At 59.1% G+C, this 56,409-nt stretch carries 51 protein-coding genes, 1 pseudogene and 1 riboswitch (1 of these 53 only partly in view); of the genes and pseudogenes, 36 read left to right on the top strand and 16 right to left on the bottom strand.

Features of this window, described 5'->3' with window-relative positions:
* Both V7714_RS04525 and V7714_RS04530 read left to right on the top strand, forming a co-directional pair.
* On the top strand, nucleotides 1-2,002 hold a 2,002-nt coding region (locus V7714_RS04525), incomplete at its 5' end, for a hypothetical protein (RefSeq protein ID WP_335708645.1).
* Nucleotides 2,003-2,004: 2 nt separating this feature from the next.
* Nucleotides 2,005-2,337 carry a hypothetical protein gene (locus V7714_RS04530; RefSeq protein ID WP_335708646.1) on the top strand — a complete coding sequence of 111 codons (333 nt, stop codon included), beginning with the start codon at nucleotides 2,005-2,007 and terminating at the stop codon, nucleotides 2,335-2,337.
* A gap of 111 nt (nucleotides 2,338-2,448) precedes the next feature.
* On the opposite strand, the gene V7714_RS04535 is transcribed toward V7714_RS04530, so the two are convergent.
* Complete coding sequence (locus V7714_RS04535) at nucleotides 2,449-3,030, bottom strand: recombinase family protein (protein ID WP_335708647.1); 582 nt, start codon at nucleotides 3,028-3,030, stop codon at nucleotides 2,449-2,451.
* Between the two features lie 376 nt (nucleotides 3,031-3,406).
* Here V7714_RS04535 and V7714_RS04540 point away from each other — a divergent pair.
* A pseudogene (locus V7714_RS04540) lies at nucleotides 3,407-3,568 on the top strand (DDE-type integrase/transposase/recombinase); the annotation flags it as partial.
* Nucleotides 3,569-3,581: 13 nt separating this feature from the next.
* Here the strand turns inward: V7714_RS04540 and V7714_RS04545 are convergent.
* From V7714_RS04545 to V7714_RS04565, 5 genes are all read right to left on the bottom strand, one after another.
* Nucleotides 3,582-4,505 (bottom strand): hypothetical protein, encoded by a 924-nt coding sequence (locus V7714_RS04545; protein WP_335708648.1) that lies wholly within the window; start codon nucleotides 4,503-4,505, stop codon nucleotides 3,582-3,584.
* The gene (locus V7714_RS04550; RefSeq protein ID WP_335708649.1) at nucleotides 4,492-6,693 is read right to left on the bottom strand and encodes a hypothetical protein; all 2,202 of its coding nucleotides are present in this window, start codon (nucleotides 6,691-6,693) and stop codon (nucleotides 4,492-4,494) included. Before V7714_RS04550 ends, V7714_RS04545 begins: the two co-directional genes overlap by 14 nt.
* A 9-nt stretch (nucleotides 6,694-6,702) precedes the next feature.
* On the bottom strand, nucleotides 6,703-8,739 hold the full coding sequence (locus V7714_RS04555; protein ID WP_335708650.1) for a phage integrase SAM-like domain-containing protein: 2,037 nt from the start codon (nucleotides 8,737-8,739) through the stop codon (nucleotides 6,703-6,705).
* Entirely contained in the window at nucleotides 8,739-10,007 is a 1,269-nt protein-coding gene (locus V7714_RS04560) for a tyrosine-type recombinase/integrase (protein WP_335708651.1), read from the bottom strand. Before V7714_RS04560 ends, V7714_RS04555 begins: the two co-directional genes overlap by 1 nt.
* A gap of 155 nt (nucleotides 10,008-10,162) precedes the next feature.
* Entirely contained in the window at nucleotides 10,163-10,420 is a 258-nt protein-coding gene (locus V7714_RS04565) for a hypothetical protein (protein WP_335708652.1), read from the bottom strand.
* A gap of 106 nt (nucleotides 10,421-10,526) precedes the next feature.
* Between V7714_RS04565 and V7714_RS04570 the strand changes: the two genes are divergently transcribed.
* From V7714_RS04570 to V7714_RS04595, 6 genes are all read left to right on the top strand, one after another.
* Nucleotides 10,527-11,675, top strand: a complete 1,149-nt coding sequence (locus V7714_RS04570) for a glycerate kinase (RefSeq protein WP_335708653.1) — start codon at nucleotides 10,527-10,529, stop codon at nucleotides 11,673-11,675.
* A 201-nt stretch (nucleotides 11,676-11,876) separates the two neighbouring features.
* Nucleotides 11,877-12,359, top strand: coding sequence for a (2Fe-2S)-binding protein (locus V7714_RS04575; protein WP_335708654.1), 483 nt, complete (start codon nucleotides 11,877-11,879; stop codon nucleotides 12,357-12,359).
* 1 nt (nucleotide 12,360) lies between these two features.
* The gene (locus tag V7714_RS04580; RefSeq protein WP_335708655.1) at nucleotides 12,361-14,526 is read left to right on the top strand and encodes a xanthine dehydrogenase family protein molybdopterin-binding subunit; all 2,166 of its coding nucleotides are present in this window, start codon (nucleotides 12,361-12,363) and stop codon (nucleotides 14,524-14,526) included.
* Nucleotides 14,527-14,704: 178 nt separating this feature from the next.
* Nucleotides 14,705-15,442, top strand: a complete 738-nt coding sequence (locus V7714_RS04585; RefSeq protein WP_335708656.1) for a substrate-binding periplasmic protein — start codon at nucleotides 14,705-14,707, stop codon at nucleotides 15,440-15,442.
* A 53-nt stretch (nucleotides 15,443-15,495) separates the two neighbouring features.
* Nucleotides 15,496-16,497 carry an XdhC family protein gene (locus tag V7714_RS04590; protein ID WP_335708657.1) on the top strand — a complete coding sequence of 334 codons (1,002 nt, stop codon included), beginning with the start codon at nucleotides 15,496-15,498 and terminating at the stop codon, nucleotides 16,495-16,497.
* Nucleotides 16,487-17,086 (top strand): nucleotidyltransferase family protein, encoded by a 600-nt coding sequence (locus V7714_RS04595; RefSeq protein WP_335708658.1) that lies wholly within the window; start codon nucleotides 16,487-16,489, stop codon nucleotides 17,084-17,086. Before V7714_RS04590 ends, V7714_RS04595 begins: the two co-directional genes overlap by 11 nt.
* 12 nt (nucleotides 17,087-17,098) lie before the next feature.
* On the opposite strand, the gene V7714_RS04600 is transcribed toward V7714_RS04595, so the two are convergent.
* Nucleotides 17,099-18,913, bottom strand: a complete 1,815-nt coding sequence (locus V7714_RS04600; RefSeq protein WP_335708659.1) for a DUF885 domain-containing protein — start codon at nucleotides 18,911-18,913, stop codon at nucleotides 17,099-17,101.
* A gap of 298 nt (nucleotides 18,914-19,211) precedes the next feature.
* On the opposite strand from V7714_RS04600, the gene V7714_RS04605 reads away from it, so the two are divergent.
* Together V7714_RS04605 and V7714_RS04610 are read left to right on the top strand one after the other, a co-directional pair.
* The gene (locus V7714_RS04605; RefSeq protein ID WP_335708660.1) at nucleotides 19,212-19,871 is read left to right on the top strand and encodes a hypothetical protein; all 660 of its coding nucleotides are present in this window, start codon (nucleotides 19,212-19,214) and stop codon (nucleotides 19,869-19,871) included.
* 58 nt (nucleotides 19,872-19,929) lie between these two features.
* Nucleotides 19,930-21,033 carry a PLP-dependent cysteine synthase family protein gene (locus tag V7714_RS04610; RefSeq protein WP_335708661.1) on the top strand — a complete coding sequence of 368 codons (1,104 nt, stop codon included), beginning with the start codon at nucleotides 19,930-19,932 and terminating at the stop codon, nucleotides 21,031-21,033.
* An 84-nt stretch (nucleotides 21,034-21,117) separates the two neighbouring features.
* On the opposite strand, the gene V7714_RS04615 is transcribed toward V7714_RS04610, so the two are convergent.
* The 3 genes from V7714_RS04615 to V7714_RS04625 are packed head-to-tail and all read right to left on the bottom strand — an operon-like array spanning nucleotide 21,118 to nucleotide 25,492.
* Nucleotides 21,118-24,270 (bottom strand): glycosyltransferase, encoded by a 3,153-nt coding sequence (locus V7714_RS04615; protein WP_335708662.1) that lies wholly within the window; start codon nucleotides 24,268-24,270, stop codon nucleotides 21,118-21,120.
* A complete protein-coding gene (locus tag V7714_RS04620) occupies nucleotides 24,263-24,886 on the bottom strand; it encodes a GNAT family N-acetyltransferase (RefSeq protein ID WP_335708663.1) in 624 nt (207 codons plus the stop codon). Before V7714_RS04620 ends, V7714_RS04615 begins: the two co-directional genes overlap by 8 nt.
* Entirely contained in the window at nucleotides 24,887-25,492 is a 606-nt protein-coding gene (locus tag V7714_RS04625; RefSeq protein ID WP_335708664.1) for a hypothetical protein, read from the bottom strand.
* A gap of 178 nt (nucleotides 25,493-25,670) precedes the next feature.
* Between V7714_RS04625 and V7714_RS04630 the strand changes: the two genes are divergently transcribed.
* Both V7714_RS04630 and cysM read left to right on the top strand, forming a co-directional pair.
* Complete coding sequence (locus tag V7714_RS04630) at nucleotides 25,671-27,140, top strand: esterase-like activity of phytase family protein (protein ID WP_335708665.1); 1,470 nt, start codon at nucleotides 25,671-25,673, stop codon at nucleotides 27,138-27,140.
* A 143-nt stretch (nucleotides 27,141-27,283) separates the two neighbouring features.
* A complete protein-coding gene (gene cysM, locus V7714_RS04635) occupies nucleotides 27,284-28,171 on the top strand; it encodes a cysteine synthase CysM (RefSeq protein ID WP_335708666.1) in 888 nt (295 codons plus the stop codon).
* A 42-nt stretch (nucleotides 28,172-28,213) separates the two neighbouring features.
* On the opposite strand, the gene V7714_RS04640 is transcribed toward cysM, so the two are convergent.
* The 3 genes from V7714_RS04640 to upp form a co-directional block, all read right to left on the bottom strand.
* Nucleotides 28,214-28,780: a TMEM165/GDT1 family protein gene (locus V7714_RS04640; RefSeq protein WP_335708667.1), complete on the bottom strand. Its 567-nt coding sequence runs from the start codon at nucleotides 28,778-28,780 to the stop codon at nucleotides 28,214-28,216.
* Between the two features lie 14 nt (nucleotides 28,781-28,794).
* A riboswitch (yybP-ykoY riboswitch) is annotated at nucleotides 28,795-28,975 on the bottom strand.
* A gap of 36 nt (nucleotides 28,976-29,011) precedes the next feature.
* Complete coding sequence (locus tag V7714_RS04645; protein WP_335708668.1) at nucleotides 29,012-30,244, bottom strand: uracil-xanthine permease family protein; 1,233 nt, start codon at nucleotides 30,242-30,244, stop codon at nucleotides 29,012-29,014.
* Nucleotides 30,245-30,260: 16 nt separating this feature from the next.
* Nucleotides 30,261-30,893 (bottom strand): uracil phosphoribosyltransferase, encoded by a 633-nt coding sequence (gene upp / locus V7714_RS04650; protein WP_284196325.1) that lies wholly within the window; start codon nucleotides 30,891-30,893, stop codon nucleotides 30,261-30,263.
* A 168-nt stretch (nucleotides 30,894-31,061) separates the two neighbouring features.
* Here upp and V7714_RS04655 point away from each other — a divergent pair, with 168 nt between their 5' ends.
* A complete protein-coding gene (locus V7714_RS04655; protein ID WP_335708669.1) occupies nucleotides 31,062-31,616 on the top strand; it encodes a hypoxanthine-guanine phosphoribosyltransferase in 555 nt (184 codons plus the stop codon).
* Nucleotides 31,617-31,706: 90 nt separating this feature from the next.
* On the opposite strand, the gene V7714_RS04660 is transcribed toward V7714_RS04655, so the two are convergent.
* Complete coding sequence (locus V7714_RS04660; RefSeq protein WP_335708670.1) at nucleotides 31,707-32,495, bottom strand: TFIIB-type zinc ribbon-containing protein; 789 nt, start codon at nucleotides 32,493-32,495, stop codon at nucleotides 31,707-31,709.
* 123 nt (nucleotides 32,496-32,618) lie between these two features.
* On the opposite strand from V7714_RS04660, the gene glyA reads away from it, so the two are divergent.
* The 7 genes from glyA (at nucleotide 32,619) to V7714_RS04695 (ending at nucleotide 45,573) form a co-directional block, all read left to right on the top strand.
* Complete coding sequence (glyA, locus tag V7714_RS04665; protein ID WP_284196322.1) at nucleotides 32,619-33,863, top strand: serine hydroxymethyltransferase; 1,245 nt, start codon at nucleotides 32,619-32,621, stop codon at nucleotides 33,861-33,863.
* Between the two features lie 106 nt (nucleotides 33,864-33,969).
* Nucleotides 33,970-36,081 (top strand): acetyl-CoA hydrolase/transferase C-terminal domain-containing protein, encoded by a 2,112-nt coding sequence (locus V7714_RS04670; protein ID WP_335708671.1) that lies wholly within the window; start codon nucleotides 33,970-33,972, stop codon nucleotides 36,079-36,081.
* 335 nt (nucleotides 36,082-36,416) lie between these two features.
* A complete protein-coding gene (locus V7714_RS04675; RefSeq protein WP_335708672.1) occupies nucleotides 36,417-40,217 on the top strand; it encodes a M48 family metallopeptidase in 3,801 nt (1,266 codons plus the stop codon).
* A gap of 176 nt (nucleotides 40,218-40,393) precedes the next feature.
* Nucleotides 40,394-41,716, top strand: coding sequence for a M16 family metallopeptidase (locus V7714_RS04680; RefSeq protein ID WP_335708673.1), 1,323 nt, complete (start codon nucleotides 40,394-40,396; stop codon nucleotides 41,714-41,716).
* Nucleotides 41,716-43,113, top strand: coding sequence for a M16 family metallopeptidase (locus V7714_RS04685; RefSeq protein WP_335708674.1), 1,398 nt, complete (start codon nucleotides 41,716-41,718; stop codon nucleotides 43,111-43,113). The genes V7714_RS04680 and V7714_RS04685 overlap by 1 nt, the downstream gene beginning before the upstream one ends.
* Nucleotides 43,114-43,291: 178 nt before the next feature.
* A complete protein-coding gene (locus V7714_RS04690) occupies nucleotides 43,292-44,467 on the top strand; it encodes a benzoate/H(+) symporter BenE family transporter (protein WP_335708675.1) in 1,176 nt (391 codons plus the stop codon).
* Nucleotides 44,467-45,573 carry an aminopeptidase gene (locus tag V7714_RS04695; protein ID WP_335708676.1) on the top strand — a complete coding sequence of 369 codons (1,107 nt, stop codon included), beginning with the start codon at nucleotides 44,467-44,469 and terminating at the stop codon, nucleotides 45,571-45,573. Before V7714_RS04690 ends, V7714_RS04695 begins: the two co-directional genes overlap by 1 nt.
* Nucleotides 45,574-45,818: 245 nt before the next feature.
* Here the strand turns inward: V7714_RS04695 and V7714_RS04700 are convergent, their stop codons facing one another.
* Both V7714_RS04700 and V7714_RS04705 read right to left on the bottom strand, forming a co-directional pair.
* On the bottom strand, nucleotides 45,819-45,950 hold the full coding sequence (locus V7714_RS04700) for a hypothetical protein (RefSeq protein WP_335708677.1): 132 nt from the start codon (nucleotides 45,948-45,950) through the stop codon (nucleotides 45,819-45,821).
* Complete coding sequence (locus V7714_RS04705; protein ID WP_335708678.1) at nucleotides 45,940-46,149, bottom strand: hypothetical protein; 210 nt, start codon at nucleotides 46,147-46,149, stop codon at nucleotides 45,940-45,942. Before V7714_RS04705 ends, V7714_RS04700 begins: the two co-directional genes overlap by 11 nt.
* 146 nt (nucleotides 46,150-46,295) lie before the next feature.
* Between V7714_RS04705 and nrdR the strand changes: the two genes are divergently transcribed.
* From nrdR to V7714_RS04780, 15 genes are all read left to right on the top strand, one after another.
* Entirely contained in the window at nucleotides 46,296-46,748 is a 453-nt protein-coding gene (nrdR, locus tag V7714_RS04710; RefSeq protein ID WP_335708679.1) for a transcriptional regulator NrdR, read from the top strand.
* Nucleotides 46,745-47,818: a DUF2157 domain-containing protein gene (locus V7714_RS04715; RefSeq protein WP_335708680.1), complete on the top strand. Its 1,074-nt coding sequence runs from the start codon at nucleotides 46,745-46,747 to the stop codon at nucleotides 47,816-47,818. The genes nrdR and V7714_RS04715 overlap by 4 nt, the downstream gene beginning before the upstream one ends.
* Nucleotides 47,815-48,924: a bifunctional diaminohydroxyphosphoribosylaminopyrimidine deaminase/5-amino-6-(5-phosphoribosylamino)uracil reductase RibD gene (gene ribD / locus V7714_RS04720; RefSeq protein WP_335708681.1), complete on the top strand. Its 1,110-nt coding sequence runs from the start codon at nucleotides 47,815-47,817 to the stop codon at nucleotides 48,922-48,924. The genes V7714_RS04715 and ribD overlap by 4 nt, the downstream gene beginning before the upstream one ends.
* Nucleotides 48,925-48,936: 12 nt before the next feature.
* Nucleotides 48,937-49,557 (top strand): DJ-1/PfpI family protein, encoded by a 621-nt coding sequence (locus V7714_RS04725; protein ID WP_335708682.1) that lies wholly within the window; start codon nucleotides 48,937-48,939, stop codon nucleotides 49,555-49,557.
* A complete protein-coding gene (locus V7714_RS04730) occupies nucleotides 49,554-50,609 on the top strand; it encodes a S66 family peptidase (RefSeq protein WP_335708683.1) in 1,056 nt (351 codons plus the stop codon). The genes V7714_RS04725 and V7714_RS04730 overlap by 4 nt, the downstream gene beginning before the upstream one ends.
* Nucleotides 50,606-51,349: a class I SAM-dependent methyltransferase gene (locus tag V7714_RS04735; protein WP_335708684.1), complete on the top strand. Its 744-nt coding sequence runs from the start codon at nucleotides 50,606-50,608 to the stop codon at nucleotides 51,347-51,349. Before V7714_RS04730 ends, V7714_RS04735 begins: the two co-directional genes overlap by 4 nt.
* A 37-nt stretch (nucleotides 51,350-51,386) precedes the next feature.
* Entirely contained in the window at nucleotides 51,387-52,025 is a 639-nt protein-coding gene (locus V7714_RS04740) for a riboflavin synthase (RefSeq protein WP_335708685.1), read from the top strand.
* A gap of 47 nt (nucleotides 52,026-52,072) precedes the next feature.
* Entirely contained in the window at nucleotides 52,073-53,167 is a 1,095-nt protein-coding gene (gene ribBA, locus V7714_RS04745; protein ID WP_308447555.1) for a bifunctional 3,4-dihydroxy-2-butanone-4-phosphate synthase/GTP cyclohydrolase II, read from the top strand.
* Nucleotides 53,168-53,243: 76 nt separating this feature from the next.
* Entirely contained in the window at nucleotides 53,244-53,471 is a 228-nt protein-coding gene (locus tag V7714_RS04750) for an AbrB/MazE/SpoVT family DNA-binding domain-containing protein (protein WP_284196307.1), read from the top strand.
* Nucleotides 53,471-53,854, top strand: coding sequence for a type II toxin-antitoxin system death-on-curing family toxin (locus tag V7714_RS04755; protein WP_335708686.1), 384 nt, complete (start codon nucleotides 53,471-53,473; stop codon nucleotides 53,852-53,854). The genes V7714_RS04750 and V7714_RS04755 overlap by 1 nt, the downstream gene beginning before the upstream one ends.
* Nucleotides 53,851-54,342 carry a 6,7-dimethyl-8-ribityllumazine synthase gene (ribH, locus tag V7714_RS04760; protein ID WP_442890483.1) on the top strand — a complete coding sequence of 164 codons (492 nt, stop codon included), beginning with the start codon at nucleotides 53,851-53,853 and terminating at the stop codon, nucleotides 54,340-54,342. The genes V7714_RS04755 and ribH overlap by 4 nt, the downstream gene beginning before the upstream one ends.
* A gap of 129 nt (nucleotides 54,343-54,471) precedes the next feature.
* The gene (gene nusB, locus V7714_RS04765) at nucleotides 54,472-54,957 is read left to right on the top strand and encodes a transcription antitermination factor NusB (RefSeq protein WP_284196304.1); all 486 of its coding nucleotides are present in this window, start codon (nucleotides 54,472-54,474) and stop codon (nucleotides 54,955-54,957) included.
* 18 nt (nucleotides 54,958-54,975) lie between these two features.
* Entirely contained in the window at nucleotides 54,976-55,185 is a 210-nt protein-coding gene (locus tag V7714_RS04770; protein WP_335708687.1) for a DUF7661 family protein, read from the top strand.
* Between the two features lie 9 nt (nucleotides 55,186-55,194).
* A complete protein-coding gene (gene thiL, locus V7714_RS04775) occupies nucleotides 55,195-56,154 on the top strand; it encodes a thiamine-phosphate kinase (RefSeq protein WP_335708688.1) in 960 nt (319 codons plus the stop codon).
* A gap of 3 nt (nucleotides 56,155-56,157) precedes the next feature.
* Nucleotides 56,158-56,409: the 5' portion of a phosphatidylglycerophosphatase A family protein gene (locus V7714_RS04780; RefSeq protein ID WP_335708689.1), read on the top strand. It continues 240 nt past the right edge of the window; only the first 252 of its 492 coding nucleotides appear in the window; it begins with the start codon at nucleotides 56,158-56,160; its stop codon lies off the right edge, out of view.

Raw genomic sequence — 56,409 nt, forward strand, 5'->3', positions numbered from 1 at the left:
ACCCCCACCCGCCAAAGCGGCCTGCGGTGGTGCAGGCATGATCATCATGCTGGTGGTAGCTGTCGTCGTCACCGTGCTGACCAAGGGCGCTACTGCGAAGTTTTTTTCTACCCTGTTTTCGTCCAGCCCTGCCTGGGCCGCCGCAGCAACTGCGGCCACAGCGGCAGTTGCGGGTAGCGTGGCAAGCCAGGCGGTCGGCTTGGCAATCGGGGTCATTGACGAGTTTGATTTCAAGGCGGTGGCCAAGAGCGGCCTGATGGCGGGCGTGACGGCAGGTGTCGGTGAGCTCGGTTTCGGTGGCGATATGGCAAGCTTTATGGGTGCCGATGCCAGTAGTTGGGCCTATCAGGCAATCGCGGCGGCGACGAACAGCGCCCTCAGCCAAGGGCTGCTGTCTGCGGTCGGTGCGGGTAGTTTCAGCTGGCGTAACGTTGCCGCAGCGGGTATTGCTGCGCCTGTGGTCGGTGCCATTGGCAAGAGCGATTGGGCAGCTAGCATGGTGGCAGCAGGTCGCGGGTTTGACGTGAACTTCGCCGGCTCCTTGTCGGCCAACTTGGTTCACGTAGCGGTACAGGGCAAGGGTAAGGTGGACTTTGCGGCGGTGGCGGCGAATGCGTTTGGCGATGCGCTGGGCAATAGCATTGCCGCGAATATGCAGTCTGGGCCGACCGCAGCACAGCAGTACGCACTGGAGAACGGCGCAGGACCGTTGAATGCGGCGACTGCGGAGCAGTATGCGGCGCTTGAGCAATTCCAGGCCTATCAGGCAGGGATGGGCTTCTATGCCAGCTACCTGTCCGGCAGAGAAGCGCAATGGAATGCCTGGTTCGCAGACAGTGGCACGGCTATAGCACCGAGCGCACCGATGGCTGGCAGCCTAGCGGTTGTTGGCAGCGGTCGTGGCGTGAACTACAAGACCAGTGCGAGGACGCATGAGCCCATTGGCAACGGCGTCCGCGTTGACAGCACCTCTGACGAACGCGAGATGGACAGACACCGGCCCATCAGCATGTTCGTGGAGGGCTTCAAGCCTCGGGATACGAAGAAGGCTTTCTTGATCAGCTTGCAAATGAGCGCGAACGAGGCACGTGTTTCGAAAAACGCCCATGTGGAATCAAAAGTACTGCCTGAGGTAGAGGCGCTTTACCCCCCATTTAGGAGCCTAGCGGGGGATGCCGCACGTAGCGCATTTGCCGAGGCACTGGATAGTAGCAATGGCGGCTTCACCAGACTTGGACATACGGCGCTTGGTATCATGGCAAGCCCACTCGCAGTAGCAAATGACCTTGCTACCAGCATTTTTAATGCACCCAACGTCCTTTACACAGGCGGCCAGCGCTTTGCGCAGTACGCCGCAGGTGGAGATACCGATGTACTATCGGATGGTTTGTTGCGGACAGGGCTTGGTATCTTGGACCTTGCTGGGGCTGCTGCGGTAACACCTAAACCGCGCTTTTCTTTTGCGCCAAGAACACCTGTCAGCACCGTGGTTGATGATGCTATGCTGCCAGATAATTTCATGTTGGAGAATTACCATCCGGTAGCTGTTTCAGACGGCGCTGTTGGGAACCTCGCAAACGCGACTAATCTTGAACGGCAAGCAGCGTTACAACGCATGGCAGAGGCTTTGCGATATAGAGCACTGGGGTGGAATCACGAGCAAGGTAAGTTCAGCATGATTGAGACTATGGCTATCTCACGTGCGGAGAGCGCCTATGGAAAGAGGTTCTTACCGTCAAATATTGAGGGCGTAGATGTTATCGATCCTAACGGCTGGGGAAATGTTTCACTAAAAGGACCTTTCCTAAATAAAAATCAAAAGCCACTAACCATTGATCAGCAAATGAGAGCAGTTAATAGCATTCAGAAACACGTTCAGCAGAACACTGCGGTCAATACGCATGTTATTGATACAATGGGATTGTCTGGCGATGTACTGAAGGCTATGCAGAATGCTCTTGGCAATGCAAAAGTACGTATTGTGTATGTCGGAGGTAACTAAAAGTGACGACGAGTGCTATTAGATACGGCGACGGGGTGATTTTCATTAAGGACTCCGAGCTACGGGAGTTTCTTAAGGCGATCGCTGTCGATTTATCAGCACGTCCTGATATTGCATGGTTGATTGAAGTTTGCAATAGTTGGATGGATGATCATGAGAATTTGCCACCCGGGCTGCGTGACATAGAGCTGGATGATTCCCTGACGGATGATGCTAAAAAATCAAGCTTTAGGAATTATCTAAGCGTGCTCTTAACTGCTGAGTCAGGAGCGGAGATTTATGATCTAAAAGTGGCTCGTGGGGTGATCGAAAAGATTCTTTCAAAGCTCCTTTGATTATGATTTAAGCAGACCGAAAATCGGCCAGCTTTTGTTCCAAACTGGGGAGCGGCAGGGCTTGATGCTGCCCTGCTCGGCGTTCGCAACACCCCCACCCACCGGCTACCGTCATGAGGTCAGTGCATTGCGCACCCGCATGATGGTCTGCCGGCTGGTCGCCAACTCCCTCGCCACCTGGGAGACCGTCGCCCCGCTGGCCAGCCGCCCCAGTGCCTGCGCCCGCTGGTCCTGGCTCAAGCTCAGCGGCCGGCCGAAGCGCTTGCCTTGCGACCGCGCCCGGCTGATGCCCGCCTTCGTCCGCTCGATCAGCAGATCACGCTCAAACTCCGCCACCGCCGCAATCACCTGCATCGTCATCTTCCCCGCCGGGCTGGTCAGATCGACCCCACCCAAGGCCAGGCAATGCACCCGCACCTGGCTGTCTGCCAGCCGCTCCACCGTCCCCCGCACATCCATGGCATTGCGCCCCAGTCTATCCAGCTTCGTTACCACCAGTACGTCACCCGGCTCCAGGCGGTCCACCATACGCATGAAGCCCGGCCGCTTACCAGCCAGCACCGAACCGCTCACGCACTCCTCGATCACGCGATGGCGCTCAATCCGGAACCCCGCCGCCTCAATCTCCTGGCGCTGATTCGTCATCACTTGGTCGGACGTGGAAACCCGACAATAGGCAAAAACGCGAGACATGGCTCACCCTCCTTGTTCGTAATGGCTGGTCAAATAGAAAACCCGTCCGCAATAAGCCATTGCCTATATCTGAACGGGTTGAATAGGGGTGTCTAAAACCGTTCGGTTTGGGACAGATAAAACAAGCGAAGCGATGGGGGAGCCGCCTGGATAAAAACAGGCCAAGTCCCCAAGTCTCGATGAAGCTGGATAAATACCTGGTTGCGCAATAACGCCGGCCATCTCACTTGGGATTTAAACCAGAGAGCACAAGCAACACCTCGCCCTGATCGCCCATCGGGGCTTGCCAGGTATGAGCAACGACGACGCCAGGCTGATCGCCAGCGGCATACGACACCCCATCGTGCTACTGACCTACTGAGCCTACACGCGGTAATGCCTGGCAATTGATGTGGCCGGTTCGATCCGCTCGCATAGAGTGATCGAAGTGCTGGCACAAGCCATAAGCATGCGAGGCGCACCGAAAGTCCTTCGGTCTGATAACGGGCCCGAGTTCGTATCACGGGCGCTACTGAAGTGGGCCATGGCAAGTGGTTTGGTCCCTTTTATCGTTAAGTAGACTTTACGTGTGGTGTTCTGATCGGTGTAACGGTTGCCTTCTTACGTGACGTGCCCTCTAATATTTCAACAAGTCTATCTGTAGGTATCCATGATTTCTCCATTGCGTGAATAGCGGAGAGAGGAATGTTATGTACCGATTTACCTGGGTAAGTTGATTCAACAATCTGAAATTCCATGCTGAGTTGAGTGTAGGGTTTAATGTCTTCTACGGTGCCGAAAACATTAGAAACACATACAAACTCACCTGCCTCCAGGGCAACTCGGGTTTGCTCTAGACACCACGCGTGAGCGGCTGGCAGTTTTCTCGCTTCAAATCTATATTCATTGTCGGCCAAAAAGTACTGATCGGCTTCGAAGTGTACATAACCGTCAACCTTGAACCCCATTGCCAAGGTCGTCTTACCGCTGCCCGGCATGCCCCGAATCAAAACCAGACGCGGTAGTGAAGTATCGCGACGCGGGAGCTGCGCAATCTTTTCAAGTTCGACAACCCTTTTGCGGAGGCGTGCTGCTTCTGCGGCGTCTCGCCTTGACTCTATTTCGGCTCTGCGACGGGAGAGGACATGATCGCCAATCTTCATTTCGAGTATTCTCTTTTCGGCTTTAAGCTGTGCGAGGCTCGCCCGCAGGCTCTCTATGAGTTGGGTATATGTGGTTGGGGGGGATTTTTTGGCCCCCTGAATAATTTTTATGGCTTCGCGCACCTTGGGATAACGACAATTCTCCAGTGCAATCAACGTACGGCTTCGCCCTGCTTCTAGCGCGACGTTTGATGTATTTATCTTTAACTTTCCTGCTTTTGCGGCAGCTTTCAAATTCTTGTGCTTCGGCTTCCCTTCCTCGAGTCGCTTAAGTGCATCAAAGAAGTCTCTCTCGATTGGATCGGATTCATGCGCTATGTCAGGTGATAGCATTGTCTTTCTCCAGTGTGTCCTGAATCAAGTTGTCTAGCAGTATTACATTGAAATCGAGCTTCTTCAGTAGCTTACCTGCTTGCTGTGCGCGCTCCTTAATAACTTTGAACCCCATTGTGTCTCCATCTCTCTCGGCTCGTTTATAAGCAATCCAGTTGTCCATGTATCGAGAAGCCCAGAAGTCAGCATGGCGGCCATCTAATACGAAGCATGCGCAGCCGGCGCACAGCGATGGCTGGCGAGTTCTGGCATTCGGCTGAACTCTCAGCAGCAGCGAGGTTCCAGTTTCTTCATGACAGCGCATCTCATGTGTCTGGACTGGCATGCAGGCTCCATGAGGTGAGAAAAATATTGGCAATCGATTATGTTCACAGAACGCGACAACTTTTGCGTACGCTTCTGAAACTGGTATGTTTTTGACCTGATCCGCTAGCTCAAGAGTCGCATGCTCTAGGTGCTCTCCCATTTTTCCCGCTAGAGGATTGAGACCCAGCACAGTTTCCAAGATCAATAGATTGCGTGATTGCGTAGCGATAGAACTCATATCAGCGACGATTAGCGGGTTACTGCCGATATAGCCCGTATCAGTCATTGAGAGTGAAAGATGGTGGAATTGCAGCTGGATTGCTGGAAGAAGCTTTGGATCGACTGCAAACATGAACTGTGCCCAGGACTTGCGCAGCATATGAGATTTAAAAACGAGTCCTTTAGATTCGCGCCACGGTACTAGGTCATTGTCGGAAACTTTGTGTTTAGATTCGTTTGGTAACAAAGTTAGATCAACCCAACGAGTGATGAATCGCTTCATTGCGTCTCGTAAGCTGTTGGATGACATCGGGCCAAGACTGGTGTGTTTGAGAGGAAGCACACAACCAACTCCGCTTGCTAATAATAGCTGCCGTGTACTCGCTCGATCTCGCCACGGCTCATGCAAGTGATTGAGTATTCGCAATGCGCGAACAGGAAGCGGTTCGTCATTTGACCCCTTGGGTCGCATACCTAAAACCCAGTCCATTTTTCGAGGAAGACCTGATTCCGTTTTACTTAAGACCGTATTGATTAGGAATACTTCATATAATCCGGTGGCCGAGGTTTCAATGCGAACCCCGAGGGGTAGGGCAGTTTCACTGTCATATCCGGATTCTATTCCCAATAGTTCACTAATACGCATGCCCGATAATCCCTGAATGCAAAAAACACAAGACTCACGTATGGCTTCAAATAATATTCGCACTCGCTCAGTTGGTTTTATGCCATATTCTGTTTCGTAGTTTAAATCTAGTGGTGGATGCCATGGATTAACATTGTCTTGAACTGCGTTGAAACTAAAATGCGCTAAAAAATTATTACTCCGCTTAAGTCGTGCTTCCTTTTTTACCCCGGCCTTTCTTTTGCTGAATCCTAGATTGGAATAGGATCTGTCAATTACTACTTCCGTGCCAGCAAGGGGGTCCTCTATGTACTGCAGTAGGCATATTACATCTTCTGCTGGTTTGTCGAGAAACCAGGCTGCCTTATTAAATAGTGGAATTGAAATTTCGTCGGGTAATGGTGGAATCCAGCCTTTTGCCTTTGTGGAAATGGCTCTGGCGAAATAATCAATTCCGTGCTCATAAAATGGATTGTAAGGTAAGGTCCTAACACCCCACTTATTCATCAGACGACGTTCAGACCAAAGCCAGCGCAAGATATAAAGACATGAAGTACCATGAGTGATGGTGATTTCATCATCGTCATTTTGTTCTGAAATGTATTGCGGTAGATTTTCAATATAAGTTTGCGTGTCAATTTCTTCAGGATGCTGCAACCCCCGTGCCGCCATCCATGAAATTAGCCATTTAAATCCTTGTTGGAACAATGGAATCGTTGATGGCGATGGGACGATGCCCGACGCTGGTGACGTAAGAATGAGGGCCATCAACTTTTTGGCCCATGACAGCCGTGTTGTATGCCTCTGATCGGTTAAGCGGCTTTCATCAAACAGAAAAAATGCCCAGTTGATTTTGGTATCTGTTGTTCTGCGCCCTGGTGTTGTTGATTGGCAGAACCACTCTGTATCGGAATAACGACTATCCGGTGTTATGCGAAAGACCGCCAGTTCACATGGGGACAATTCATGGAGAGGACGATATGTGCTTTGATTGCTTTGAGTTTCAGTATTAGAAATGGCTTGACCTGTTTGTTTCATGCCCCCCCCTTAACCGACGTCAGGCAGATCTACGGTAAGCTTGCGTGATTCATCCAATACATTAGAAGGGATGAGTGCCAGAAGCTGGTCAAGAGCCGCCAAAACTGGAGCCCATCGCTGCTGCCAAACTACCGAGGTAACTCGTAATATGCTCCGATAGATTGCGCGACGCAGTGCTTCATAGAGCATTACATTGCGAGGGTTTCCGATTCTAGCGGCTGCCAAAGGGCAATCAGGGCATTCGCCGTACGCTGTACAAAGCCTGCCATTCCTTTGGTTGGGACGAGGGGAATCGAATGGATCCAGGCAGGCCCATCCTGGGGTAGCACATCCCTTATCCGTCCATTCCCTGAACTTGCGAGGGTCAATACTGCCTTTCGTGTCCAGCCAGCGACCTCGAACAATCATGCTTTCGCCGACGGCCTCTTGGAGCAAACGTTTCACCAAATCGCTAGTATAGTGAGTCCATGTCGTGATTCGATTCTTATGATTTCCTATTTCGCGAGCAGCTTCTAGATCTCCTTGATTAAAAAGCTGCACATAATCAAGCATGGTCGCGCGAAGAGACTTCAGTGAAAGTGGGGATAGATTGTTATCCAAAACAAATCTCTGCAAGCTGTTGTACCAAACTCGATCAGAGGAAGGTCCTTTTAGGCTACTTCCATATCCCTTTGGAAGTTTAGAGCATACTGTTTGAACGAATAAGAAAATCCGGTCGGTATAAAATTCATCTATGACATTGGGTCGGATACGCGCTGTCATCTCAAAAATCAAATCTAGAACTAAGTTAAGATTTACTTGGCCTGGTCCACTTGCATCAGGATCCAACAGGCGCACCAATTGACGTGATGCGCGGGGCTTGTTACCAGTTAGCTTAACTAACGGCGAACACTTATCTTGAAATTCTTCGAATTCTGCATTTTCTGCTTCCTCGCTCTCTATTGCTTTAATCTGCACTGAATTTCGACCATTGCTAAGTCGATCGACTTTGCGATCTATATTTTTCCACTCAAGGGCGAGTACAGTGTCTGGATTAAATGCTGTTGCGACGGCAATGCTGAGTACTAGGGGGACTAAGTCTCGGCCGTTGGCGTAGAGATAATTGCTTATGGTTCCGCTTCCAAAGGCGTGTTGTATTGTCGCTCCAAGCAAAGGATCGTCGTTCGTAATAATATCTTGATCTGGAAGATTGGCTGGGTAGCGTTGATCCACAATGGCCAGAGTTAGTGCGAGATTCTCAACTGAACACGATGCACTATTGCTTTTCTTGGGTGTGGGCTCTAGAACTTTACCTTCACTAATAAATTGCTTTCCTTGTTCCAACAATTTTCGCCCGGTGTCCCAACGTTCCTGCAGCGCTAGTACTTCTTTCTCTATGGCGGCTACAACTGCCATTAATTCATCTATTGTCAGTACTTTTGTGGGGTTTGACTTTAGGTGAGCTAGACGTGGGCCCCGTGGGACCATTTCTCCTAACTCTCGACCTCCTGGGGCAGATTGAAGCACTATTTTCAGGTTGCATAGTGCCGTTTTAATTGTGTTGGGATTTAAAGGGTTGCCGTTTTTTAATGTTCGGCGATGAAGCCATTGATTGAATCCGGCCATTATCTGTTCATCAATTTTGTCGAGTGTAATTAATGATAGATTTTTCTCGGTAAGAAATTTAAACCAGTTGCGACGTAAATCTCCTATTATATTTTCTCGTGAGTTGGGAGCGACATTGCTGCCCCATTTCATAAAGCCCTGGGTAAATTTATCGCATAATCCAGGAAATTTCAAAAGGAATGTTAGATCAATTTCATGGGGTTTTGCTCCTCCTTTTTGAGGAAATGTTGCTTTCAAGGTCTCGCAATTGTTGAGCACTAACCGCTCAAGACGGGTAGATGGTAGCTCTTCAATGCTACCTTGGCGTGCATCGCGAAATCGAGCTTGTTCAACAATATTTTTAGCAATATTTTCTCGCTTCTCCTTTTTGTTGTTTGAGAGGGGTGCCCCTGAGGCATATTTTTTTGCTTCATTAATTTTATGATTATTTGAATGGTCCATTATGTGGTAATTCCTATTAGTTTTCGAATGTCAGTTATGTGCTGTTTTTCCCCGAAAATTGATACGTGAGCAAGATAGATCGTTTCTGTAGTTTTTACGCTTTTATGGCCAAGCTTGATCTGTACTGTCTTCCATGGCTCAGCGTTACCCTGCGCTCTTTCTGCATGGTATGTTAGGACGGCGCAGTTGTGTCGTAGGTCGTGGAAAGAATGTGCTGGAATAGTCTTTACATGCTCCTTACCTGTCTCCTGGTCGGTAACATTTACCAACATTGTTATGCCGGAATTACAGCAAGCAGCGGCGAACATTTTCTGAATTGCAGATTTAGTCAATGGTTTGCCAGCGCCCTTGCTTTTGTGGTGACATAGGAACAATGAGGTTGTATGTTTGAGACCTCGATGTTTTCCTTCGGCTTCGCTTTGACTTCGTTCGGTGTTTATATATTTCTGTATGTTGAGTATAAGCCAGCCGGGTGTAGAAACAAGGCGGGTGACACCTCCCTTTCCATTTTCGATAACCAATGGAAAATCTTTGAATTCCTCACCAGGCTCTACAATTATGCTTAGGAATTTCAGAGTTGTGAGTCTTAATACGTCTCCTAAACGGGCTCCGCAGATCCATCCTAAGTCGCAAATAAGTCGGTCTCGAGTCGCTGATCTATCATCCCCGGTTGAATTGACACAAACTTGATGGAGCAGTTTTCGTAGATTTTTGACCTGTAAAGGTCTGATTACGTCATTTCTGCCAATTTTTCGTAATAGTGGATCTTTTTCAATTGCCCTGAGTGCCGCCAAGCGAGTGTAAGAAAATGAATCATCCTCAAGCGATCCTTTGTTTAGTGATTGGGATTGATTTGATGCAGAAATATCCCTGACGTACCAACCCTCTGATGATGAAAATTTATAAAATTTAGCGACTATGGTCAGCTTTCTATTGATGCCGGCTTCATTGTAAGGATTTCCATAAGAATTGACGGCTTGCGTGTAGTCGTTGGCAAACTGTTCTCGATCTAATTCAGTTGCATTGCACCAGTCTATACATCTTGCTTGGCACCATTGAAACCATGTAAGTAGGTCATATGCAGCAGCTTCCCATGTTTTTGGTCTCCTTGTTTTGACGAAGCATTCATGAATGAATACAGTTGGTTCGATAAACAGGTCACAATCGTCTTTCCAGTACTGAAAGAATAGAGGCTGTTCGTTAGCTATAACTTCGCCTGATCGTTCTGCTGAGATTAAACGCAATTCTGAGTTCAAAAAATTGTTCATGGACATCTCACACTGTTTGGGAAGTCGTAAACAAAAAAATCCAAAAAAAGTCTCTCTGCTAGTTCCTTACTAGCACATGGCGAGAGAAGTGAACAAAATTCCGACGGACTGCATATTTGATGTTCCGAAGAAATCTTGGCCGCGAGATCCAATGTCTACGTACCGACCAATCTACAAGTGGTATTCCACCTAACATGCTCACATCCCTGATAGGGATTGATCGATTGCTGAAAGCGCACATCCGGCGAGCTGTTGCGGCTGATGATGGACTTGGCTTCATGCAGCGTAATCACCGTCCGTGGCTTGCCGTCTGCCTCCCGTAGCCAGCCATCGTCCACCGCCTCGCGGCCATGGGTCGCGTAGCGGTTGTCGGGATTGCGGCCGGTGCCACGGCCGTGTAGAGGCTGGTCCATGGCCGGCATGATAGCACTTTGGAGAACGAACGTTCTCTGCTGGTCATGCAAGGCGATAAACGGCCGGGCACTTTCCTGCCGCTCGTCAGGTCGGCACACTATGTCCATGCAGACCTCATTCATACCGCGCATCGTGATTGCGCCTGATTCCTTCAAGGGAACCTTGTCCGCTGCACAGGCCGCCCATGCCATGGCAACGGGCCTGAGCCGCATATGGCCGGAGGCCGACCTGCACCTGCACCCCATGGCCGATGGCGGCGAAGGCACGCTGGAGGCGGTGGCCGCGGCCATGCCGGCGCAATGGCAGCACGTGGTAATGCCTGATCTGGAGGGCAGGCCCAAGCCTGCGCGGTGGTTGCGCCTGCCTGATGGTTCGGCGGTGATCGAATCGGCTGAACTGGTGGGGATAACGCTGGTGGGCAGCAGCCTGGTTGCGGACCGTAGCACCCTGGGGCTGGGCCAGTTGCTGTTGGCAGTGCTCGACGCAGGCTGTGCACGTGTGTTGCTGGGCCTGGGGGGGACAGGCACCAATGATGGTGGTGTAGGGCTGCTTGCAGCCTTGGGGGCACGTTTTCTGGATGGCCGTGGCTTGCTGCTGCAGCCCACCTTGGCGGGCCTCGCCGATCTGGCCGTGGTGGATTTGTCTGGCCTGGACAGCAGGCTGGCGCAGACCCGGCTGGTCGCCCTGGCGGACGTTGCCAGCCCCTTGTGTGGCGTAACCGGGGCCACGGCGGTGTTTGGTCCGCAAAAAGGTGTGCGCAGCGAGGAGGTAGAGCGCTTTGACCGACGCTTGCAACGCTTGGGCGAGTTGGGCGATGCCTTGCGCTGCCAGGATTTACGTGATCAGCCTGGGAGTGGTGCGGCGGGTGGGCTGGGCTGGGCTCTGCGCCTTTTGGGGGCGACCGTGGAGCCTGGTGCAGAAGCAATAGCCGATCTGCAGAAGCTGGATGCCAGCCTGGCTGGCGCTGATTGGCTGCTGACGGGAGAGGGGCGGTCGGATGCGCAGACGCCCTTGGGCAAGGTGCCGTGGCGGGTGGCCGGTCGCGCGGCCCGCCTGGGGGTGCCGGTCAGCCTGCTGTCGGGCGATATCGATAGTGCTGCGCTACCGGCATTACAGCAGCGTTTTGATCACTGCCTGGCTTTGGTGGGCGGTGCGGTAGACAGTGAAACCGCGCAAAGGGATGCGGCAAGTTTGCTGACCGATGCTGCTGAAGCCATGGCCAGGCAGTATGGCGAACAGATAGCCAAGCATTGATGCGGGCGCCGCCGGGAACCGCGCTGTCCTGGCATGGTGCCGCTGCAGTTGTTACGTGCCTTGTCTTGCTTGCAAGTCGAGACGCTCGGGAGTCCCTGGAAATGAGAGGGATGCCATAGTGTGGTGTACCGTGCTGTTTTCTGGCTGCGTGCTTTCTATACTGCTGAAGTTCTCCCCATCGCCTGCCCGGAGGCTCTACCCATGTTGAAACTCAGTATCAACGGCAAGACCCATGAGGTCGATGCCGATGCAGACACGCCCCTGCTATGGGTGTTGCGAGACGAGCTTGGCTACACCGGTACCAAGTATGGTTGCGGCATGGCCTTGTGCGGTGCCTGCACGGTACTGCTGAACGGGCAGCCTACCCGATCCTGCAGCTTGCCGGTATCGGCGGTCGGCAAGGGCAAGGTCACCACCATAGAGGGTATCAGCGGTGCGCCCGCGCGTGCAGTACAGGCCGCCTGGCAAAAACTGGATGTGGTGCAGTGCGGCTATTGCCAGTCTGGCCAGATTGTGGCGGCCACTGCCTTGCTGGCGCAAAAGCCCAAACCGACGGATGCCGATATCGATGCCGCCATGTCGGGCAATGTCTGCCGTTGCGCCACCTACCACCGCATCCGTGCGGCCATCCATGAGGCTTCGGCCATCATGGCTGGCAAGGCTTCAGACAAGCTGGAGGCCTGATATGGACAAGACTGTGGAGATATCGCGCCGTGGCTTGCTCAAGGCGGGTGCACTGGGTGGCATGCTGGTGGTGGGGTTTCAGTGGTCGGGAAAATCCCGGGCTGCTGCCATGCCGGCCAGCTTGGCGCCGAATGCCTTTGTCCGCATCGGCAGCGACAACAGTGTCACCATTATCGCCAAGCATCTGGAGATGGGGCAGGGCAGCTATACTGGCTTGGCGACCATACTGGCGGAAGAACTGGATGCTGACTGGCGCCAGGTCAAGGTGGAGGCTGCGCCGGCCGACGCCAAGCGGTACAACAATCTGATGTGGGGGCCAACCCAAGGCACAGGTGGCAGCAGTGCCATGGCCAATTCCTGGAAGCAATTGCGCCAGGCAGGGGCAACTGCCCGCGCCATGCTGGTGGCCGCAGCGGCCCAGCAGTGGCAGGTGCCTGCGGCGGAGATTGCCGTGGCACAAGGCAAGCTCAGTCACGCCAGCGGCAAGCAAGCTAGTTTTGGCGAACTGGCGGCGCTGGCTGCCACCATGGAGGCGCCCAAGGAACCCAAGCTGAAAGACCCCAAGGATTTCAAGCTGATCGGCAAGCAGAAGCTGCCGCGCAAGGACAGCAAGGACAAGATTACCGGGCGGGCCCAGTTTACCCAGGATGTCAACCTGCCGGGCATGCTCACGGCCGTGGTGGCGCATCCGCCGCGCTTTGGGGCCAAGCTGAAGTCCTTTGATGCCACGGCGGCCAAGCAGGTCAAGGGCGTGGTGGAGGTGGTGGCCATACCCAGCGGCGTAGCCGTGTTGGCACACGGTTTTTGGGCGGCCAAGAAGGGGCGCGATGCGCTCAAGCTGGAGTGGGATGAAACCGCAGCCGTGCCCCAAGGTACGCCAGAGTTGGTGGCCCAGTACCGGGCACTGCTGGATCAGCCTGGTGCCGTGGCCAGCAAGACGGGCGATGTGGTAGAGGCCTTCAAGGGCGCGGCCAAGGTACTCAAGGCCGACTACTACTTTCCTTATCTTGCCCATGCCGCCATGGAACCGCTCAATTGCGTGATGCGGCAAGACAAGAATGGGGTGGAAGTCTGGAACGGCGAGCAGATGCAGACGGTGGATCAAGCCATGATCGCCAGCGTGTTTGGCATCACGCCAGAGCAGGTCAGCATCAATATGCTGTACGCGGGGGGCAGTTTTGGTCGTCGGGCCAATCCGGCTTCCGACTATCCCATGGAATGCGCCCATATCGTCAAGGCCACCGCTGGCCGCCACCCGGTGAAGCTGGTGTGGACGCGCGAGGACGATATGCGCGGCGGTTACTACCGGCCGCTCTATCTGCACCGGGTGGAAGTGGCTCTGGATGCTGGCGGCCAATTGCTAGGCTGGCGCCAGCGGGTGGTAGGCCAGAGCATTATGACGGGCACACCGTTCGAGGCGTTCGGGGTGAAGGATGGGGTAGATGCAACCTCGGTCGAGGGGGCGTCGGACCTGCCTTATGCCGTCGCCAATCTGCAGGTAGACCTGCATTCACCGCGCTTGGGCGTGCCAGTGCTGTGGTGGCGCTCGGTAGGACACACCCACACGGGCTATGCCGTCGAAACCATGATAGACGAAGCGGCCAAGGCTGCCGGGCGCGACCCGGTGGCGTACCGCCTGGCCTTGCTGGACAAGCATCCGCGCCACGCCGGTGTATTGAAGCTGGTGGCCGAGAAGGCTGGCTGGAACCAGCCGCTCAAAGCGGGCAAGAAGGGCGAAAAACGCGGCAGAGGGGTGGCCGTGGTGGAGTCTTTCGGCACCTTTGTGGCTGAAGTGGCCGAAGTCACGGTACGGCCGGATGGCAGCTACAAGGTAGACCGCGTAGTCTGCGCCGTCGATTGTGGCATTGCCATCAACCCGGACGTAATACGGGCGCAGATGGAGGGCGGCGTAGGCTTTGGCTTGTCTGCCGCCATGCACAGCGCGATTACGCTCAAGGCCGGTGCCGTGGAGCAATCGAACTTCCATGATTACCCTGTGCTGCGCATAGGTGAGATGCCCAGGATAGAGGTGCATATCCTGCCCAGCGATGCGGCTCCGCGCGGGGTGGGCGAACCCGGCGTGCCGCCGATTGCACCTGCCGTGGCCAATGCTATTGCTGCCGCTACGGGTAAGCGCCTGTACGACCTGCCATTCAAGCTGAGCTGAGTGCGAAGGGTAAGCTCCCGGTCGAGGAGTGGGAACACGCTGCCAGACGCATTACCCCTGGGTACTGTGTTTGGCAGCCTTCTGGAGTTGGAGGTCTAGCGATGGTTGTCTGTCTGGATGCGCTGGGCGGAGCGTACTGCTTGTCGTGGCTGGCAAGCAGTGTCGCGGTTGTTGCGCCATGAGGGCGCGCCTGCTTGCCGCTGTAAGGTACTTGCTGGGCTTGTTGCTGTGCCTTGTGCCGCCTGTGCTTGCCCAGGCCGAGGTGCTGACGGTGGTGGGCGAGCATGCGCCACCGTATCGCATCATGCAGGATAAAGCCTGCCGTGGCCTGTATTGCGACACCATGCAGGCGATAGCACGGCGCGCTGGATTTGAGTTGCGCTATGTACAAGTACCCATGGCACGCGCCTTGATGATGATGGAGCACGGCCAGGCGGATTTGATGCTGGGCCCCAATCGAACGCCTGAGCGTGAGCGCTATATGGTGTTTCTGGAGGCGGCATTTCCGCCAGCACGCAAGGTGTTCTATCAGCGGGCGGACAAGCCGCTACTACGCGCCTATGCTGACTTGGCTGGCAAGGTTGTCTCGGTGGAGCGCGGCAAGCGGTTTTTCGAACCGTTTGATAGTGATACCGCGCTGGTGAAGGACTGGGTGAGCGATCCGCGTATTGCGCTGCGCAAGGTTGCCATGGGGCGCAGTGATGCGGCATTGATGCCGGAGCAACTTGGCGACTGGCTGCTGCGGGAGGATGTCATGGAACTGGTCAAAGCACCTTGGGCGGTAGAGGGACGTCCCTCCCATATTGCTTTCTCGATCGCATCGCCGCGGATCAAGTGGCGACCCGCGATAGAGCAGGCCTTTGCCGAGATGACGCGAGAAGGGGAATTGAAGGCGATTTATGCCCAGTATCGCTAGGACGGTAATTGGCCGCTCTGGTGGCAAATAGGAACGGATAGCAGGAGTCAGGCTTGGACGCATTGGATCTGGCGGTATTGCAGCGTGCCCGCTGTTGGCATGGGGATGGCCATGCCGTTTGGCTGGTCAGCGTGGTGGAAACCTGGGGCTCGGCTCCCAGACCGGTTGGTTCGTTGCTGGCAGTACGTGATGATGGCGCCGTGGCGGGTTCGGTTTCAGGTGGCTGCGTGGAGGACGATCTGGTCAGGCGCGTCAGCCAGGGCGAGCGGCCGGCGGCGGCCGGGCTGGTCTGCTACGGTGTGAGCAAAGAGGAGGCCAGCCGCTTTGGCCTACCCTGTGGCGGCACCTTGCGCCTGCTGGTGGAACCCTTGGTGGCAACCGCCTGGCTGGAGGATCTGCTGCAGCGTGCCGGCCGGCACGAGTTGGTAGCACGCACGGTAGAACTGGGGACAGGCACCGTTACCTTGGCTGCGACCCAGCGCGGGGCCAGACCGGCATTTGACGGTGAGCGCTTCACCAGTATTTTTGGGCCGCAATGGCGCCTGCTGCTGATCGGGGCAGGACAGTTATCGCGCATCGTGGCCCAGATGGCCCAGCCATTGGGTTTTAGCGTCTATGTCTGCGATCCGCGCAGTGAGTATCAAGTGGATTGGGATGTCGCCCATGTCCATTTTGAAGTGGGTATGCCCGATGATGTGGTGCTGGCCATGGAGCCCGATGCCCATACCGCCATCGTGGCGCTGACGCATGATCCCAAGCTGGATGACATGGCCTTGCTGGAGGCGCTCAAGTCACCCGCCTTCTATGTGGGGGCGCTGGGCTCGCGCCGCAACACGCACAAGCGGCGCGAACGCCTGGCGCTGTTCGATTTGGCGGACGAGGAGATACAGCGGCTGCACGGCCCGGTAGGGCTCTATCTGGGTAGCCGTACCCCGGCGGAGATCGCCATCTCCATTCTGGCAGAGATTGTGGCGGTCAAGAATGGCATACCCATAGTGCAGGTAGCGCCTGCGTGGTCGGAGGAAACGCCGGAGGCAGCCCGGCATGCACCCTGAGGGGGGCCAGATTGTAGGTCTGCTACTGGCTGCCGGGCGCGGTAGCCGTTTTGATCCAACGGGCCGGCAGAGTAAGCTGTTGCAGCGCCTGCCTGATGGCAGGCTGGTGGCGGTGGCCGCTGCCCAGACCTTGCTGGCCGCGGTGCCGCGTGTCGTCGCCCTGGTGCCGGACAATGCGCTCCCGACTACCCTGCTGCTGATAGAGGTCTTGCAACAGGCGGGGTGCGATATTGTGCCCTGCCCAACAGCGCAGTACGGTATGGGCCACACGCTAGCGGCCGGGGTGGCTGCTACCCAGAATGCTACCGGCTGGTTGGTGATGCTGGCGGATATGCCGGCGGTGGCGGCAAGTACGGCACAAGCGGTAGCGGCCGCGCTACAGCAAGGTGCAGTAGTGGCGGTGCCTGTTTATGCTGGCAGGCGGGGGCATCCTGTGGGTTTTGCTGCTGTGTGCCGGGATGCCTTAATGTCACTGGAGGGTGACCGGGGTGCTAAGGCGATTACTGAGCGTTACCCAGTGGTGACTATTGCTGTCGATGATGCTAGGGCATTGTTGGACATCGATCACCCAAGTGACTTGCCTGAATAGAAGGCTCACAAGCTAGCCTCCTGACGCCAGGGTCTCAGCCATCCAGTCATTGACCCGACGCTCCAGCAGATCCAGCGGCAAGGGCCCGGCCGCCAGTATCAGGTCGTGGAAGGCCCGCAGGTCGAACTTGGTGCCCAGCCGGGTTTTGGCGGTTTCGCGTAGCTGCAGTATCTTGAGCATGCCCACCTTGTAGGCGCAGGCTTGGCCTGGGTCCACCATATAGCGCTCTATTTCCACCACGGTATCGCTTTGGGGCATGCCGGTGTGTCGGCTCATGTAGTCAATTGCCTGCTCACGGCTCCAGCGTTTGGCATGGAGGCCGGTATCTACCACCAGGCGCACGGCACGGAATAGCTCGTCGCGCAGGCGGCCCAACTGATCGTATGGGTCGGTTTGCAGGCCCATCTCCCAGGCCAGTTGCTCGGCATAGAGCGCCCAGCCTTCTCCATAGGCGGTGTACCAGTTGTAGCGGCGAAAGCTAGGTAGGTCGGATTGCTCGCGTGCCACAGCATTTTGGAAGTGATGGCCAGGTACGCCCTCATGGTAGGCCAGCGTCCGCATGCTCCAGCGTGTGGTGCCCTTGATGTCGTGCAGGTTGGCAAAGAATACGCCGGGCCGGCTGCCATCGGTGGCGGGGGGCTCGTAGTAGGCGCCGGGTGCGGTTTGCTCGCTGAAGGCCGGTATGCGCTGCACATCGAGCTTGGCGGTAGGCAGGTGGCCAAAGGCACGGGGCATTGCGGCCTGCGCCTCGGCCAGGATGGCCTTGTAGTCGGCCAGTATCTGGGCGCGGCCGGCGTCTGTGTCGGGGTAGAGGAAGCGTGGATCGTCGCCCAGCTTTTTCATGGCAGCGCCGACATCGTCAGCTTTTTCGCCCTGTGTCTGCAGTATGCCTTGCATCTCTCCCTGGATGCGGGCGACCTCGCTCAGCCCTATGCTGTGTACCTGCTCGGGGCTCAGCTTGGTCGTGGTATGGCCGCGCAGCTTCCAGGCATAGTATGCGGCGCCGTCCGGCAGAGACCAGGCACCCAGGTTCTGGGGGTGCTGCCGGGCCAAGGTCTGGGTGGCGGTAATCAATTGTTGATACGCGGGATAGACCTGTTTCTGTAGCGCTGTTTTGGCCTGGGCCAGTAACAGTTCGCGTTCTTCGGCGGATATGGATTCTATGCCGCTGGTTTTGCGGGCCAGGTTTTCGTAAAGCGGGTTGCGCTCCTCAGGCGTGGCAATAAAGCGTTGCATATTGGCGACCGATTTCACCAGGGCGAAGTGCGGTGCCACGATGCCACGGCGCGCGCGCTCTGCCTGTTTGATACCCAATTGCCCCAGCGTGGTCGGCATCGCCCGCAGCCGGGCAAGGTAATGCTCAGCGTCAATGCGGTCGTTGATCTGGTGCGTGCTCAGCAAAAAATTGGGCAGACTCTGCTGCTCGCCCCATAGCTGGTTGACCGGGAAGTCGTGATAGCGAAAGCGTTCGCCTGCCAGCTCGTACTCCAGCACAGTCTGCATGGTGTCGTAGGAGAGTTGGTCGGCGGGGCTCAGGCTGTTGCGATCATAGGCCTGCAAGGTGGCAAGATTCTGCTTGCTGCGGGCCAGTTGGCGCGCTTCCTGGGCGTCGGAGTTATCGTCCAGCCTGGCGTTGTGTCCCCGCAGGCCCCAGGGTTCCAGCAGGCGCAGGTCCGATAGCGCCTGCGGCGAATCCAGCGCCTGTTGCAGCGATACCCGCTCAAAGAATACCCGTATCGACCACGGCCGGAACCAAATGGCATTAATGATCACTGCGCTGATGAGCAGTGCAGCCAGTATCAGGCTAAGCCAGATTTTGCGTTTCACGACACGATCTCCGAATGGGCATGGGGCAGCTGCGGCGAGCGCCATTGTGCCAGCCTATTATTGTGTCAGGCTATTGCGGCGCTTACGGTGTTGCGTCGGGGCTATTGCATTGCTTGCCGGTCATCCATCTGTCCTGTTTGCTGGGGTATCGATCGGCTAATACATACAAGGGGGCACCGCAAGTGGCGCCGCCGCACATGGTTGAGGGCGGCACATTGATAGCCACCCCGGAGGGCCTTGGTCAACCAGGGAGGAGGTACGATGGGAGCATGCCGTGCATGGCATTCTGGCAACTGGCTTGCTGATCTTGCTCGCGATGCCGTCATCGGCATCCACCGTGCTGCGCCTGGGGCGTAGCGAACAACCTTCGGAACTGACCGACCGTGCCGAGACGGTGCTGCGAGTGGCATACCAGCGTCTTGGCATCATCCCCCGGTTTGAACCCTATCCCCTGCGGCGCTCATTGGCACTGGCCGCCAAGGGCGAGCTGGATGGCGATACCATGCGCGTGGCCGAGCTGGCTGATGAGATACCCAGCCTGGTGAGAGTCGGCATACCCGTGGTGAGCCTCAGCGTGGTGGCTTACGGCTATGACGACTGCCCCAACCAGATCAGTTGGGCGCAACTGCTGACCAAGCGGCTGGTGCATGAGCGCGGTGTGCTGGTGCTGGAGCGCAGAACCCGGCAGGTCGCCGTGCTGAACTCTGCGGGTAATGACGATGCATTGCGCATGGTCAGCGAGGGCTTGGCCGACTATGCGGTAGGTGTGGGGGTGGAACTGGATGCGGCCAGGGAGCGGCATCCGCGTTACAGGCTCTGCAGGGTGCCCACGCCGGTTGAGCAAGTACCGCTGTATCACTATCTGCATGAGCGGCACCGTGGCCTGGCAGCCCGGTTGACGGGTGTGCTGGAGGCTATGCAGCGCAAGGGCGAGTTGGCGATTTCCCCAGCACCCTGATGGTAAGGCGGTACGGCGTGTAAGATGAGGCCATCCTTGCAACCAAGCCTTTTCTGCCATGAGCAATCGCGTTTGGGTGGCCAGCGCCATCCACAAGATCGAGGCCGATTTCAATCGTTCGGCTGATACCCATCTGATCCCGCTGGATCTACCCGGCTACCCTGGCATACAGGTGTACTTCAAGGATGAGTCCAGCCATCCTACCGGCAGCCTCAAGCACAGGCTGGCACGCTCGCTGTTCCTCTACGCTTTGACCAATGGTTGGTTGCACGACGGTAGCACGGTTATCGAGGCGTCCAGTGGGTCCACGGCGGTATCGGAAGCCTATTTTGCGCGGCTGTTGGGCTTGCCTTTTGTGGCCGTCATGCCGGCCAGTACCTCGCCGGACAAGATTGCCGCCATTGAATTCTACGGCGGCCGCTGCCATCTGGTGGATGATCCAGGCGCCATCAACGCCGAGTCGGAACGCTTGGCGCGTGAGACCGGTGGCCACTTCATGGATCAGTTTACTTACGCGGAACGGGCAACCGATTGGCGAGCCAATAACAATATCGCCGAATCCATCTTCAAGCAGATGGCCGAAGAACCGCATCCCATTCCAGACTGGATAGTGTGCAGCCCGGGTACGGGAGGGACCAGCGCCACGCTGGGCCGGTTTGTCCGCTACCGGCGCTATGCAACCCGGATACTCTGTGTCGATCCCGAGACTTCGGTGTTCTTTGATTACTACCGAAGCGCCCTGGCGGGCAAACCCGATAACCAGCTGACCTTGCCGTGCGGTTCCCGCATTGAAGGCATAGGCCGGCCCAGGGTGGAACCCAGCTTTATCCCGCATTGTGTCGAGGCTATGCTCAAGGTGCCGGATGTACTCAGCCTGGCGGCCATGCGCTATGTCAGCGAACGGTTGGGGCGCAGGGTAGGGGGCTCGACCGGCACCAACTTCGTCGGTGTGCTGTCGCTGGCGCAGCAGATGCAGGCTGAGGGTCGCAGCGGCTCTATCGTGACCATACTGTGCGATAGCGGTGAACGCTATGCCCACAGTTATTACAACCCGGCCTGGTACACCGAACGGGGCATGGATATCGGCGCGGCTGACGCACTGGTAGCCGCTGCCGTACAGGGAACGGCCTTACCTGCCTTGGCTGCAGCGGGTATGCGCTGAACGGCTGCCATGGCTAGCGTCCGGCTTTCTTCGGGTGCAACTGCGAGTACATGCACCGGAATGCCCGCAGCTTGATCAAAGGCGCTAGACGTTGACATGCAATACCCTGCTGCCTTGCAGATAGACCTGGTAGCGTGAACGATAGCGTTCACGCAATTGGGTTCCCCATTTTTCGCGCATCAGCGCCGCTTCGGCTTGCCATATAGGGTCGTCGTTTGCTGTGCTGCCACGGGTGGTGGAGGCATCGTGAGTGAGGCGGGCGTCCACGGCCTGGACAATGCGCCAGCCGGCCTGCCGTACGGCCAGGCAGAAATCCACATCGTTGTAATTGACGGCAAAGCGGCAATCGAAGCCACCGGCAGCGAGCAGGGCATCGCGCCTGACCAGCAGGCAGGCGCCGGTGGCGGCCGATACATTGCGGTTGAGCAGGCACTCGTAGCGTTCGCCCCAACTGCGTAGCTCGGCGGCAATCCATTGTGGGTCGGTTTCTATGCCGTTGTGCTGCAAGCTGCCATCGGGGAAGAACAGTGTCGCCCCTACCACGCCTACACCGGGCAGGCGCATGAAGCGTGCCATGCGTTGCAGCCATTCGGGGTGCTGCACGGTGACATCGTCGTTCAGGAACAGCAGCAGGGGCGCTTGGCTGCGCTCGGCAACACGCTGATTGATGGCTGCCCAGTTGAACGGGCTGTCGTCACGCTCCCAACTGATACGGGCATCGCCGGCGGCCAGCGCCTCGACGGCGGCCAACATGGCCTCGGTACAGCGGTTGGCAACAATGGTGATACGCAACTGCGGGTAGTCTGTCGCCTGGAGCAAGCCCGCCACGCAGGCTTGCAAACCGCCCATATTGCTATGTGTGGGGATGATCACATGTACCAGCTCGCCGCTGGCCGGCCAATCGGCCAATATGCCAGGGTAGCTTTCGTCCCAGCCGACCTGGGCATCGCCTATGCCCAGCCGTGCCAGGTTTTCCTGCACGGCGGCCAGCGCAGCATCGTGTGCCCAGGGCTTGGCCGCGCGGCTGTGGGCAAGCGAGCCTGCTAGTGCGCGCCAGTCGTACAAGACCTTGGGCAGGTGGGCTATCTGGTCTACCGCCAGCGCCGAACTGGCACGCAGCAGCAGGTCGTAATCCTGCGCTCCGTGGCTGGCCTGCCTGTAACCCCCCAGCGCCAGCACCTGCTCACGGCGGTATAGCGTCAGGTGATTAGGGTAATTGATCGAATGCAGCAACTCTGGCGACCAATCTGGCTTGCGGAAGACCTGCAAGGCGCGGCCAGACTCGTCTATGGTCTGGCTGTCGCTATAGATCAGTTGCAGGTCGGGCTGTGCCTCTAGCAGCAGCGCGACCTCCAGCAGGGCTTCCGGGTAGAGCAGGTCATCATGATCCAGCGGCACCAGCCACTCGCCCAAGGCCATCTGTATGCCTTCGTTGCTGGCCGCCACAATGCCGCCCTGCTCACGCCGCCTGTGGCAGCGTACCCTGGGGTTGCCTGCCTGATCACGTGCAAAATCGTCCAGCACGGCCAGCGTCTCGGCCAGGCTGGAGCCATCGTCGATCAGGCACAGCTCCCAGTCGGCCAGGTGCTGGTTCACTACGCTGGCCAGCGTTTGGGTCAGGATGGCTGCTGCTGTGTTGTAGACCGGCAGGATGATGGAGAAGCGTGGCCTGCCTTGGGTCATCGCCAAGCCGGCCAGGCGGGCGGCGCTCTCCGTCGTGCCGGTTGGCAGGCCCAGCGCAGCCTGGGTGCGGGTCTGCCAAGACTGTGCCTCGCGGTTTTTCTCCAGTGCGGTGGCGAGCTGTTGCTGCTCATGCCTTGCTTTGGCCAGGGCCGCGTCCTTGCCATCGTGCTGCTGTTCCAGGCCATCGACCAGGCTGGCGATGGCTGCCAGTTGCGGCCCACCCAGCTGGCTGGCTATCCGGGCTTGCACCACGGCTTGCCAGGGTTGGTAGCCCTTGGCCTGGTGGTTGCTTCGTTGGTCGCTTTCCAGGCTATCACCCAGCAGGCGGTACTCGCAGCTGATGCTATCCAGGTGGGTAAAGCGCCTCCCTGCCAGTACCAGCCGGCTGAGCAAGTCCCAATCCTCGTAGGCCCCCAGTTCGCTGTCGAAGCGCTGGGACTTGAGCAGGGACGAGCGCCAGACCAGGGCGTGGATGGGGATATAGTTGCCGACGAGCAGCCGTGCGGCATTGAAGGGGCGGTTCAAGGTAGCCACCACATGGCCAGTCTGCAGCGTGTCGCCCTGCAGCACGCAGGGGCGCAACTGGCAGCCGGCGTAGGCGGCATCGACCTGGCTATCCTGCTGCAATTCGGCGATCAACTGGGTGTAATGGTCGGGATAGACCACGTCATCCTCGTCGAGTATGGCCAGGTAATCCCCTTGGGCTGCGGCGATGCCCAGGTTGAGGTTGTCACTGCGATTGCTTGCACCGGAAACGATGCGTAGCTCCAGCGTCTGGAAGGCGGCCAGTGCCGGTTCGTCGTCACCAAACCAGACCAGTACGACCTCCAGCATGGGATAGCGTTGTCGCTGCAGGCTGCTGAGCGCATGTTGCAATAGCGCATTGCGGCTGGCGCGGATAATGACCGACAGCAGGGGGGGGTGTTCGAAGAAGCGTTGGGGCGTGCCATCCCAGTCGTATTGCAGGAAAGCTTCGGCATGAGCTGCGCCTGCTGCCAGGCCGCGCAGGCTGGCCAGGCTCTCTGCATGCCGGAGGTAGTCGTACTGGCACAGCTGTGAGGCATGGCTGCGCAGTGCGGCCAGCTTGCTGTTCATATCATCAAGCACCAGCAGGCGGTTGATGCTGGGGTTGGCCTGTATGGTTTCGTAAAACCACAGCTCACCTCGCCAGTGGCCCGTCAGCGCTGCCAACAGGCCTCGGCTGCAGCGGCGGTGATCCTCGTGCTGCTCCGATGGTGCAGGCAACAATAGCCTGTGGGGTCGGAAAACCTGTACTGCATCGCAATAGGCCGCCTGTATGGGGCCAGATATCGGTATGGCGCCATCCGGGTAATGCCAGAAAACAATGTCGTCTACCCCCAGCAGGGCGAGACCGGCACGGCATTCAGCCAGTCTGTCATGGTGCTCGCCTTTGGGCGGCAAGCCGGCTTCGCCATCGCTCAGTACGATGACCCTTATCTTGCTGCCCTTGCGCACGGCTTCTGCCAGCAGGCCACCGCAGCCCAGTATTTCGTCGTCGGGGTGGGGCGCAAAGACCAGGATGCGATCAGCCATGGCTGGGTATCTCGCTCAGTGGTGCCAATCGCTGCAGATGTGTGTGCAGCCTGCTGGCCGGCCATTCGCTGGCATCGATGGCATAGCGGTGCAGATCCAGCCGCTTGCCTGCCAGCGTCGTGATTTCTGCCTGTAGCACGCCCTCTTGCCGTAGCGCCAGTCTATCCAGTAGTGCCAATACCCGGGTGTTCTCGGCCGAAACCAGGAAGATCAGCTTGTACAGGCCCAGGTGATGGAAAGCGGTGTGCATGGCGTAGTGCCAGGCCTCCCAGAAGGCCCGGCCGGTGCGATGCATATAGATGGCGAATTCCGCCTTGCCATTGAGCATGTCGATGGCCGACAGGCTCATCAGGCCTATGGGTTCGGTGGTGATGGCCGACTCAATGAGAATGTCCATCTCTATCGGTGGGTCGACCCGGTTCAGCCATTCGAAGCGGGCCAGGCGGCTGGCAAGGTCGGGGTAGAGCGTCTGGCACTGCGGTTGATAGTGGCAGAAGCCAGGCAGGGACATGGCTTGTTGCAGCAGCGCGAGGTCGGCCGCGCCTACGCGGCGCAGACGCGCATGCCTGCCCTGGTAAAGGGGCAGGCCGTCAGGTAGCAGTGCGGCGGTAGGCAATTAGGGTGCTGTGCAGCTGTCCACCGTGATTTCATCCAGTTCTGAATAGCGGAACTGGTTCCAGTCCGAGCCGTCTGCCGATTTGGGCCAGATCATGGCCTGCAGATAGAACTTCGTGCCCTTGATCCCTACCAGGCCACGGCTGGCCAATTCCGTCAGGTTGATGGAGAAGGTGATGCTGGCCGTGGAGGTGGAGGTGGTGGCACCCACTGGCGCTGCCAGATCGGTACCATCGTGGCGGAACTGTGCCAACAGGGTGAAGTTCTGCTGACCCACGCGGAGCTGGCTGTTCAGTGCCAGGAAGGCCGGGTCGTCCTTGTCGCTGGAGGCCGCAATGAATACCTGGTCGCCGCGCTGTACCCCCGTCACCACGGTGGACATGGCGGTGGCACCCGCATTGACGCAAATAGTGGGTACAACGCCATAGGCGGTTGATTCCAGCTGGAACTTGCCGGCCTGGGGTAATTCCACCAAGGTGAGTACACCGGTCGTAATATCGGTGTAGCTGGGGGTGACCGGGCCGTTGCTGGCCATGGCTTCTTGCAGCAGCATGGGCAAGGTGGCGGCCTTGCCCGAGATCAGGAACGTCGCAAAGCGCTTCTTCATGATGTACTCCGGTTGGCTGGGTGGCCGCCAGCGCATTCGCAGGCGTGTTATTTGGGATAGATGATGCGGGCCAGCCGGTCAAAGCCTTCCGTCGCCATAATGCCTTGTCGTACTGCTGTCATCTTGTGCGGGTAGCGTAGCGCCTGACTCTATTCACCATGTAAACAGGGAATTCACCATGCAAGCCCGTCTAGCCGCCGCCGTGGCATCGCTCTTTACTGTTGCCGCCCAGGCTCAAACTGTCGAGATCAATCCGGTCGAACACGAGGTGGTGAGCACGGTGGAGCGCTATGCCTTGCAGGTGCCGGCAGCCGACTACATCCCCTATGGTGGCAAGTTCAAGGCCGAGTTTCCGCAGGGGCTGCACCTGGCTGTGGGCTCGGGTCTGCGGTTCAAGGGTTACGAGAAGGATGCCTCCCTGAGCTTCTGGGCGCTGACCGATCGCGGCCCCAATGGTGATTCGCCCAAGGTCAAGGCAGGTGAGAAGGCTGCGCCGTCCAAGGTATTCCTGGCACCCGATTTCTCGCCGCGCATCGCCACCATCAATGTGCAACTGGCCGAAGGTGCCCGGGTCGTCAGCACTATGCCACTGAAGCAGGATGGCAAGGCCATCAGTGGTCGCCCCATCGCGCCGGAGAACAGCGGCTCGTCCAAAGAGGTGCCACTGTCTGATGAGCTGAAGCCGCTCAAGTATGACGATTTCGGCATGGACCCTGAAGGCATCGATTTCGACAAGCAGGGCAATCTGTGGATAGTCGATGAATATGGCCCTTTCCTGGCCCAGGTTGACGCCAAGACCGGCGAATTCATGCAGCAATACATGCCTGGTGCAGGCCTGCCCGAGATATTGGGCGAGCGCCAGCCCAATCGTGGCTTTGAGGGGGTGGCCGTGACCCCGTCCGGCAAGGTGGCAGCCATTGTGCAAAGCACGCTGGATATCAAGAAAGAGACCCGGGGCAGCGCGCAGTTCCTGCGCCTTGTCGTGCTGGACCCCAAGACCAACAGCACACAGATGTTTGCCTACCCCCACGATGTGAGCGAGTACAAGAAGAGTGGCGATGCCAAGATAGGCGACCTGGTGGCCATAGACGATACCCGCTTCCTCTTGATTGAGCAGGGTAAGGACAAGAATAAGACCATGCGCAATGTGGTCTACCTGATAGACATCAAGGGCGCGCAGGACCTGACCGGCCTGACCTTGGCCGACGGTAAGGCGCTTGAGTATGCCGACGCTAAGACTCTCAGCCAGTTCCAGGCGGGGGGCGAGGTGACAGGCAGTGGCAATATCGTGTCGGCCAGTGCCAGCAGCAGCTTGAAGATGATCAGCAAGACCCGCCTGTTCGACCTGCGCGAACTGGGCTGGAATGCTGAGAAGGCCGAAGGCCTGGCGGTGGTGGGAGAGCTGGGCAAGTTTGCCGATGCCAGTGAGCTGGCGGTGATCAATGACAACGATTTTGGCCTGAAGGGCGATGTTGCCGCTGCCGAACGTGACCCGGAGGCCTACCTGGTGGACACCGATGGCAAGCTGGCGGATGCCAAGGGCAATGCGGTGGAGGCCAGCTACCGCGTTGCGCAGGGTGACGAGCGCGACACCCAGTTTTGGGTACTGCATCTGAAGAAGCCCTTGAAGGACTACTTCCCCAAATAATCATTGCCTCTCCGCCGTAGATTAGCCCCGTGCAAACGGGGCTTTTTTATGGCATCCGTGGCGTCGCATATAGAAATAGCCAATGCGGCTTTATGGCCGGGGTGGCTGCCTGGGTACAATGCGCGATACTCTGGAGTGTAAGCATGTACCCAACACTGGAAGACTTTGTCGGCAATACCCCCCTGGTCAGGCTCAAGCGCTTGCCGGGCACAAGCAGCAACGTGGTACTGGCCAAGCTGGAAGGCAATAACCCTGCCGGCTCAGTCAAGGACAGGCCGGCGCTGTCGATGATACGGCGGGCACAGGCGCGCGGTGATATCCAGCCCGGCGATACCTTGATCGAGGCCACCAGCGGTAACACCGGCATTGCCCTGGCCATGGCGGCGGCCATGATGGGGTACCGGATGCGGCTGATCATGCCGGAGCACCTCAGCATAGAACGGCGCCAGACCATGAAGGCCTTTGGCGCCGAGATCGTGCTGGTGACCCAGAAGCAAGGCATGGAGGGGGCACGCGATCTGGCGGAGCAGATGCGGGACGCGGGCGAGGGCATCATACTCGACCAGTTCGGCAACCCCGACAACCCGCTGGCCCATTATGAGGGCACCGGTCCCGAGATATGGCGCGACACACAGGGCCGCATTACCCATTTTGTCTCCAGCATGGGGACAACGGGCACCATCATGGGCACGGGGCGCTACTTGCGCGAGCAGAATCCCGCCGTGCAGATCATCGGTGTGCAGCCAGTGGATGGTGCTCAGATACCGGGCATACGCAAGTGGCCGGCCGAGTATGTGCCGGGTATCTGCGACTTTTCCAAGATAGATCGCATCATGGAAGTTACCCAGCAGGAAGCCGAGGCCATGACCCTAAGGCTGGCGGCAGAGGAGGGTATCTTCGCCGGTATCAGTTCTGGCGGGGCCATGGCGGCGGCGCTCAAGCTGTCGGCAGAGCTGGAGAACGCCACCATCGTCAGCATAGTCTGCGACCGGGGTGATCGTTACCTGTCTACTGGGGTGTTTCCCGCCTGAGTTCCTGGCTGGGGGAGGGAGGGGCTGTCGCCCCTCGCTCTGTCAGGCCAGGCCGATGCCAGCCAGAGCCAGCAGGCCCAAGACGGCAAATATCCCTGCGGCAACCTTGTGTACCAGGGCAACCGGCAGCGCTTTTGCCGCTTTGTCGCCCAGCCAGACCACGGGCGCATTGGCCAGCATCATACCGACGGTAGTACCGGCAATCACCCACCAATAGTCGCTAAAGCGTGCAGCCAGCGCCACCGTGGCCACCTGGGTCTTGTCGCCCATCTCGGCCAGAAAGAACGCGATCAGGGTGGTGCCGAACACCCCAAGGCGCTCGTTGAGGCGGGTGTCGTCGTCGAGCTTGTCCGGTATCAGCATCCAGCCGGCCATGGCGATGAACGAGATGCCCAGTATCCAGCGCATGGTAGTGGGGCCGATCAGTGCCATCAACCAACTGCCCACAGCACCGGCCAGCGCGTGGTTGACCAGGGTGGCGGCCAGTATGCCGAGTACGATGGGGATGGGCTTGCGAAACTTGGCCGCCAGCAGCAAGGCCAGGAGCTGGGTTTTGTCGCCAATTTCGGCCAACGCAACAATGCCGGTCGAGACGAGGAAAGCTTCCATGATTGATTTTCTCTGGGGCCGGCAACAAAAACCATAGACGCATGCCGCCGCGGCCCCTTGCCGGTCGGATGCGTCTGTGGTCTTGCCAGGTGGGATCGGGCGACCCCCTTGCCTACGCCATGGCCATGCGTGCCAAGTATGTTGACGTGGGCTTCCGCCAGGGCGGCGGAACGGCTACTCCCCAAAGACGGGACGATTATAACCGCAGCCCTGGCTCAAGTCATCGCTTCATTACACTTGCTCTGGGCGGTGTACGGCGGCCTTGGGCAGCAACAGGTTCAGCAATATCGCCAAGATGCCGCACAGACTTACGCCCGAGAGGCCAAAGCTGTCGCTGAAATTGACTGCCAGCCCGCCTATGCCGGTGACCAGTACGACAGAGATGATGCAGAGATTGCGCGGATCCCCCAGATCGACCTTGCCTTCCATCATGGTCTTGAGGCCGATGCTGGCAATGGAGCCAAACAGCAGCAGCATGATGCCACCCATGACAGGCAGGGGTATGGTGTTGAGGAAGGCGCCGAATTTGGCCACAAAGGCCAGCAGAATGGCAAAGCAGGCTGCCCAGGTCATGACGACCGGGTTGAAGTTGCGGGTGAGCATGACGGCACCGGTGACTTCGCCGTAGGTGGTCACTGGCGGGCCGCCGAACAGGCCCACCACGTTGACGGCCAGGCCGTCGCCCAGCAAGGTGCGATGCAGGCCGGGGCGCTCGGTAAAATCCTTGCCGGTCACTGAACCGATGGCCAGGATGCCGCCCACATGCTCGACGATGGGGGCGATGGCTACCGGTATCATGAACAGGATGGCGGCCAGGTTGAACTCCGGCTTGCCAAACTGGGGCAGGGCGAACCAGGGGGCGTCGATGACGGGCTGAAAATTGACCGCGCCAATGAATAGCGCTGCGATGTAGCCTGCTGCTACGCCAGCCAGAATGGGGACCAGCTTCATGATGCCACGCGCCTTGATGGCCACCAGCATGGTAGTGAACAGAGCAATGGCGGCCAGGCTGATCGCGGTGGCATAGGGCACTACCTGGTTGGCACCCGCCTTGCCGCTGGCCATGCCGACGGCGACTGGAGCGAGACCCAGGCCGATAACCATGACCACCGGGCCGATCACTACGGGCGGCAGGATGCGATGGATGAATTCCACCCCTCGCCATTTCACCAGCCCGGCGGCGACATAGTAGAAGAAGCTGGCGGCTGCCAGCGCACCCAGCGTGGCGGGCATGCCCCAGGTCTGTACCGAATAGGTAATGGGGGCGATAAAGGCAAAGCTCGAGCCCAGGTAGATGGGTACTTCACGGCGGGTGACCAACTGGAATATCAGTGTGCCGATACCCGCACCCAGCAGGGCCAGGCTGGGATTGAGCCCGGTCAGCAGCGGCACCAGCACGGTGGCGCCAAATGCCACAAAGAGTATCTGCGCGCCGCCTATGGCGGTCTTGAGCGTATCGTTCATCGTCTCCCCTAGGTAGTTAGCCGTGCTTGGTGCCGAATATCTTGTCGCCAGCGTCGCCCAGGCCAGGAATGATGTAGCCGTGTTCATTCAGGTGGCTGTCTATGGCGGCGGTGTAGATGTCCACGTCCGGGTGTTTTTCCGTCATCAACTTGATGCCCTCCGGCGCGGCGACCAGGACCAGGGCCTTGATGTGGCTGCAGCCGTTGCGCTTGAGCATCTCTACCGTGGCCACCATGGAACCGCCTGTCGCCAGCATGGGGTCGATGATCAGTGCGGTGCGCTCGGCCAGATCGCCGACGAACTTCTCGAAATAGGGCACGGGCTGCAGGGTTTCCTCATTGCGCGCCAAGCCCACCACGCTGATCTTGGCGTTGGGTACCATGTCCAGTACGCCGTCCAGCATGCCTATGCCGGCCCGCAGTATCGGCACCACGGTGACTTTCTTGCCTTTGATGCGCTCCACTTCCACTGGGCCGCACCAGCCGTCCAGCATGACTTTTTCCAGCGGGAAGTCCTGGCAGGCCTCGTAAGCCAGCAGGCGGCCTATCTCGGCTGTCAGCTCGCGGAACTTCTTGGTGCTCATATCGGCTTCGCGCGCCAAGCCTATCTTGTGGCGAACCAGCGGATGGCGAATCTCATGTACGGCCATGGTGTAACTCCCCCTTGTGCAAGGCAAATAACGGCGCGGAGCTTAGACGATAGGCAGGGTGATTGCACGGTGGTTTCGTCTATGCTGTCTGCAAGCCCTTGAAGTAAAGCAGTTTCATCGCTACCCTTCGCGCCTTTTCAAGCTTTGGGTAGGGTGCAGGAGATGGACATGAACATGAAAGATGAAATCATCAATGTGATGGCCGAGGCCGATTGCCTGCATAGCGATGCCGAGGTGAGCGCTGCGCTGGATCGTATGGCAGCAGACGTGACTGAGGTGCTCAAGCACGCCAATCCCTTGGTCTACGTGGTGCTCAACGGCGGCATCATTGCCGCTGGCCAGTTGTTGCCGCGCCTGCGTTTTCCGCTGGAGGTGAGCTATTTGCACGCTACCCGCTATGGCGACAAGACCCAAGGTGGGCGGCTGAACTGGAAGGTCAAGCCGACCGAGGACATGCAGGGCCGTACTGTGCTGATCGTCGACGACATCCTGGACGAAGGCAATACCCTGGCAGCCATCATCGAGTACTGCCGCGAGCAGGGGGCGACCGAAGTGCTGACGGCTGTGGTCGTCAACAAGTCGCATGACCGCAAGGCCTTCCCTGGCATGCATGCCGATTTCGTGGGCCTGGAGGTGGAAGACCGCTTCTTGTTTGGCTGCGGCATGGATTACAAGGGCTTCTGGCGCAACACCCTTGGCATCTATGCGGTGAAGGGGCTGTAGGGACTTCAGCCAGCTTGGCTGTTGGGGGGCAGTACGCCTGGGTTTTCGTGGCGCCTGCTACTCCCTCACCGCTGAGTTGATGACTGGCGCTCAGCGCGACTCCCGCAGCAACTGCGCGCATTGCCACAACCACCAGCCCATCCAGGCCCAGGCAGCCAGCATCAGCAATGCGCCGCTCCAGTGCGCCAGTGCTGCCAGGCCATGGTCCCATTCCAACAGGCCCAAGGGTTCCAGCAGGTTGTGCCAATCGTGGCGCTCGCTGCGGAACTCGACCATTTCCTCGTTCCATTCGCCTATCAGGGGCAGGTCCATGGCGCGGGCGTCGCCGATATACGGGGCAAGGTCGACAAAGTTCTGGCCCAGCCACCACAGGCAGGCTGCGGCAGCATAGGGCTTGCCCTCGCGCAGCAGGAAGGCCCCGCCCAGTATCACGGGCACCAGGCATTGGAACAGGCTGCCCCCGAGGAACAACATCCACTCGCCCAGGGGCCGGAACAGCAGGTGCCCGAATTCGTGAAAAGCCAGGTTGGCGCCGTGCAGCAAGGAGTTGCCGGCATCGCCGTTACGCCAGTCGCCAGCAATGAACCAAAGGCCCCAGACCACCAGGACCAGGGTCAGCAAGGCTTCACCCATAAGCACGGAAAGTTGCGCCTGCGCTGGTCGGTGAAACAATCGCGCCAGCAACAGGTGGCGCCAGCCTTCGTCTTCTGCCCCGGTGGTACTGGCTTGTTGCTGTGTGGGCAATTGGCCAGCCTGCCGTTCGATCAGGTACTGGGCATACTTGGCGAAGACCACACCGCAGCGCGGACAGGCGTTGCCAGTAGTCGCATCGGTGGCTTGGCGGGCATAGCCGCACTTGGGGCAGACGGGGCGTTCCATGGGCCTAGTTTATAAGATGAATGGGGCGCACGATGAATATGCAATCCATTCAACTGGTTCATGTCGTGCGACATGGTAAAATACCGGTCTTTACTCCCCCCACCTTCCTACGGAAGCCCCGCCATGTTCAAGCCGCTGTCCATCGCCCAATACGATTCCGAACTGTCTGCCGCCATTGAGAGCGAAGTCGTTCGCCAGCACGAGCACATCGAGCTGATCGCCTCGGAAAACTACACCAGCCCGGCCGTGATGGAGGCGCAGGGATCGCAACTGACCAACAAGTATGCCGAGGGTTACCCAGGTAAGCGCTTCTACGGTGGCTGTGAGTATGTGGACGTGGTGGAGCAACTGGCCATAGACCGCGTCAAGAAGCTGTTTGGCGCCGAGTATGCCAACGTGCAGCCCCATTCGGGCTCGCAGGCCAACCAGGCGGTGTACTTCAGCATCCTGAAGCCGGGCGACACCATCATGGGTATGAACCTGGGCCACGGCGGTCACCTGACTCACGGTTCGCCGGCCAACCTGTCGGGCAAGTTGTTCAAGATCGTGCCCTACGGCCTCAACGACAAGGAAGAGATCGACTACGACGAGATGGAGCGGATTGCGGTTGAAACCCAGCCCAAGCTGATCATCGGTGGCGCCTCGGCCTATGCCCTGCGCTTCGATTTCGAGCGCATGGCGGCCATCGCCAAGAAGGTAGGCGCCTACTTTATGGTGGACATGGCCCACTATGCCGGCCTGATTGCCGCAGGCGTGTACCCCAACCCGGTGCCGCATGCCGACTTTGTCACCTCGACCACCCACAAGACTCTGCGTGGCCCCCGTGGCGGCATCATCCTGGCCAAGGCAGAACACGAGAAGATGCTGAACAGCAATGTGTTCCCCAGCCTGCAAGGCGGCCCGCTGATGCATGTGATTGCGGGCAAGGCCGTGGCTTTCAAGGAAGCCCTGCAGCCGGAGTTCAAGAGCTATCAGGAGCAGGTGCTGAAGAACGCCGCCATCATGGCCAAGACCTTGGCCGAGCGTGGCCTGCGTATCATCTCTGGCCGTACCGAGAGCCATGTGTTCCTGGTGGATCTGCGGCCCAAGGGCCTGACTGGCAAGGCGGCCGATGCCTTGCTGGGCCAGGCGCACATTACCGTCAACAAGAACGCGATTCCCAACGATCCGGAAAGCCCCTTTGTCACTTCGGGCATCCGTATCGGCTCGCCGGCCATCACTACCCGTGGTTTCAAGGAAGAAGAGGCGATCATGGTGGCCAATTTGGTGGCCGATGTGCTCGACAAGCCCAATGACGAAGCCAATATCGCTGCGGTCAAGGCCAAGGTGCATGCACTGACCAGCCGCTTCCCGGTTTACGGCAAGTAAAGCTCGCTGGTGGTACAAAGAGAGGAGCGCTTCGGCGCTCCTTTTTCGTTTGGAGCACCTGCCCATCGCGCACTCTGCGCAGGCAGGCACATAATCAGGAAGCACCATGCCCTTGTTTCTGGACAGGATGGACGCGGCGGTAGATGAAGTATTGGCGCGCTTGCCAGGGGATATTGTCTTGGGGACACCCCTGGGCATAGGCAAGCCCAATCCCTTCATCAATCGGCTTTATCAGCGTATCAAGGCCACGCCTGCGCGCCGGCTCAAGATCATCACGGCCTTGTCACTGCAAAAGCCGGTGGGCGGCAGCGAGATAGAGCGGCATTTCTTGGCGCCGTTTGTTGAGCGGGTTTTCGGCGACTATCCCGATCTGGACTATGTGCTGGATTTGCGGGCGGGCAAGCTGCCGGCCAATGTCGAGGTGCTGGAGTTTTTCCTCAAGACGGGCGACTACCTGGGCAATGCCGAAGCCCAGCAGAGCTATATCTGTACCAACTACACCTTTGTGGCGAGGGACATGGCGCTGCATGGGGTCAATCTGCTGGCCCAGGCGGTTTCGGTGCAAGGCGATGGCGAGGGCATGCGCTTATCGTTGTCGAGCAACCCGGATCTGACCTTCGAAGTATTGGAACGTCTGCGGGCGGCGGGAGAAAACAAGGTTCTGACAGTAGCGGTCTTGAACCAGCACCTGCCTTTCATGCCGCGTCAGGCTGCAGTGGCGCCGGACTTTTTCGATATGGTGGTGACGGACGCAGTGGGCACCCACGCGCTCTTTGCGCCACCCAATATGAAAGTCAGCCCCCAGGACTACGCCATAGGCCTGCATGCAAGCAGCCTGATCAGCGATGGCGGCACTTTGCAGATAGGCATAGGCGCCTTGGGGGACGCCATTGCCCAGGCTTTGATACTGCGCGAGCAGCATAACGATGCCTACCGACGTTTGCTGGCGACATTGAGCCGTGGACAGTTGGGCGAGCGCCATCTGGGCGAGTTCGAGCAGGGGCTCTATGGTTGTTCGGAGATGTTCGTCAATGGGCTATTGCGCTTGATTGATGCGGGTGTGGTCAAGCGTGAAGTCTATGACGACGCGGTACTGCAGCGTTTGCTCAATCACGGCCATATCAGCCAGGTAGTCAGCGGCCACACGCTACGCCGCCTGCACGAGGCCGGTCGTATTGGGAATGTCCTGTCGGCTGATGAGGTGGCGTTTCTCGTCCACTTCGGCATCTTTAAACCCGGTGTGCAATGGCGTGATGGGCAACTGCACCACGAGGGCCAGGTATTCTCAGCTAGGCTCGATGATGGCGACGCCTTCCTGCAGATCGAGCGAGCGCTGCTGGGTGAGCGCTTGCGCGGTGGTGTCTGCCTGCACGGCGGTTTCTTCCTGGGCCCCAATGACTTCTATCAGCGGCTAAGGCAGATGTCGGAGCAGGAACTGGACCGTATCGAGATGCACCGCATCGACTTCATCAATCAGCTGGATGTACAGCATGCGCTCGCCAGCGTGCAGCGGCAGCGTGCCTGCTTTATGAACACCACCATGATGGTCACCCTGTTGGGGGCAGCGGTGTCGGACGGCTTGGAGAACGGTCAGCTGGTATCTGGTGTCGGTGGGCAGTACAACTTTGTCGCCATGGCACATGCCTTGCCTTGTGCCCGGTCCATCCTGATGTTGCGGGCGACGCGCGAAAGCCGGGGCAAGGTGAGTTCCAATATTGTCTGGAACTACGGCCACACTACCATCCCTCGACATTTACGTGACATGGTGGTGACTGAGTATGGCGTGGCTGATCTGCGCGGCCAACCCGACGCCGAAGTGATCAAGCGTTTGCTGGCAGTAGCAGACAGCCGCTTCCAGGACGAGCTGATGGAAACCGCCAAGGCCAATGGCAAACTGGAGCAGGCCTATCAGCTGCCGGATACGGTACGTCAAAACCTGCCCGAGGTACTGGCGGCGGGATTGTTGCCCTGGCAGCAGCCCTACCTGCCGGACTTTCCTTTTGGTACAGATTTCACTGCCGAGGAGCTGGCGATCATCGAGGCGCTGCAGAGAATGCGGCAAGCCAGTGAAAATCCGCTCGAACTGGTGGCAGCGGCGCTCAAAGGCCTGTTCACCGACAAAGAGGCACCGCCGGCCTGGCTGGCTCGCCTGGGGCTGGATGAGGCCAGCGATCTGAAGAATCTGCTGCTGCGCAAACTGTTTGTCGGAAATTTGTAAGCTGCGAGCGCCAGTTCAAGGTCTTTTCGCCTCGCGAACGACGGGGCGAAAAACCTTGAAACGACGCTTGGGTGCGTACTCAGATCAGCCGCATGGCGGCCAACGCCACGTGGGGTGTGCTGATCTTTTCGGGATAGGTGCTTCAGCGCTCCTTGGCGGGTGCTGCCATGCACGCTAGGCAGCTTGTGCTGGCTATGCGAATCGGGTTTCCAAAGGATATAATCCTATCCCCTGATTTTATTGAATTCTAATTATTCATTTTAATATCAGTTAGATAGGCTGCTTGTTCAATCAGCTGACCGGCAGTTTTTGTATATAAGACGATGGAAATAAGTATGGAAAACCTCTATCCAGCCGGCCCGGCCTCGGTGCCTGCTGATCTGACTGCGCCGACAGCGCGTTACAAGCGTAGTGCATGGCTGGCCGTCGCTGGCCTGATGTTTTTTGTCCTGCTTTACCTGTCACTTTCCGCATGGTTTGTCTGGCAGTCCTGGCGCCTTTGGATGGCAAGCGTGAATACCGATGCCGGCCTACAGTCTGTGGTGACTGCCGCCGCATCGGCGTTCCTTGCGGTATTCATGCTCAAGGCGCTGTTTTTCGTCAAGCAAGGTGGCGAGCCTGACGATATCGAGGTTACCGCCAAGGACGAGCCCACGCTGTTTGCCTTTCTGTACAAGCTTGCCGACGAGGCAGGCGCGCCCAGGCCGCATCGGGTATTTCTTTCGCCGCGTGTGAATGCCGCGGTGTTTTACGACCTATCCATCCTCAATCTGCTGTTCCCCTCGCGCAAGAACCTTGAAATTGGCTTGCCGCTGGTCAACGTACTGACGTTGGGCGAACTGAAGGCTGTATTGGCGCACGAGTTCGGCCATTTTGCCCAGCGCACCATGGCGGTGGGGCGTTGGGTCTATATCTCCCAGCAGATTGCCGGCCACATCATTGCCAAGCGCGACATGCTTGATGGCTTCCTTTCCGGTTTGTCACGGTTTGACATTCGTGTGGCCTGGATAGGTTGGATACTGTCGTTAATCGTTTGGTCTATCCGATCACTGCTGGAATCAGCTTTTCATCTGGTGGTGCTGGCACAGCGTGCGCTCTCGCGCGAGATGGAAATGCAGGCCGATCTGGTCGCGGTGTCGCTGACGGGCAGCGATGAGCTGGTGCATGCGTTGCATCGCCTTGGGGCGGCTGACGATGCCTGGGATCGCGCTGTGGGGTTTGCTGCAAGCGAGTTCGATGCTGGCCAGCGAGTGACTGATCTGTTTGCGGTGCAATCGCGGGTTATTGCCCATATGCGCACCATCCTGAACGAGCCGGACTATTGCCGACCTCCGGCCATTCCGGCCAGACAGCCGCAGGATCACCGCTTGTTCACGGCTGATCTCGCACAACCGCCCAGGATGTGGTCGACGCACCCGTTCAATCATGAGCGTGAAGCCAACGCCAAGCGCGTTTACCTGCCGGTGCCCGGCGAGAGCCGTAGTGCCTGGCTGCTGTTCCGTGATGCCGCCAAGTTGCGAGAAGACATGTCTGTCCATGTCTTCCGCTTGGCGGATGGCAAACCCACACCCATCGCCATGGAAGAAGCGCTGGAGAAGCTGGACAAGCAATTCCAGCGCGAGGATCTGAATCGCTTTTACCGTGGCGCATATCTGGGGCGTTCGGTGGTGCGGCATGTCGGTAAGCCGGGCGACCTTTATGGCCACATTGGTGCGCCTGCCCAGGCTGATATCGACGCACTGTATCCGGACAGCCTGGGGCACGAGCTGGATCGCTGGCGCAGCCTGGGTAAGGAGCTGGCGTTGCTTGAAGGCCTGAAGCAAGGCAGCATGACGGCGACCGATGGTGAGATACGCCATCGTGGCCGATTGCTGCGTCGGCGAGAATTGCCGGTGGTCATTGAAGAGGTAAAGAAAGAGTTTGAGCTTGTCGAGCAGCTTCTGCAGCAGCACGACAAGCAGTGCCGTACTGCACATCTGGCCATCGCCCGGCAGATGGGGCAGGGGTGGGAAGCGTATTTGCGCGGGTTGGCTGCGCTGATCCATTTTGCCGAGCATAGCCAGGCAGATGTACGCGATGCCCAGGGTGCCTTGGGCAATGTGCTCGCCATCGAAACGGCTGGCGGTAAAGTGGATTCGGCCGCAGCCGGGCGCATCGTGGCAGCGGCAAATCGCTTGCACACCATCATGAGCTTGCAGTACGGGCAACGCGCTACGTCCGTCTTGCCGGGGGATGCGGTGCTGGCGCGCATGCAGGCCACCGGCTGGTCACAGGCGCTGGGTGTGCTTGAGCTGCCCATGGCCAGCCTGGAAAACATCAATCAATGGCTAAAGGTCATTGATGGTTGGGTGAATGCCTACGCCAATGTACTGAGTGCATTGCGCGACGCAGCGCTGGGACAGTTGCTGAGTGTAGAAGGGCAACTGGCTAAGCAGTTCCGTGAAGGGCTCGTCGCTGAACCGGCACCCATCGCGCCGGTGGTGCCAGATGACTATCCGGTGTTGTTGCCTGGCAATGAACGACCCCGGCAAACCAAGCTGAAGTGGTGGGTGCGCTTCCAGATTGCGGATGGCCCTGTTGCCTTGGTTGCGCGCCTGCTGGTGGCGGGGGGCATTATTGGCCTTGTGCTGGGTTTTGGTGGCGGTGCGGCGCAAACAGATGTGACTGTCTACAACGGCTTTGGCGCACCGGTGCTGGTGAATGCCGCCGGCAGGCAAATCACGCTTGAATCGGGTACATATGAGTTGGTCGACCTGCCTAGCTTTGGCGATGTGAAGCTAGAGGCGCACACGCTGGATGGCCGCCTGATAGAGAGTTTTGAGCCAGAGCTGCAGGCGACCGCATTGCATTACGTCTACAACGTGGCGGGCGCAAGCCCCATGGTGGAGTGGACCGCCGTATATGGCAGCTACGCTGAGGAGGAGCCACGCTTCAAAGGTGCACCGCGCTGGTTTGCCACCGAGGCTGAGTACCGCTTCTCGCAGCCACCAGCTAGCATCGAAAGCAAGGGAAATGGCGGCAGGCGTGTTGCACTGGCGGGAGGGGGCAACGCAGGCCCCTATACCGAGCTGGGCATGCTGCCCGACGATGAGGGCGCACGCAAAGCCCTTGTGCTGCAACGGGCGCGCTGGGAAGGTGCAGAGTCTATCTATGCCATGCATTGGCTCATGCTGGCGCAGCCCTATCCGGAATACGCCGGCTTACTATCCGCACGCTTGAAGGAAGACCCGGAGGAAGTCATCAGCTTGCGGGCAGAACAGGATGCCAGTGGGGTGCATCATGCGGCTGTCTGCGCACGGCACAAGCAGCTTGCCCTGGCCAAGCCGGAGTCTCCTCAATTGCAGTATCTGGCTGTCCGTTGCCAGGAGAAAACCACTGCACGCGATAGCGCGATGATAGCGGGCGCCAAGCGTTGGCCTGAGCTTGGCTGGTTCTCACTAGGCGCTGCTTACGCAGAGGGTAGCCATCAGCGCTGGGCGGCGGCCGAGACCTACTTTCTGGGGGCGCATAAACGCCTACCGGCCATGCGCGATAGCATAGGTGTGGAGCTGGCCCGTATTTATCGCCTTAACAAGCAAAGGGTGCCCGACAACATTGTGGAATCGTCCAGCCAGTTGCGCTTGCAACAGGCCATTGAAGCTGCCGACCCGACACTGCAAGGTACGTTGAAGGCGACCTCACTGCTCGCGGGCGGGCAGCTAGATGCCGCACTGGAACTGGTGCGTGGTACACCGTCGGAAAGTTATATGGTGCGCATGGCTGCGGGCTCGGATGGTGCCGATGCGAAGCTGGTGCAACAGGCGCTGGCACTGGGCAAGGACGCTGGGCTGAGCCAGGACTCGGCTTGGGTGATGCTGGCATTGGCCGCCAGGGAGCGGGTGGATGGCAGCGTATATGCGGCAGCAATGACCGATATGGAACCGCAGGAGCGAGCGAGCCTGCTGGCTTTCCGCGATGCCTTGCTGGCCGGCCGCAATACTGCACAGGCCGAACGACTGCTGGATGGGTTGATGCCCAGTTTGCGTGGCGCAGCTTATGGCATGGGCGCCATCATGCTCGGCCCACAGGCGCCCAAGCATTGGCGCGAGGATAGCAAGCGCCTGCTGATGCCTTCTGAGCGGCCATATCTGGGGTGAGCTTCGTCACCTGTCTCATTTCATCGGGTTTTTTTGCGTTTCGTCGCAAGACCTCGGCTGTGGGCATGGGCTATGGCAACATGCCGCGCCGGTCAGCGCATGATCTGTCCCCTTGCCGTATGCGCAGGCGGCGAGTCCTGGGCGCGGCAAGATAGCCATATAAAGGAGCAATAACAATGAAGTGGAAAACCCTGCTCGCGGCCGGAGGCTTGGTGTTTGGCCTGACGGTTGCGCCGGCCCACGCCCTGACGGCCGATGAGGTGAAGACCTTTACGCTGGGCAATGGCATGAAGTTCCTGGTGCTGGAGAACAGTGCCATCCCCAATGCGAACTTCTACACCTTCTGGAAGGTGGGATCGCGCAATGAGGCACCCGGCATTACCGGGCTGTCGCACTTCTTCGAGCACATGATGTTCAATGGTGCCAAGGTCTATGGCCCCAAGCAGTTCGACCGCGTGATGGAATCCAAGGGTGGTTCCAACAACGCTTACACCTCCAATGATCTGACGGTTTACCAGGATTGGTTCCCCGCCTCATCGCTGGAAACCATATTTGCGCTGGAAGGCGACCGTATTGGCAATCTGGCCATCGACCCCAAGATGGTCGAGAGCGAGCGTGGTGTGGTGGCGTCCGAGCGCATCACGGGGCTGGAGAATTCCAACTGGCGCATGCTGAGCGAGGTGGTAGAAGCTGCCGCTTTCCGTGCGCATCCTTATTCCTGGCCGGTCATCGGGCATGAGTCCGATATCAAGGCCTGGACCCAGGAAGACCTGCGTCGTTACTTCGATACCTACTACGCCCCCAATAATGCAGTGGCCGTGATCGTGGGCGATGTGAAGTTCGACGAGGTGAAGCGTCTGGCTGAGCAATACATTGGGCCGGTACCCGCTCGCGCAGCGCCACCCGCAGTCCGCACGGTGGAGCCAGAACAGGTGGGCGAGCGCCGTGTGTTCGTGCGCAAGGAGTCGGTGACCACGCCCAATCTGATGGTGGCGTACAAGGTGCCGCAAACCAACCATCCCGATCACTACGCGCTGGATGTATTGCAAAGCCTGCTGGTCAGCGGCAAGACCTCGCGTCTCTACAAGGCGCTGGTGGACAAGCGCCTGGCCAGTGATGTGGATGCCGGGCAAGGCGATACGTTTGATCCCGGCCTGATGCAATTCTACGCTGTGGCTGCCGATGGCGTTGCTGCGGGCAAGCTGGAACAGGCCTTTACTGCCGAGCTGGATCGCGTGGTAAAGCAGGGCGTGACCGAGCAGGAGTTGCAGAAGGTCAAGAACCAGAAGGTGGTGGAGTTCTATCGCAGCCTGGAGACCATCAACGGCCAGGCGGCCAGCATAGGGCACTATGAGGTGTTCGGCGGCGACTACCGCAAGCTGTTTGATGTACCTGCTGCCTACAAGCGGCTCACGGTTGCCGATATCAAGACGGTTGCTGCCAAATACCTGAAGAAGTCGCAACGCACGGTTGGCGTGCTCGCGGCCAAGGAGGATTGATGATGCTGAAGATAACCTTCCTGGCTGGCTTGATTGCGCTGGCCGGTTCTGCCCTGGCAGGCGAATTCCGCCTGCCGGCCTATGCCACGGCCAAGCTGCCCAATGGCCTCAATGTCTACCTGATGGAGCGCCATGACGTCCCGCTGGTGGCCGTACGCGTGATCAGCCGTGCTGGTGGTGCGTTGGATGGCACCCAGGCTGGCCTGGCCAATTTGACGGCAGATGGCGTGCTGCTGGGCAGCAAGAAATACAGCAAGCAGGCACTGGATGATGCCTTTGATTTCCGTGGCGCCAATATCGGTGGTGGCAGCGGTGTCGAGTTCAGCATGGTGGCCGCCAGTTTTGCCCGCGATGATGTGGCGACCCTGCTGCCCATGCTGGCCGATATCGTCCAGCAGCCGAGTTTTCCGGAGCATGAGTTCGGCAAGCTGCGCGCACGCACCATGGATGAGTTGAAGCAGGCCAAGGAAAGCCCGCGCAACGTCATACGCAGTTATTACGCCAAGTTGCTTTATGGTGAAGGGGTTTATGGTAATCCGATAGAGGGGACGGGCAGCAGCCTGGCCAAGCTCAAGCGCAGCGATCTGGCGGCTTTCCACCGTCGCTACTATCGTCCTGACACCTCGGCCGTGGTGGTGGTAGGTGATTTCAAGACTGCTGAAATGCGTGGCCAGATAGAGCAGCTGTTCGGCGGCTGGCGCGCCGAGGGTGCGGCACCGGCGGCATTGCCGGCCAGCCCCACCCAGGCCAGCAAGGCGCGGGTGTTGCTGGTGAACAAGGAGGATGCGCGGGAAACCACCTTCTTGTTTGGCGGTGCGGGTATCTCGCGCGGCGACCCGGACTACGTACCCTTGCAGGTGATCAATACGGTGCTGGGAGGACGCTTCACTTCCTGGCTCAATGATGAGCTACGGGTGAACTCCGGCCTGACCTATGGGGCTGGCAGTGGCTTTACCACCTATGGCCAGAACGGCACATTTGCGGTATCCAGCTTTACCGCACTGCCCAAGACCGAAGCGGCGTTGGCGCTGGCCACCGAAACCTATCAGCGCCTGTGGACGCGCGGCATTGATGCCGAGACGCTGGAATCAGCCAAGGCCTATGTGAAGGGACAGTTCCCGCCCCGGTATGAGACGGGCGCGCAGCTTGCCGGTTTGCTGGGCGAGATGTTCATCTATGGTTTTGGCGATGAGCAGGTCAATCAGTTCAGCCAGAAGGTAGATAGCCTGACGCCGGAGCAGGCTCGTGTCCTGATAGACAAGCATTTCCCCAAGGACAAGCTGCAAATGGTGCTGGTCGGTAAGGCCGAGGCCATACGGCCCATCGCTGCCAAGTATGGCGAGGTGCTGGAGGTGGATATCAAGGCTGATGGTTTTGCCGCCAAGGCAACCAAGTAAGTCGTTGCTGCACGCTTGTTGTTAGTCAAGAGGAGTACCCAGAACGCCACGGTCAGCCGTGGCGTTTTGCTGGGTAGGTGGGGCGACTGTGTCGGCCACTGGCCATCAGGTGTACCGGGCTTGCGCTACATGGGCTAGTCTATTGTCTGGCTGTCCCTTATTGCTGGCGCCTTCTGACATGTACAAGCTGATCCCCCTGCCGTCACTTGCTGCCGGTTTCATTACCGTATTGGTGGGCTATACCAGCTCGGCGGCGATTATCTTCCAGGCGGCCCGGGCGGCTGGTGCCACCCCGGCTGAACTGGCTTCCTGGTTGATGGTGCTGGGTTTTGCCATGGGGCTGACCTGCATAGGTCTGTCCTTACGCTACCGCATTCCTGTTTCTACCGCCTGGTCCACGCCGGGTGCCGCCTTGCTGACTACCAGCCTGGCAGGCTACGGCATGGGTGAGGCCATTGGTGCGTTTGTCTTCTCGGCGGCCTTGATTACGTTGTGCGGTATCACGGGCTGGTTTGAACGGGCGATGAAATACATTCCGCTCTCCATTGCGGCGGCCATGTTGGCAGGGGTGTTGCTGAAATTCGGCATCAATGCCTTTACCGCCATGCAGGGGCAGTTCTGGATAGTGCTGCCCATGTTCCTGGCATATCTGTTGTTCAAGCGTTTTCTGCCCCGCTATGCCGTGGTGGCCGTGCTGCTGGTGGGGAGCTTGCTGGCTGCCTGGTTCGGCCTGATCAAGCTGGATGGGGTGAGCTTTGCCTTTGCCGCGCCAGTCTGGACCACACCGCAGTTCAGCTGGACTGCCATGATGGGCATAGGCCTGCCGCTGTTTATCGTGACCATGGCCTCGCAGAACATCCCCGGTGTTGCCGTGCTACGCTCCTCTGGCTACGAGCCCCCGGTTTCGGCCCTGGTGGGCTGGACAGGCTTCACCAACCTGCTGCTGGCGCCGTTCGGCTGTTTTGCCCTCAACCTGGCGGCCATCACTGCCGCCATCTGTGCCGGCAAGGAGGCGCACGAGGACCCTGCACAGCGTTATCGCGCCAGCGTGGCTGCTGGTGGCTTCTACCTGCTGCTGGGTTTGCTGGGGGGCTCGGTCGGGGCCTTGTTTGCGGCCTTCCCCACGGAGTTGGTCTTGGCCATTGCCGGCATTGCCTTGTTCGGGGCGCTCTCCAGCGGACTGGCCTTGGCCATGCGCGAGGACAATCAGCGTGAGCCCGCCTTGATCACTTTTCTGGTGACGGCATCGGGCGTCAGCCTGGGCGGTATAGGCTCTGCTTTCTGGGGCTTGGTGGCTGGCGTGCTGGCATTGGTGGTACTGAATCTGCGGGCTGCCAAGCCCAAGGTGGCCTGATGGCTGCATGGCTGGGACGGCTGCTGGGTTTGTTGTTCTGCCTGGGTGTAACGGGCTGTGCCAGCGTGGCGTTTGTTGGCCAGGCGGCAACCGGGCAGGCCGAGGTCATGAGTAAAGCCAGAGCCATAGACGAGGTACTGGCCGACCCGGCGACCACGCCTGAGACGGCGAACAAGCTGAGGCTGGCGCAACGGTTGCGTGAGTTCGCCATACGCGAGCTGAAGCTGCCCGATAATGCCAGCTACACCCGCTATGCTGATCTGGGCCGGCCCTATGCGCTGTGGAACATCGTCAGCACACCGCCGCTGTCGCTCAAACCCCAGGAAAGCTGCTTTCCTATTGCCGGTTGCCTGAGCTATAGGGGCTATTACAGCGAGGCCGAAGCCCAGCAATATGCAGAATCACGCAAGGCCCTGGGCGAGGATGTATTCCTTTACGGTGTTCCGGCTTATTCCACCCTGGGCTGGTTTTCGGACCCGCTGCTTAATACCACCCTACGCTACGACAAGGCTGTGCTTGCCAGGCTGATCTTTCACGAACTGGCCCATCAGCAGCTGTATATCAAGGACGACAGTGGTTTCAACGAGGCCTTCGCCACGGCCGTGGAGCTGGAGGGCTACGAGCGTTGGCTGGCACTGGAGGGCGATGCCGCAGCGCGTGAGGCTTATCCCAGGGCGGAGCAGCGGCGGCAGGCCTTCAGGCGGCTGATGGAGCAGGGCAGGGCGTTGCTGGAGGCTGTCTATACCAGCGAGCAGGCCGATGACGCCAAGCGTGCTGCCAAAGTCGAGATACAGGCTGAGCTGGAGCGCGGCTACCAAGCGCTGAAGGCGGAGTGGGGAGGCTATCTGGGCTATGACGCTTGGTTCCAGCCCCATCCCAACAATGCCCATATGGCGTCTCTGGCGACCTACCACGAGAAGGTACCGGCATTTCGGGCTTTGTTCAGGCAGTTGGGGGGCGATTTTTCGGCGTTTTATCTGGCGGTGCGCCAGTTGGCAGAAAAAAATCGGGCCGCCCGCGATGAAGCGCTGGCGGCCCTGAGAAGCGCTGCTGTCATAGGGGAGACGCAGCACGGAGCAACAACACCGTCCACAGCAGCGCCCTGAGCGTATGGTCAACATCAGGACGCTGCCCACCCCCCATGCCCTCGGGGAGAGGAGGAAGGGGGAGGGCACAAGAGGGCTTTCTGTCCCGGAACAGCCATCCTGTTGCGAACCCATTCATCATGCTGCGCTGCGGCAAGCCTAGCCATTGGCGGTTTCGGCATTCGGGAAAGCCGCAGTGCGGGGCTTTCCCTGGCACCCGCGCAGCCTGTTACAACCATCGATGACTTGCGTCCACCAACAGGCGCTCAGTCGTCCACGGTGGCGCAACGCCAGGCCATGGCCAGCAGGGCAAGCAGCAGCAGGCCTAGCACGTCAATCAGTCGAATACGCAGGCTCGGCTGGCGCGGTGGCGCGGCAATCAGTGGCTCAGCCAGCATGGCGGGTACCTGCTTGGGCCAGCACCGGCGAATCTGGCTGGGTAGGGGCGGCGGGCCGGGGGTCGGACACCAGTGCGTAGGTAAACAGCACGGTGACGGCGATGGTCAGCAGCGGCTCGGCAAAAAAGGTAGACGGTTTCGGATGGCGCGGTGAGTAAGGCATGGTCAGCTCTGTGAGGTGATTTGTGCGTTGCAGCATAAGTGGCGTTTGTTACGTCTGATCGAAATCGGCATGACAGACGTGTTTCTGTGCTGGCCGTGACCCTGTGCCAGTTGACTGGTTTTAGCCCGCTGCAGGCCGCGCCACGGTTAGAATGCCGGCTATTCAAGTAGCGGAGCAGCGAGATGAAATGCCCGTTCTGTGGCTCGGCCGATACCCAAGTGGTCGATACCCGCCTTTCGGAAGAAGGCGATAGCATCAGGCGACGGCGCAAATGTGCCGGGTGCGACAAGCGCTTTACCACTTTCGAGACGGCCGAGGTCAGGCCGCCACAAGTGGTTAAGGCCAATGGCAGCCGTGCCGACTACGACAGCAACAAGGTGAGGGTGAGCTTTCACCGTGCCCTGCATAAGCGGCCAGTGCCTACCCAACTGGTGGATGAAGCCATAGCCCGGATAGACCAGAAAGTGCTGTCGCTGGGCGAGCGCGAGGTGGAGTCACGGCGTATAGGCGAGATGGTGATGGCCGAACTGGCCAAGCTGGACAAGGTGGCGTATATCCGCTTTGCCTCGGTTTACCGCAGCTTCCAGGATGTGGATGACTTCCGCGACTTGATACGAGAGGTGAGCAAGAAATGAAGTTAAGCCGCCAAGATCTGACGCATGCCGAGACACAGGGCGTACTGCAGGCAGGCCAGGCAGATGCCTTGTGGCAGTTCCTGACCCAAGCCAATCCGGACGACCATGCGCAGTTCCGGTTTGCCCACGTGCTGTATTACCTGGGTGGTGCAATCGCCATCGCGGCCATGAGCCTGTTCATGACCGTGGGCTACGCCACCTGGGGGCCGGTTTCGCTGACGGTTTTCGCCCTTGCCTATGGTTTTCTGGCCTGGCGCCTGGGTGTCTGGTTTCTGGAGTCAAAGCAGCTGCGCATCCCCGCTGGCATCCTGCTGACGCTGAGCATTGTGCTGGTTCCCCTGGCGGTTTACGGCGTGGAGGCTGCCATGGGCCACTGGGACGATGGTGGCCAATACAGTGATTTCCATGTCTGGATAGACTGGCGCTGGCTGATCATGGAGCTGGCCACGCTGGTCGCCGCTGCCGTCATGCTGTGGCGCTACAGGCTGCCGTTCATGACCATGCCCGTGGCTGTCACTCTCTGGTATATGAGCATGGACGTGGCGGCCTGGATCGCCATGGGTCTGGCCAATTCAGACGACTATAGCGGCTATTACGCATCGGTGTGGGACCTGCGCAAGTTTGTCTCGCTCGGGTTTGGCTTGCTGATGCTGGCCTTGGCGCTGGTGATAGACCTGCGTACCCGGATGTTGAAGCAAGATTATGCGTTCTGGCTCTATCTGTTCGGGCTGCTGGCCTTCTGGGGGGCGCTGTCAGCCATGGATTCGGGCAGCCAGTTCGGCAAGCTTATCTATTGCGGCATCAATCTGGGCCTGATCTTTGTCGGCGCAGTGCTGTCGCGCCGTGCCTTTGCCGTTTTCGGCGGGTTGGGTGTGGCGGGTTATCTGGGCTATCTGGCCTACGATGTCTTTGAGGATAGCCTGCTGTTTGCCTTTACCTTGAGCCTGATCGGTTTGGCCATTGTGTTCGCTGGGGTGTGGTGGAACAAGCATGGCGCTGCGCTGGGTAGCCGCTGGCGGCGCCGCATTTCTCCCCAGTTGGCGGAGCTGATCGAGGCACGGCAGGCATGAGTTTCAGTGCAGCTGACCACGGTTTTATGGCGCAGGCCTTGCGGGTGGCGGAGGGGGGGCGGAGCATCACCACGCCCAATCCCAGCGTGGGCTGCGTGCTGGTGCGTGATGGCAGGCTGATCGGCCAGGGCCACACCCAGATTGCCGGTGGCCCGCACGCCGAGGTCATGGCCTTGCGTGATGCGATCGCCAGGGGCGAGACCCCGGTGGGCGCCACGGCTTATGTCACCCTTGAGCCCTGTGCCCATTATGGCCGCACGCCACCTTGCGCCAAGGGCCTGATCGAGGCGGGTGTTGCCAGGGTAGTGGCTGCCCTGGTTGACCCGCATACCTTGGTGGCTGGCAAGGGCTTGGCCATGCTGCGAGAGGCAGGTATTGCGGCCGAAGTTGGCCTGATGGCGCCGGAGGCACGCGAGTCGCTGAAGGGGTTTTTGTCCCGCATTGAGCGGCAGCGGCCTTGGTTGCGGCTAAAACTGGCAGCCAGCCTGGATGGCAAGACAGCACTGGCCAACGGCGAATCGCAATGGATTACCGGGCCGGCGGCCAGGGCGGATGTGCAAAGGCTGCGTGCCCGCTCCTGCGCCATGTTGACCGGTAGCGGTACGGTATTGAAGGACGACCCACTGCTGACGGTGCGTGAGCTGGATGGACTTGCCTGGGATGGCCGGCAGCCGCTACGCGTGGTGCTCGATAGCCGCGCCCAGCTACCGATCAATGCCCGCATGTTGACAGCGCCGGGCAAGACGCTGGTGATTACCGCCGATGCGCCGTCCAGCCATGCCGATGCCTTGCGGGAAGCCGGGGCCGAGGTGGTGGCGCTGCCGGATGGTGCCGGGCGGGTTGATTTAGCAGCTACGCTGGCCTTGCTGGGGCAGCGCGGGATGAATGAGGTGACGGTGGAATCGGGTGGGCGCTTGAATGGCGCCTGGCTGCAAAGCGGCCTGGTGGATGAACTGGTGCTGTATCAGGCGCCTGTCCTGCTGGGGAGTGCCGCTGCCCATATGGCAGATTTCAGTCTGGCACGACTGGCCGACAAGTTGGCGCCAAGGCTGGTGGATAGCCGCCAGGTGGGGCCAGATATGCGCTACACCCTGCGCTTTGATTGAGGAGCGTGCTGCATGCGCATCGCCATTGTTACGTTTGACGGTTTCAACGAGCTGGACTCATTTATTGCGCTGGGTATGCTCAATCGCCTGCGTGGGCTGGGTTGGCAGGCGGAGATTGCAGGGTCGGCGCCGCAACTGACTTCCATGAATGGCGTCGGCATCAGCAGCCAACAGCCGCTGGAGTTTGCCAACGAAGCCGAGGTGGTGCTGTTTGGTAGTGGTATCAAGACCCGGGAGGTCGCTGCCGATGCAGCCACCTTGGCCAGGTTGAAGCTGGACCCAGCGCGGCAGCTGATCGGCGCCCAGTGCTCGGGCACCTTGTTGATGGCTCGCCTGGGTCTCTTGAGCAGCTTGCCGGCCTGTACGGATTTGATCACCAAACCCTGGGTGCAGGAGGCCGGTGTCCAGGTGGTGGACGCACCTTTCCATGCGGAAGGCAATCTGGCGACTGCAGGGGGCTGCCTGGCCTCGCAGTACCTGGCCAGTTGGGTGATGCTGCGACTGGCTGGCGAGGCCGCAGCAAAGGAGGCGCTGCACTATGTGGCGCCGGTAGGCGAGAAGGATAGCTATGCGGCTCGACTGCTGAGCGTGGTGCGGCCTTTTGTGACGCAGCCGCAAGGAACAACGATTTGAGCCACCCCCCGATAATACGCCCACGCAAATTACGCCGTGGCGATCGCATTGCGGTCGTGGCATCGTCCTGGGGTGGGCCGGCAACCTGCCCCGAGCGCTATGAGCAGGGCAAGCGGCAACTGGCTGCGGCATTTGGCCTGGACGTGGTGGAAATGCCGCATGCGCTGAAGCCGGCCAACTGGCTGGCGCGCAATCCCCAGGCGCGGGCCGATGATCTGATGCAGGCTTTTGCCGACCCTGCCATCGCCGGCATCATTTCCGCCATCGGTGGCGAGGATTCGATACGGCTGCTGCGACATCTGGATTTCGAGGCGATACGCAAGCACCCCAAGGTGTATATGGGCTACTCCGACAGCACGGTCAGCCATCTGGCCTGCTACAAGGCGGGCCTGGGCAGCTTTTACGGCCCCAGCATCATGTCCGGTTTTGCGGAAAACGGCGGGCTGCATGATTACCTGCGTCTGTCGGTGCAGCGCCTGTTGTTTGAAGATGGCCCAGCAGGGGAGATACGCCCCAACCCGGACGGCTGGGTGGTAGAGCAGTATGACTGGTCTGATGTGGCCAGCCTGACCCGGCCGCGTCCGCTTAACGCCCCCTTGCCGTGGCGCTACCTGCGTGGGCAGGGGGTGGTGCGGGGCCATCTGCTGGGCGGCTGCCTGGAGGTGCTGGACATGCTGCGCGGTAGTCGCTGCTGGCCCTCGCTGGCGCAGTGGCAGGGTGCCATTCTGTTCCTGGAAACTTCTGAAGATGCACCAGCCCCCAGCATGCTGCGCTACTTTCTGCGCAATCTGGCTGAGCAAGGCGTGCTGCAGGGCTTGCAGGGCATATTGCTGGGGCGTCCGGGCGGCAAGCTGGCGCCCAGCCGCTTTGTCGAATACGACGAGGCCCTGTTGCAGGTGCTGGATGAGGAGGGGCTGACAGAACTGGCCGTGGTGACTCATATGGATTTTGGCCATACTGATCCCATGTGTGTGTTGCCCTATGGTGTGATGGTCGAGATAGACTGTGATGCCCAGCGTATCAGCCTGGTGGAGTCGGCAACCCTGCCATGAGCTTCCAGGACCACTTCTCGAACCAGTCTGCCGCCTACGCACAGTTCCGGCCCCACTACCCGGCCAGCCTGTTTACTTGGCTGGCCCAGGTGGTGCACAACACCGGGCTGGCCTGGGACGTCGCCACCGGCAATGGACAGGCGGCGCTGGCACTGGCAGAGCACTTCCAGCAGGTTGTTGCGACCGAACCCTCAGCCGGGCAGCTTGCAAATGCACCCTCCCACCCCCATATCGTCTACCGGCAGGAGGCAGCCGAACGCAGTTCGCTGGCCGCCGGCAGCGCGGACTTGATCACGGTGGCGCAGGCGCTGCATTGGTTTGATCTGGACGCCTTCATGGCCGAGGCCGATCGTGTGCTCAAGCCCGGTGGCGTGCTGGCTATCTGGTGTTATGAGGTGTTCGCCACCGAGCCTGCCATCGATGCCATCGTGGCCGACTACTATCACCATGTGGTTGGGGCGTATTGGCCACCAGAACGGCGTTGGCTGGAACAGGGCTATGCCAGCTTGGCCATGCCTTACCCCCGGTTACCTGTACCTGAACTGAATATGGTGTTGATGTGGACCTTGGATGCACTGATCGGATATCTGGGCACCTGGTCGGCTACCCAGCGCTATAAAGAAGATAAACAGCATGACCCCCTGCCGGCGTTGCGCAAGCAGCTTGCGCCGCTCTGGGGGGATGCGCCCAGGCGTGTGAGCTGGCCATTGCGGCTGCATGCCTGCCAAAAACCGGCATGACGCATGCGTCGGCGCCCTCTATCGAGAAAGGATAGCCATGTTCACTGGCATCATTGAAGCCACCGGCAAGATTGCCACCGTACAACCGCTGGAAGGCGAAGGCCTGCGTGTGATGGTGGTCAGCGAGCACCTGGACCTGCGTGACGTTGCCATAGGCGACAGCATCGCGGTCAACGGCGGCTGTATGACGGTGATTGCCAAGACGGAGCACAGCTTCAAGTACGATATCTCGGCCGAATCGCTACGTTGCACGGTAGGATTGGAAGACCCTGGCCGCGAGGTGAATCTGGAGAAGGCGCTGCGGCTGGGTGATCGCCTTGGCGGGCACCTGGTGTCCGGCCATGTAGATGGCCTGGGTGAGGTGCTCAAGTTTGTCGAGGTGGGTGAGAGCTGGCAACTGGTGGTACAGGCGGACAAGTCGCTGGCCAAATTCATTGCCATCAAGGGCTCGGTGGTGATCAATGGCGTGTCGTTGACCACCAATCAGGTCAAGGACGTCAACGATCGCTGCATCTTCTCGGTCAACCTGATACCCCATACGGTGGCAGTCACCTCGCTCAAGCACCTGAAGGCCGGTGACAAGGTCAATCTGGAGATAGACCTGATCGCCCGCTATCTTGAGCGCATGCTGCCCGAAACCGATCCGTTTGAAGCGCTGAAAAAGCGCAAGGGTTGAGCCGCTGGCTTACCCGCTTCCCTTTGAATTCTGAAAGTACCCGTTACATGTCCATTGCCATTTCTCCCATACCCGACCTGATTGCCGAGCTGGCTGCCGGCCGCATGATCATCCTGATGGATGACGAGGACCGCGAGAATGAGGGGGATCTCGTCATGGCGGCCGAGCATGTCACCCCGGAGGCCATCAACTTCATGGCCAAGCACGCGCGTGGCCTGATCTGCCTGACCCTGACCGAGCAGCGCTGCCGGCAGTTGGAGCTGCCCTTGATGGTGACCAAGAATGGCGCCTCGCATGGCACCAATTTCACGCTCAGCATTGAGGCCGCCGAAGGGGTGAGTACCGGCATCTCTGCCGCAGACCGTGCACGGACGGTGCGGGCTGCCGTGGCACGCGATGCCAGGCCGTCTGATATCGTCCAGCCTGGCCATATTTTTCCGCTGATGGCGCGCGAGGGCGGGGTGCTGGCGCGTGCGGGCCACACCGAGGCAGGTTGCGACCTGGCGCGCATGGCGGGCTGCCTGCCGGCATCGGTGATCTGCGAAGTCATGAATGACGACGGCACCATGGCACGCTTGCCCGAGCTGCTACCCTTTGCTGCCCAGCATGGGCTCAAGATAGGCACCATCGCTGATCTCATCCAGTATCGTAGCCGTACCGAATCGCTGGTGGAGCGTGCTGGCGAGCGCATGGTGCAGACGCCAGCGGGTGAGTTCAAGCTGGTGGCATTCCGGGAGCAGGGTTGCACCAGTACCCATCTGGCCTTGGTCAAGGGCGATTTCACGGCCAGCGATGAAGTGCTGGTACGGGTGCATGAGCCACTGAGCGTGATGGACTGGATGGACGCAGGCCAGACCCGCCATAGCTGGGGCATCTATCAAAGCCTGGCCGCGATCAGCGAGGCGGGCCGTGGGGTGGCAGTACTACTGCATCGCGAAGAAAGCGGTGAGGATCTGCTGGCCCGTGCCTTGCCGGAATTGAAACTCAACAACCCCACCAAATGGGATCTACGCACATATGGCGTAGGTGCCCAGATGCTCAAGTCCTTGGGCGTGGGCAAGATGCGCCTGCTGTCTCCCGCCCGCAAGATGCCCAGTATGGCCGGCTTTGGCTTGGAAGTGACGGGCTTTGTCGAGCCTTGATTCGTAAGGCTTTTTGACCGCCATGGCGGCTTGGTGCTAAGATATACGGCTGTATATACGAAATACGGAGCACGCCATGAGCCAGGTCTCGCTACGCAAGGTCGGTTCCAGCTTTGTTACCACCATACCCGCCGAGCTGGTCAGCAGCCTGCATCTGGCGGAGGGGCAAAAGTTCGAGATCACCAGCGAGAATGGACGCTTGCTGTTGACGCCGGTGGATGAGGCCTTTTCCGAGGGCTGGCGTGCCTATCAGGAGGTGCTGGAGCAGTATCGCCCGGCCTTCCAGAAACTGGCCGACCTTTGATGGTGGTGCGTTTTCTGCCTGAGTCGCTGGTGCTATTGATGCACGAAGACCAGATACGCGCCTTTGGCGGCATGCAGGGCATCAGGGATATTGAACTGATGCGCTCGGCGCTGGGCCAGGCACAGCAGACCCATGAGTACACCGGCGACCTGTTCGAGGCCGCGGCAGCCTACGCGCATTCGCTGGCGAAGAACCATCCCTTTCTGGATGGCAACAAGCGCACCGCTGCTGCCACCATGACCACCTTTCTGGTACAGAACGGTTGGCGGCTCTGCTTCAGCCAGGTGGATCTGGTGGACTGGATAGTACGTATTGCTGTCAGCGAGCTGGATAGACCGGCACTGGCAGCCTTGTTGCGACAACATACTGAATTGAAAGCATGAACATGGCCCGTTTTGAATCCATACCGGAAATCGAATCCAACTTTGACGGCAAGGGCTTGCGCATCGGCATCGTCACCGCCCGTTTCAACAACGATGTGTGTGGCGGCCTGTTGCTGGCCTGTCGCGACGAACTCAAACGCCTGGGTGTGCAGGATGCCGACGTGCTGCTGACCAGTGTGCCGGGTGCCCTGGAAGTGCCCCTGGTACTACAGACCATGGCCAAGTCTGGCCGTTTTGATGCCCTGATCGCCCTGGGTGCCATCATTCGCGGCGAGACCTACCATTTTGAACTGGTCTCCAATGAATCGGGCTCGGGTGTGACCCAGGTAGGCCTGGACTTTGGCATTCCCATCGCCAATGCCATCCTGACCACTGAGAACGACGACCAGGCACTGGTGCGTATGCAGGAAAAGGGTAGCGATGCGGCCAAGGTGGCCGTGGAGATGGCCCGCTTGCAGGCAGCGTTGCGCGAGCGCTTCAAGATGTAAAGGCCTTGCTGCCTGACGTGTAGCGAGTAGGCAGTAAGTACTAAGCCGGCTGCGGGCGAGCCCCAGCCGTCAAGAAACCCCCAAGAGCGCGGCTTGCAAGCCGCGCCTGCTCTTTGAACAGGACACACCATGAGCCAAGCTGAACAACCCCAAGAAGCCAAGAAGACCCCGCAGAAATCCTCTCGCCGTCGCTCGCGTGAGTTTGCCGTACAGGGGCTGTACCAGTGGCAGCTTACTGGCGACGGCGTGGCCAATATCGAGCGTTTCCTGCGCGATAGCAGTACCAGCTTTGTCCGGGCCGATGAGACCCTGTTCCGCGAGCTGTTCTACAACGCCCTGCGCGATGCCGAGGCACTGAAGACGGCCCTGGCACCCCATCTGGACCGTGATGAAATCGATGTCAGCCCGGTGGAGCGGGCTGTGCTGCTGGTGGCCGCATTCGAGTTGATCCACAAGCCGGAAACCCCCTACGCGGTGGTGATCAATGAGGCCATCGAGATAGCCAAGACCTTTGGCGGTACCGACGGTCATCGCTTTGTTAACGGCGTGCTGGACAAGCTGGCCGCCGAAGTGCGCACTGCTGAGGTTGAAGCTGGCCGTAACCGCCGTCGCTGATACGGATAGTGCTTGGCCATGCGCTTCGATATCTTTGGCAGATACCAGCTGGAAATACGCCGTGTCGGTACTGAGTGGGTGGCCTATCGCCCAGGTGCCGGCACCTTGCTGGCCCTGCCTGATTTTGTGATTCCGCCTGAGCTGACGGAAGCGCAGCTTGCGGGTTATCTCTACGACCTGCTGCACGAGTTGAGCGAGCCCGGCCGCAGTCTGCGCCGGGTAGACTGACGCTTCATCATGCCCCTCGATGAATTTGATCTGATACAGCGTTACTTCACTCGGCCGGTTGGCAACACCGTACTGGGCGTGGGGGATGATGCTGCGCTGATCGCGCCGACACCGGGCATGCAGCTGGCAGTCTCCGCCGATACGTTGGTGGAGGGACGCCATTTCTTTGCCGGCTGCGATGCTGAGGCGCTGGGCTGGAAGTGCCTGGCCGTCAATCTGTCGGACATGGCGGCCATGGGTGCCCGGCCGCGCTGGTTTACGCTGTGCCTGAGCCTGCCCCAGGCTGACCCGGACTGGCTGGCGGCGTTTTCGCGCGGCATGTTTGCCTTGGCCGACGAGCACGACGTGGCCTTGATCGGGGGGGATACGACAGCTGGCCCCTTGACCATCTCCATCCAGATCATGGGCGAAGTCGCGCCCGGCTTGGCGCTGCGGCGCGATGCGGGCCAGGTGGGTGACGATATCTGGCTTTCAGGTTGTACCGGTGCTGCCGCCATGGCGGTGGCGCAGCGCTATGGCAAGCTCCAGCTGGGGGCGAGCGATCTTGCCTATTGTGCGGAGCGGCTGGACAAGCCGCAGCCCAGGGTGGCACTGGGCTTGGCCCTTTCAGGGCTCGCCCATGCTGCCATTGATGTGTCCGATGGCTTATTGGCCGATCTCGGGCATATTGCAGCCCGCTCGCAGTTGGCGGCGGAACTGCGGCTGATGTCGTTGCCGCTACCGCCGCTGAGCGACGAGGCCATGGCCCTGCCTGCGTTGGATCGCTGCCTGCTGGCTGGCGGTGACGATTACGAGCTGTGCTTTACCGCCGCGCCTGCTGTGCGTGCACAGATTGAGCAACTGGCAACAGCGCTGGCGCTGCGCTTGAGCCATATTGGTCAACTGAAGGCAGGGCAGGGCGTGACGGTGCTGGACGCCAACGATCAGCCTGTTAGGCTGCCTTACACCGGCTTCAACCATTTCGCCTGACTTATGCCCGCACAGCGCCAACCCGATATCAAACTGCTGTTGTCTCACCCTGCGCACTTTCTCGCCTTGGGCTTTGGTAGTGGTCTTGCCCCCAAAGCGCCGGGGACATTTGGGTCGCTGGCTGCGATCCCGCTGTATCTGTTGCTGGCCCAGGTGCTGTTGCCATGGCATATCGCCCTGCTGGCTATTCCCTTGTTTGTGCTGGGTATCTGGGCGTGCGGCAAAACCGGGCAGGCGCTGGGTGTGTCGGATCAC

Origin of the sequence: Chitinimonas sp. JJ19 (genome assembly GCF_036961565.1) — a bacterium.
Taxonomy (GTDB): Bacteria; Pseudomonadota; Gammaproteobacteria; order Burkholderiales; family Chitinimonadaceae; genus Chitinimonas.

What these genes read in the sequence shown, in the direction of transcription:
- V7714_RS04690 (WP_335708675.1), top strand. Translation starts at nt 43,292, where the DNA reads ATGTACAAGCTGATCCCCCTGCCGTCACTTGCTGCCGGTTTCATTACC.
- V7714_RS04595 (WP_335708658.1), top strand. Translation starts at nt 16,487, where the DNA reads ATGCACCCTGAGGGGGGCCAGATTGTAGGTCTGCTACTGGCTGCCGGG.
- V7714_RS04670 (WP_335708671.1), top strand. Translation starts at nt 33,970, where the DNA reads ATGCCCTTGTTTCTGGACAGGATGGACGCGGCGGTAGATGAAGTATTG.
- V7714_RS04545 (WP_335708648.1), bottom strand. Translation starts at nt 4,505, where the DNA reads ATGCTATCACCTGACATAGCGCATGAATCCGATCCAATCGAGAGAGAC.
- V7714_RS04725 (WP_335708682.1), top strand. Translation starts at nt 48,937, where the DNA reads ATGCGCATCGCCATTGTTACGTTTGACGGTTTCAACGAGCTGGACTCA.
- ribH (WP_442890483.1), top strand. Translation starts at nt 53,851, where the DNA reads ATGAACATGGCCCGTTTTGAATCCATACCGGAAATCGAATCCAACTTT.
- V7714_RS04705 (WP_335708678.1), bottom strand. Translation starts at nt 46,149, where the DNA reads ATGCTGCAACGCACAAATCACCTCACAGAGCTGACCATGCCTTACTCA.
- V7714_RS04655 (WP_335708669.1), top strand. Translation starts at nt 31,062, where the DNA reads ATGAACATGAAAGATGAAATCATCAATGTGATGGCCGAGGCCGATTGC.
- V7714_RS04645 (WP_335708668.1), bottom strand. Translation starts at nt 30,244, where the DNA reads ATGAACGATACGCTCAAGACCGCCATAGGCGGCGCGCAGATACTCTTT.
- V7714_RS04550 (WP_335708649.1), bottom strand. Translation starts at nt 6,693, where the DNA reads ATGAAACAAACAGGTCAAGCCATTTCTAATACTGAAACTCAAAGCAAT.
- V7714_RS04715 (WP_335708680.1), top strand. Translation starts at nt 46,745, where the DNA reads ATGAAGTTAAGCCGCCAAGATCTGACGCATGCCGAGACACAGGGCGTA.
- V7714_RS04685 (WP_335708674.1), top strand. Translation starts at nt 41,716, where the DNA reads ATGATGCTGAAGATAACCTTCCTGGCTGGCTTGATTGCGCTGGCCGGT.
- glyA (WP_284196322.1), top strand. Translation starts at nt 32,619, where the DNA reads ATGTTCAAGCCGCTGTCCATCGCCCAATACGATTCCGAACTGTCTGCC.
- V7714_RS04675 (WP_335708672.1), top strand. Translation starts at nt 36,417, where the DNA reads ATGGAAAACCTCTATCCAGCCGGCCCGGCCTCGGTGCCTGCTGATCTG.
- V7714_RS04750 (WP_284196307.1), top strand. Translation starts at nt 53,244, where the DNA reads ATGAGCCAGGTCTCGCTACGCAAGGTCGGTTCCAGCTTTGTTACCACC.
- V7714_RS04700 (WP_335708677.1), bottom strand. Translation starts at nt 45,950, where the DNA reads ATGCTGGCTGAGCCACTGATTGCCGCGCCACCGCGCCAGCCGAGCCTG.
- V7714_RS04755 (WP_335708686.1), top strand. Translation starts at nt 53,471, where the DNA reads ATGGTGGTGCGTTTTCTGCCTGAGTCGCTGGTGCTATTGATGCACGAA.
- ribD (WP_335708681.1), top strand. Translation starts at nt 47,815, where the DNA reads ATGAGTTTCAGTGCAGCTGACCACGGTTTTATGGCGCAGGCCTTGCGG.
- V7714_RS04735 (WP_335708684.1), top strand. Translation starts at nt 50,606, where the DNA reads ATGAGCTTCCAGGACCACTTCTCGAACCAGTCTGCCGCCTACGCACAG.
- V7714_RS04630 (WP_335708665.1), top strand. Translation starts at nt 25,671, where the DNA reads ATGCAAGCCCGTCTAGCCGCCGCCGTGGCATCGCTCTTTACTGTTGCC.
- V7714_RS04680 (WP_335708673.1), top strand. Translation starts at nt 40,394, where the DNA reads ATGAAGTGGAAAACCCTGCTCGCGGCCGGAGGCTTGGTGTTTGGCCTG.
- V7714_RS04565 (WP_335708652.1), bottom strand. Translation starts at nt 10,420, where the DNA reads ATGGACCAGCCTCTACACGGCCGTGGCACCGGCCGCAATCCCGACAAC.
- V7714_RS04740 (WP_335708685.1), top strand. Translation starts at nt 51,387, where the DNA reads ATGTTCACTGGCATCATTGAAGCCACCGGCAAGATTGCCACCGTACAA.
- V7714_RS04570 (WP_335708653.1), top strand. Translation starts at nt 10,527, where the DNA reads ATGCAGACCTCATTCATACCGCGCATCGTGATTGCGCCTGATTCCTTC.
- V7714_RS04555 (WP_335708650.1), bottom strand. Translation starts at nt 8,739, where the DNA reads ATGGACCATTCAAATAATCATAAAATTAATGAAGCAAAAAAATATGCC.
- thiL (WP_335708688.1), top strand. Translation starts at nt 55,195, where the DNA reads ATGCCCCTCGATGAATTTGATCTGATACAGCGTTACTTCACTCGGCCG.
- ribBA (WP_308447555.1), top strand. Translation starts at nt 52,073, where the DNA reads ATGTCCATTGCCATTTCTCCCATACCCGACCTGATTGCCGAGCTGGCT.
- V7714_RS04610 (WP_335708661.1), top strand. Translation starts at nt 19,930, where the DNA reads ATGAGCAATCGCGTTTGGGTGGCCAGCGCCATCCACAAGATCGAGGCC.
- upp (WP_284196325.1), bottom strand. Translation starts at nt 30,893, where the DNA reads ATGGCCGTACATGAGATTCGCCATCCGCTGGTTCGCCACAAGATAGGC.
- nrdR (WP_335708679.1), top strand. Translation starts at nt 46,296, where the DNA reads ATGAAATGCCCGTTCTGTGGCTCGGCCGATACCCAAGTGGTCGATACC.
- V7714_RS04535 (WP_335708647.1), bottom strand. Translation starts at nt 3,030, where the DNA reads ATGTCTCGCGTTTTTGCCTATTGTCGGGTTTCCACGTCCGACCAAGTG.
- nusB (WP_284196304.1), top strand. Translation starts at nt 54,472, where the DNA reads ATGAGCCAAGCTGAACAACCCCAAGAAGCCAAGAAGACCCCGCAGAAA.
- V7714_RS04575 (WP_335708654.1), top strand. Translation starts at nt 11,877, where the DNA reads ATGTTGAAACTCAGTATCAACGGCAAGACCCATGAGGTCGATGCCGAT.
- V7714_RS04615 (WP_335708662.1), bottom strand. Translation starts at nt 24,270, where the DNA reads ATGGCTGATCGCATCCTGGTCTTTGCGCCCCACCCCGACGACGAAATA.
- V7714_RS04580 (WP_335708655.1), top strand. Translation starts at nt 12,361, where the DNA reads ATGGACAAGACTGTGGAGATATCGCGCCGTGGCTTGCTCAAGGCGGGT.
- V7714_RS04585 (WP_335708656.1), top strand. Translation starts at nt 14,705, where the DNA reads ATGAGGGCGCGCCTGCTTGCCGCTGTAAGGTACTTGCTGGGCTTGTTG.
- cysM (WP_335708666.1), top strand. Translation starts at nt 27,284, where the DNA reads ATGTACCCAACACTGGAAGACTTTGTCGGCAATACCCCCCTGGTCAGG.
- V7714_RS04660 (WP_335708670.1), bottom strand. Translation starts at nt 32,495, where the DNA reads ATGGAACGCCCCGTCTGCCCCAAGTGCGGCTATGCCCGCCAAGCCACC.
- V7714_RS04695 (WP_335708676.1), top strand. Translation starts at nt 44,467, where the DNA reads ATGGCTGCATGGCTGGGACGGCTGCTGGGTTTGTTGTTCTGCCTGGGT.
- V7714_RS04625 (WP_335708664.1), bottom strand. Translation starts at nt 25,492, where the DNA reads ATGAAGAAGCGCTTTGCGACGTTCCTGATCTCGGGCAAGGCCGCCACC.
- V7714_RS04560 (WP_335708651.1), bottom strand. Translation starts at nt 10,007, where the DNA reads ATGAACAATTTTTTGAACTCAGAATTGCGTTTAATCTCAGCAGAACGA.
- V7714_RS04640 (WP_335708667.1), bottom strand. Translation starts at nt 28,780, where the DNA reads ATGGAAGCTTTCCTCGTCTCGACCGGCATTGTTGCGTTGGCCGAAATT.
- V7714_RS04770 (WP_335708687.1), top strand. Translation starts at nt 54,976, where the DNA reads ATGCGCTTCGATATCTTTGGCAGATACCAGCTGGAAATACGCCGTGTC.